Raw genomic sequence first — 57,671 nt, 5'->3', positions numbered from 1 at the left:
ATTCCTGCTGCGCCTGACGGCGCGGGCCGAGGCGATCCGCGTGGCCGACCCGTTTGACCCCGAGGTTGAAATGGGCGCGCTGGTCAATCAGGCGCAATACCAGCGCGTGCTGGGCCACATTGATCGCGGCTTGAGCGCGGGTGCGCGGCTGGTCTGTGGCGGTGACCGGCCTGCCGATCTGCCGCATGGCTATTTTTTGCGGCCGACCATTTTCACTGAAGTGCCCCTCGACAGTGCGTTGTGGTGTGAAGAGATTTTTGGCCCCGTGCTCTGTGTCCGCAGTTTTGCCACGGAGCAGGAGGCGATCGAGTTGGCCAACGACAGCCCGTTCGGTCTGGTGGCCAGCGTGGTCAGCGCTGATGCGGTGAGCGCCGAACGGGTCGCCAACGCCTTGCAGGCGGGGCTGGTATGGATCAACGCGCCGCAGGTGATCTTCCCGCAGACCGCGTGGGGCGGCTACAAGCAGAGCAGCATCGGCCGCGAGTTGGGGCCGTGGGGCTTGCAGGCGTTTCAAGAAATAAAGCACGTGATTCGGGCTGTCTGACAGCACGAAAACAGCCCACGCATGCCTCGTAACGAGGCATGCGCCAGGGACATGGCACCAATGATTTTTTTTCGATTGTTGCGCGTTTTGCGTGACCTCAGGATGAACCCGCAGACCTCGCTACAACCCTTGTAACACGGGGGCTTGCAGCGGATCGAAGAGCGCGGGCGCAAGGGATGCTCCTAACTCATACCTACAACAATAAAGGGAGTCCTTCATGGGCGATCATGATCTGAACAGAAGACAATTCATCAAGACCGTCGGTGTTGCATCGGTTGCGGCGGCTGCCATGAGCATGCCGTTCATCCGCGCCAACGCCAGTGACACACGTTTTCAGGGCAAGACCCTGCGGCTGTTGACCTGGTCCGATGACACCGGGCTTGCGGCACTGCGCAACATCGCCGCGACCTTTGAAGCCAAGACCGGCGCCAAGGTCATCGCGGACCGTACCGGCAGTACTTCGGAAATGGTCGCCAAACTGAAGGCCGGTGGTGATCGCCCGCAATACGACGTCATCACCCTGGCTGGCGTCGGCGCTGAAGGCCTGGCCGCTGCCGGGTTGCTGGAAAAGCCTGACCTGAACCGCATTCCCAACCTGATCGACGTACCGGAGAAATACCGCACCGGGGCCAACGGTCACGGCATCGGTTACCTGCTCTGGTGCAACAGCCTCGTCTACAGCAGCCGCACTCAGAAAGAAGCTCCGGACAGCTACGCGGCCCTGTGGGACGCGGACCTGGCACCGAACATCTTCCTGCCGCCGCCGAACTGGACCGAGGCCATGGACCTGATCATCATCGCCGCCAAACTGGCCGGTGGTGACGAACACAACATCGAACCCGGCTTCAAGAAACTCGCCGAGCTCAAGAGCCGCGTGGTGACCCTGGGCGAAAACCCGAACCAGATCGCCGAACTGTTCCGCACCGGCTCCCTGGACATGGGTGGGCTGTACGCTCCTGCGTTCTTCCCGAAACAGATTCGCGACCCGGCCTACGGTCTGAGTGCAACCTTTGGCATGAAGGAAGGTTTCTACACCGACCTGATGCAGTCGGTCATGCCGAAGAACCGCCCGGGCGATACCGACCTGGCCTATGCCTTCATCAACCACTCACTCGACCCGCTGGTGCAGGGCAAGATGGCCGAAGACATCTACAACGGTCCGGTCAACGCCAAGGCAATCATCTCTGCCGAAGCGCGCAAGAGCCCGTACATCCTCACGCCGGAGCAGATTGCCGAGAAGGCGATCATGCACGACAACGCCTTCCTGGCGACCGTGCATGACCAATGGATTCGTCGCTACACGGAAATCTTCTCTTCCTGATCGAGTGCCGAACACAGGCCCTTCAATCACCGAAGATCCCCTGTGGGAGCGAGCCTGCTCGCGATGACGGCCTACCTGTCGACATTGATGTAACTGACAGATCGCTATCGCGAGCAGGCTCGCTCCCACAAGGGGTCAATAGGTCTTGGAAGTCCTGTGTTCACTCAGCTGTTTTCCATTGACGAGACCATTGCTATGGAACACCAACCTCTGACCCAAACGGTCAGCCCCGTTGCCGTACGCCCGAGCTTCGGTGTTTCGCCGACGACGCGCGCCTGGTTATTTCTTTCGCCATCGATGCTGTTTCTCGGTGTGCTGATTGCTGCCAGCCTGCTGGTGTTGCGCATGAGCGTGGGCACCAAAGGCGCGGAATGGAGCGGATTCAGCCTGGCCAGTTATGCCCAGTTGCTGGAACCCTATTACCTCAAATCCCTGCTGCTGACCTTGCGTCTGGCATTGATCAGCGCAGTGATTGCCGTACTGCTGGCGATTCCGGTGGCGTACACCATGTCGCGCCTGACCTCGCCGTTGCTGCGTCGAGTGTTTCTGGCCGCGGTGCTGTTGCCGTTGCTGGTCAACCTGCTGCTGCAAAGCTACGGCTGGCTGGTGATCCTGGGGCCTGGCGGGATGCTCAACCAGGCGCTGATGGGCCTGGGCCTGATCAAGCGTCCGATCATGCTGCTCTACAACCAGAACGGCGTATTGATGGGCCTGGTCCAAACCGCTTTCCCGTTGGCCGTGTTGCCGATTGCCAGCGCCATGCGCGGCGTTGCCCGCACTTACGAGGAAGCCGCGGCGACCTTGGGCGCGAGCCGCCTGAAGGTGTTTTTCCAGGTGGTGCTGCCGATGAGCATGCCGGGAATCATCACCGGCGCGACCCTGGTATTCGCCTACAACGCCAGCAGCTTCGTGGTGCCGTTGCTGCTCGGCGGTCGGCGGGTGCCGATGCTTGCGGTGATGGTGCATGACCAGATCGCCCCGCTGATGAACTGGCCTGCCGCCTCCGCGGCGGGTGTGGTGCTGATCGTCACCACGCTGGCCATCATGACCTTGTCCGAATACATCACTGGCCGTCGTCGGCGCATGCTGGAGGCTTCGCAATGAGCACGTTGAGCAAGAAGCGCCTGTCACTGTTGCCAGGCGATACCGGTAAATTTGCCGGGATCCTTTCAGGTGTCATCCTGTTTCTGGCGGTGTTGCCGATCCTGACCATGATTGTCATGTCGTTCAGTGGTTCATCGAACCTCGACTTCCCGCCCAGCAGCTACAGCCTGCAATGGTACAAGGCCGCCTGGCACACCTTCGTGTCCCCGGACGCCAGTGATGTGCTGAGCCTGGGCAAAGCCATGAGCACCAGCCTGATGGTGTCGTTCATGGCCATGATCTTCGCCACCCTCGTTGCGGTGCCGGCGGCTTATGCACTGACCCGCCTGGAGTTTCGTGGCAAAGCCATGGCACTGCAATTGATGTCGCTGCCGTTGGTGTTCCCGATGGTGGTACTGGGCCTGGCGTTGTTGCTGGTGTTCGACAGCCTGCCGTTCCAGATGACGGTGTCGCGACTGGTGATTGCCCACGTGATCCTGGCCTTGCCGTTCGTGGTGAAAAACTGCACCGCGGCGATGCTGTCCATCGGCAGCGAAGTCGAAGAGGCCGCGCAAATGCTCGGCGCTTCCCCGACGCGGGCGATTGTCGATGTGGTCGTGCCGTTGATGAAGTCGGGGATCCTGGCCGGGATGCTGCTGGCGTTCATTGTCTCGTTCAACGAGTTCACCGTGACGTACTTCCTCTACACCATTGATGTCATGACCGTGCCTATCTGGATGTTCAGCCGCACCGTGTCGTCGCTGGACCCAACCGTATTCTCGTTTGCCGTGCTGATCGTGCTGATCGACTTCGTCCTGATCTGGGCGTTGGAGAAGCTGGTCGGTGAAGGTGGCGTCTCGTTCTGATTTCTGGAGGTAATTAATATGACTGGTCTGATTCTGGAAAACGTCGAGAAACGTTACGGCACGGCGTGTGCGGTCAAGGACGTCAACCTGCACCTGCCTGAGGGCAAGCTGGTGTGTTTTCTTGGCCCTTCGGGCTGTGGCAAAACCACCTTGCTGCGAATGATCGCCGGCCTGGAAACCCTTTCCGGCGGCGAGATTCGCCTGGACGGTGAAGACATCGGCAACACACCGGCGCACCTGCGCAACTTCGGCATGGTGTTTCAGTCGCTGGCGCTGTTCCCGCATATGACGGTCGGCGAGAACATCGCCTATCCGCTGAAACTGCGTGGCGTGAGCAAGGCTGATCAGCAGGCGCGGGTGGTGGAGTTGCTGGAACTGATTCAGCTGCAAGAAATGATTGATCGCCCGGTTGCGAAGCTCTCGGGTGGTCAGCGTCAGCGCGTGGCGATTGCCCGGGCGATTGCCTCGCACCCGAAAATCCTCCTGCTCGACGAACCGCTGTCGGCCCTCGATGCCAAGCTGCGCGAATCGATGCAAGTGGAGATTCGTCAGCTTCAGCAACGCTTGAACATCACCACCATCATGGTCACCCACGACCAGCGCGAAGCCATGACCATGGCCGATATCGTGGTGGTGCTGGGGCAGAATCGGGTGCAGCAGGTCGGCACGCCGATCGAGATCTACCGGCATCCGGCCAACGAGTTCGTCGCCGACTTTATCGGCTCGGGGAACATTTTCCCGGCCACCGCATTGGGTGACGGCAAAGTCGGTTTGCCCGGTGGCGATGCGCTTCAGGTGCCGATTTGCAGCAGCATCGTGGTGGGCGAAAAGGTCAAGATGCTGGTGCGTCCGGAAGACCTGCAGCTGTCGCACCCACAGGCAACCGCCGGTAATCGACTGCTGGGCAGGGTGACGTTTGTGCGCGATATCGGCGCGACGATCGAGACCACGGTCGAGTGTTCCGGGGTGTCGCTGACGGCGTTGAGCACGCCGTGCCAGGGCATCGGCCTGAGCATCGGCAACCCGGTGTCGGTGACCATTCCATCCGAAGCCTGCCGCGTGCTCGGCGCCTGACTTACTGGCCTCATCGCGAGCAGGCTCGCGATGAGGCCGGCATAGCCTGCCGAAAAGTCAGATCAAACCGTCATCCGCAACCGCGCCAGATCCCGCAACGGCGGCGCGCCAAACAGCCGGCTGTACTCGCGGCTGAACTGCGAGGGGCTTTCATAGCCCACGCGGTAGCCCGCCGCCGAGGCGTCGATGCCCTCGGCGAGCATCAAGCGCCGCGCTTCCTGCAGGCGCAGTTGCTTCTGATACTGCAGTGGACTCATCGCTGTCATCGCCTTGAAGCGATGGTGCAGGGTCGACACGCTCAGGTTCACTTCCCTGGCCAACTCATCAATGCGCAACGGCTGCTCGTAGTTACCGTTGAGCCATTTGATCGCCTGGCCGATGCGATGGCTCTGGCTGTTGGCGACGGCAATCTCATACAGCCGGTGCCCCTGCTGGCTGCGCAACAAGCGATAGAGAATCTCCCGACGAATCAGCGGCGCGAGCATGGCGATGTCTTTCGGGGTGTCGAGCAAGCGCGCCAGGCGCAGCACGGCATCGAGCATCGGCTGATCCAGTTGTTCGACATACAGGCCACGTCCGGCAGGACGGGTGGGCACGCCGATGGGGCCGGCGTCGGCGATCAATGCGGTGATTTCCGCCGGGTCGATATCCAGGCGCAAGGCGAGGATCGGTTCCTCGGGCGAGACATCGACCACCCGCCCGCTGAGCGGCATCGAGACCGACACCACCAGATAGTTGAGCGGGTCGTAGTTGAAGACTTCGTCGGCCAGCCGGACTTCCTTGCGCCCTTGGGCCATGATGCACAGGGCCGGTTGCGCGAGCACCGGGGCGAAGTCGTGGGACTGGCTGTGACGCGACAAAAATAACGAGCCGATGGTGGTCGCGTAGCTGCCGTCTTCACTGGTATTGCGACGGATGATTGCCGCGAGCTCCACACGCTGTTTTTCCATGTTGGCGTCCAGCGGGGCGTGTTTGGAATCCAGAGACGGCATGTAAAACATCCTCGGCAAGGAGATGGGATGAGCACAGCTTAAATTTGTGCAAGTCCAGGTGGTAGGCGAATCCTGCGCAAAACTTGCCTGATCCTGCTGTGTGGTCGGATTCAGCATAGAGAACGTGAACATAACGCGGGAAAACTTGCTTGAAACCCCTTTGTCACATTCCAGGATCAGCGCTTGCCATGGCACGGCGATAACACTGTTTGCGTGCAGGATTGTGCAACAAGCCGGCAGGAATCGACTAACGGGCCTAACGCCCGTCGCTTAATCTCTGTCCCTGTCGCAGCTTCTCTCAGGCTGCCGATCGTCTACATCAGGGAGAGTCGAACATGTCCACGCAGATCCCCGTCAGCCATATGGCTTTTGTCCGCGCCCGTGCTGGCCGCTCGATGGAATTGGGCGCGCGTTTGAGCAGCCTCATCGAACCGTCGCGTCAGGCCAGCGGTTGCCTGCACTTTGCCTTGCAGCATTCGTTGTGCGATCCCGAACTGTGGCTGGTGTCCGGTTTTTGGGTCGACCAGCAGGCCATGACCGCCTATTTCGGCACCCCGGCCATGCAGATATTTGCCGAGCTGGTGCAGGAGTTGGTGGTCAATAGTCTGGATTTTCACACCTTCAGTGAAGTGTCGGCAGCTCAGGCTCGCGGCGAATATCCGCAGTTGAACAGTGCGTCATTACACCAGTTGGCCAGTTGACGGTTTAGAATGGCCGACTTTCCATTGGCCAGGATCCGCGACATGGCACGTAAAGAGTTTGCACAGTTCGAAGCAGTTTCCGCCGTAGTACCAGGTGAAGGAGGCTACAGCGCCGCCATCGCCGTCAAAGCCCTGGGTGGCTCAGGCGCCCCGCGTTTTCACAAAATCCTCGATGAACAGACATTCAAGACCGCCTTCGAAGCCGATCAGGCTGCCGAGCAGAAGCTTGAGCAGTTGACCGACGTCGCTGAAGACGGCGAACTGGTCTGGTAACGATTTACCGGGTCGCCCCCGGGCGGAACATCTTGAACAAGGCCTCAGGTCCCAACTGAAAGTAGTCCGCCGGCCCGCCGCCGCGCAGAATCGGTTCTGCCGCGGCGGTGTCGTACACCCCATCCTTGAGCAGCCACTTGGCGATATGCACGGCGACCACTTCGCCGAGGATCAGCCAGCTCGGCACCACTTCTTTATCAGCACGTTGCAACTGAATGATCTGCGTGACCTTGCATTCGAAGGACACCGGGCTTTCGGCGACCCGTGGCACCTGAATGATTTTCGACGCTGCCGGCGTCAGCCCGGCCAGTTCGAATTCGTTGACGTCGGCCGGGACCGCCGCGCAACTCTGGTTCATCTGCTCGGCCAGCGGACGAGTGGCCAGGTTCCAGGCGAATTCGCCGGTCTGCTCGATGTTGTTCAGGCTGTCTTTACGGCCGATGCTCGAGAACCCGATGATCGGCGGAATGTAGTTGAACGCATTGAAAAAGCTGTACGGCGCCAGGTTCAGCTGACCTTCGGCATCCTGTGAGGAAATCCAGCCGATAGGCCGCGGGCCGACGATGGCGTTGAACGGGTCGTGGGGCAGGCCATGGCCCAAGGCAGGTTCGTAGTAGTGAATGTCGTCGGGCATTGCGCGGGTTCCTGAATGCAAGGCTTGAAGGGATGAAGGTCATAGTGCAAGGGCTGAAGGCTTATTTCCAGCTGTCATGGGACATCAAAACAATGAGAGCCAATGTGGGAGCGAGCTTTTGTGGGAGCGAGCCTGCTCGCGATGACGGCTTAAAATTCAACATTGCAGTTGACTGATCGACCGCTATCGCGAGCAGGCTCGCTCCCACAGGGACTGTGTGGCTTCAGACATTTCTTGTCCCCCTAAAACAACTAAGCCCGGCCGAAGCCGGGCTGTGAAGTCTGCCCAAGGTGTTAGCCGATAGCGGCGGCAGTACCGGTGCGATCAAAACCATCGGCGGCGATAGCGTCGGCGGTGCCGGTGTGATCAAAGCCGTCGGACGCGACCTTGGCCGAGCCAGTGCGATCGAAGCCGTCAGCGGCGACTTTGGCCGAGCCAGTGCGATCGAAGCCGTCAGCGGCGACTTTGGCCGAACCAGTGCGATCGAAGCCGTCAGCAGCCACAGCGGCAGAACGTTCAGCGGTGAAAGCGCCAGAACCGGTGCGGTCATAACCGTCGGCGGCGAAGGTGCTGGCGGCCAGTACGAAGAGGGTCAGAGCGAAGATCAGTTTGGTTTTCATGATGTGTACTCCAGGTGTGTTTGCGTGTTGTACGTTGGGTATGGAGTTCATACTACGCACATAGAATTGATTAAAAAGCGCAAATAAATGCTAAAAACAATCGATTAAATAGATATTAAGGCCGTGGCAGAGTATTTCCAGACACTGCTTCGAGGCCTGCATTGTGTATACGTACGAGATGTCGATATGGATTCAAGCGGCGACAGAACCAGAGTGTCGGCAGGGCATTAACGGATCGTTATCGGTTCGTCGCGGGTTTGGGGGGGGGGATTGGTGGTGTGCAGAACACGTACGCGAGTCGTGGGGCTGCTGAGTTGTCTTGATCGGCTCGGGACCTAGTAATGGCCATCGCGAGCAGGCTCGCTCCCACACTGACCGAGTCAGACACAGATTTTATGTCTGACATCGATCTAATGTGGGAGCGAGCCTGCTCGCGATGTGGCCAGTACTGCCAACCTCTATGTGATGGTCAGTCAGTCTCGATCCGCGAGTGTTTGCGGGTGTCTTTCATGGTCACATACACCAGCAACGACACCGCGATGCAGGCGGTGACATACCAGTAGTAACCGGTTTCCATACCAATGCTCTTGAACCACAGGGCGATGTATTCAGCGGTACCGCCGAAGATCGACACGGTCAGCGCATACGGCAGGCCGACGCCCAGGGCGCGGATTTCGGTGGGGAACAGTTCGGCTTTGACCACCGCGTTGATCGAGGTGTAGCCGCTGACGATGATCAGCGCCGCCATGATCAGGAAGAACGCGCCCCACCAGGTCTGGATGGTGTGCAGGGTGGTGAGGATCGGCACGGTGAACAGGGTGCCGAGAATGCCGAAGGCGATCAGGATCGGCCGCCGCCCGACTTTATCCGACAAGCCGCCGATGACCGGTTGCAGGCACATGAACAGGAACAGCGTGGCCGCCGAAATGGTGGTGGAGTCGGAGATGCTCATGCCGACCGTGTTCACCAGGTATTTCTGCATGTAGGTGGTGTAGGTGTAGAAGGCCAGGGTGCCGCCCATGGTCAGGCCGACCACGGTCATCAGTTCCTTGGGATGACGCAGCAGGGTGCGCATGGCGCTTTCTTTGGACTTCTCTTTCTTGGCGAACGACTCGGTTTCTTCCATCCCGCGACGCAGGTACAACGCGACGATGGCACACAGTGCACCGATGGCAAACGGAATACGCCAGCCCCAATCGTACAGTTGTTCGGTGGTCAGGGTTTGCTGCAGCACGATCAGCACGCCCAGGGCGATGAGCTGGCCGGAGATCAGCGTGACGTACTGGAAGCTCGAGAAGAAGCCGCGACGTTCCTTGGTCGCCATTTCGCTCAGGTAAGTCGCCGAGGTGCCGTACTCGCCGCCGACCGACAGGCCCTGCAGCAAACGGGCGAACACCAACAGAATCGGTGCGCCGACGCCGATGGTTTCATAACCCGGGCTCAACGCGATGATCAGCGAGCCAAAGCACATCAGGTACACCGACGCCATCAGCGCCGCTTTACGTCCGGCGCGGTCGGCATACAGGCCCATCAGCCAGCCGCCGATCGGGCGCATCAGAAAGCCCACGGCGAAAATCGCAGCGGTGTTCAGCAGTTGGGCGGTGGTGTCGCCTTTGGGGAAAAAGGCTTTGGCGAAGTACAGCGAGAAGGCGGCGTAGACATACCAGTCGTACCACTCGACCATGTTGCCGACAGAGCCGCTGAAGATCGACTTGATGCGGCTGGCCGTGGTCTTTTCTTTGGCAGGCACAGCGGCCGACCCAAGAGGCAGGGTTTGTGAGTTATCCATGACGGATCCTTCATTTAATTGTTTTTGTGGAGCGCGCGTAAACGCAGCCTGGGAGGGCTATAGCAGGAGCTGTGCCAAGGGGGAGAGGGCCGGTTTAGAGGGGGTTACGGGAATGAGTGAGCGGAAATCCGCTTATTCAGATTGGGTGACAGGCGAAAAGCCGCTTATCCAGTTCATTGATTTGCGTTGTCTGTACCTGCCTCATCGCGAGCAGGCTCGCTCCCACAGTGGATCGGCGTATTACACAAAATTTATGTACACCCTGGATCAAGTGTGGGAGCGAGCCTGCTCGCGATGAGGCCGTTACAGACAGTACAAAAATTCAGCTTTCTCGCAGGAATGTTTCTCGGCTCAGCCCATGCCGCTGCATCTTTTCATTGAAGGTCCGGCGCGGCAGTTGCAGTTCTTCCAGCACGGCTTTGATATCGCCCTTGTGCCGGGTCAGCGCGGCTCGCAGGCACTGTGCTTCGAAGGCTTCCTGCTGGGCGGCGAGGGACTGGCCGGGTTCGATGCCGACCGGTTCCGGTTCGCCCAGGCCCAGCACCTGGCGCTCGGCGACGTTCGCCAGTTCGCGCACATTGCCCGGCCAGTCGTGGCTCAGCAACCGACTCAACTGCGGGCCGCTCAGAGGCGGAAAGCTGCGTCCCAGCCGCTGCGCGGCGGCATGAGCGAAGTGTTCGAACAGTAACGGAATGTCCTCACGCCGTTCGCGCAACGGCGGCAGGCGCAACTCCGCAACGTTCAGTCGATACGCCAGGTCTTCGCGGAAACGCCCGGCGCGGGCTTCATCGAGCAGGTCGGGTTTGGTTGCGGCAATGATCCGCAGGTCCACGTGAATGCTCTGGTTGGAGCCCAGTCGTTCGAGCTTTTGCTCCTGCAACACGCGCAGCAATTTGACCTGCTGAGCCAGCGGCATGCTTTCGATTTCATCGAGGAACAAGGTGCCGCCATCGGCGTATTCAAGCTTGCCGATACGTTTGCCCTGAGCGCCGGTGAAGGCACCGCTTTCATGACCGAACAACTCGGCTTCGAACAGCTGCTCGGGGATTGCGGCACAGTTCAGTGCCACGAACGGCTTGTTGGCGCGCGGGCCGAAATCATGCAGGCAGCGGGCGACCAGCTCTTTGCCGCTGCCGGTTTCGCCGCGGATCAGCACGTTCACCGGCAGCGCCGCAAGGTCCAGCACTTGCCGACGCAGGGTCTGCAAACCACGGGAGACGCCGAGCAGGCTGGCGTCGAGTTTGCTGCGGTTGTCGGCCTGTTCGTGCAGGGTGCGGTTTTCCAGCACCAGTCGACGTTTGTCCAGCGCCCGACGCAGGCTGCTGAGCAAGGTTTCCGGGCTGAAGGGTTTTTCGAGGAAGTCGTAGGCGCCATCGCGCATGGCTTCAACGGCCATCGGCACATCGCCGTGACCGGTCAGCAGGATCACCGGCAAATCGGCGTCCCGCTGTTGCAGCCGGGCCAGCAGTTCCAGGCCGGTCATGCCGGGCATCCGCACATCGCTGAGGATCACCCCCGGGAAATTCGCCGGCAACTGCGCCAGGCATTCATCGGCGCGGCTGAACAGTTTGACCTCGAACCCCGAGAGGCTCAGCCACTGTTCGACGGCATTGCGAATGCTGCTTTCGTCATCGACCACGATCACCGCGTTCAACATTGAATGTGCGCCTCCAGATCGATGGGCAAGGTGAGGGTGAAGACCGCGCCGTCGCCGTGATTGTCGGCACTCAGGCGACCACCGAGTTCATGCACGATGGCGAACGATACCGCCAGCCCGAGGCCCAGGCCATCACCCACCGGTTTGGTGGTGAAGAACGGATCGAAGACTTTCGGTAGATCCTGCGGCGCAATACCGCCACCGCTGTCGGCGACGGTCAGGCGCCACAGTTGTTCATCGGCTTCAAGGCGGATTTCCAGGCGCTTGACGGGTTTGTCACGCATCGCATCGAGGGCATTGCGCAGCAGATTGATCAGCACCTGTTCCAGGCGAATCGCATCGCCGCGAACCCAGGCCGGGCGACTCAGGTGCAACACACTGTCGATCTGTTCATCGCGCAGCCGAGCGTCAAGCAACTGCAAGGATTGATCGACCACCGCTGCCAGGTCCAGCCGCTCGCGCAAACCGCTGGGGCTTTTACGGGCGAATGTCTTGAGGTGACCGGTGAGGGCGGCCATGCGCGTCAGCATCTCATCCACCGGCTTCAGCGCTTTATACGCGTCGTCGACCCGGCCGTGATCGAGCAACAGGCGCAAGGTCGCGAGCTGCATGCGCTGGGCGGTGAGTGGCTGGTTGATTTCATGGGCCAGCGCCGCTGACATTTGCCCCAGCGCCGCGAGTTTGGCTGATTGCACCAGACCGTCCTGAGCGGTGCGCAGCTCGCGAGTACGCTCTTCGACCAAGCGTTCAAGCTCTTCGCGGCTGCGCTGGCGCAACCTGGCCAGACGCCAACGCTGGCTGAGGAACAGCAGCAAAAACACCAGCGTCAGCCACACTCCGGCAGCGGCCAGCCCGGCGTTTCGCACATCTTCGAAGGCCAACTGCGGGCGCCGCAACAGGTGCAAGGTCCAGCCTTCGGTGCTCAAGGGCAGCGATTCCCACAGGTAATCCGCTGTGCCGTCGGGGCCGTCGACGCGGGCCAGGTAACTGTTTTCGTCAAAGCGCCGAATCGGTTGATGGTCGAGCGGGGTCAGTGGTTGCTTGTCGTATTGGCGGGTGGTTTTGAGCTCGGCGCGATCAGTGTCCGATAGCGTGCCCAGCAACCGATAGCGCCACCCCGGCTGATTGGCGATAAACACAATGCCCCGCGCATCGCTGACCAGCAGGGTGTCACTGCCTTGACGCCATTCGCGCTCCAGCTCCGGAAACTCGAGTTTCACCACCATGGCGCCGAGAAACTCGCCGTTATCGCCCGTCACCGCACTGGACAGAAAATACCCGGGAATTCCACTGGTCACGCCCACCGCGTAAAAGCGCCCGGCGCCCTGGCTGCGGGTTTGGCTGAAGTAGGGCCGAAAGCCGTAGTTGTGGCCAACGTAGCTGCTGGGCAAGCGCCAATTGCTGGCAGCCACGGCCAGGCCGGTGTGATCCAGCAGTTCCAGGGTGGACGACTGGGCCGCGCCGTTGATCTTTTCCAGTTTGCGGTTCAGCGCGTCTTGCTGCTGCGGGCTGACCGGGCCATCGAGCGCCGAGCGTAGTTCCGGGTCCAGCGCCAGTACGGCGGGCAGGGCGCGGTAACGTTCGATCAGCGTGTGCAGGGAATTGGCGTACAGCGCCAGCTGCTGATTGGCGCGGGCGGCATCGTCCACCTCGGCCTGGCGTTCGGCGTGGCGCATGGCCAGGCCGGCTGCCAATGCAGCACCGGCAATGATCAGCAGGGTGTACAGCGTCAAGCGTAAAGCACGAGAGGTCACAGGCATGGTGTCAGAAACATGCAGAAAGACGGGCCGGCACCATAGCATGTCGATGATGTGGGTTCCCATGCGCAAACCATCGGGCCGGCTCGTCTCTTGTGGCGATCAGAATCAGGCCGCCCGGTGTTTATTGTGCACTGTGTGTTGATGCAGTAACTCTCTTGCCTTTTGTACGGCGACTCGAGTTTCGCTGATCTGTGACTGAATCTCTGATTTGCTGATAATGCTGGAGTTTCCTGTCTCGATGCTGGGAGTGAGCGCGTCTTTTGCGGTGCTGATGATGGCGCTCAAACCGTCCAGCTCGAACGCTTCGACGCCTAGAAGCTGGAACGCTTCATCGATCGTCTGGGCGTCTTTTGCAAAATTGTGGTCCAGTTCAATTAATTCGTTATTGAGTTTTTCAATTTTTCGGGGGGACAGCCCGCTCATCAATTCGGTTGCATCGGCGGCTGATATCAGTGACGAAATAAACGCGTTTGGGAGTTCCATCACCAGTCCGAGCAAGGCCGATCCTGCCAGTCTGATAGACGCCTTGAGACCTTTGAGGGTGCGTAGATCGTATGTTTGAAGAGCATTCTGGGCTTTCTTGTGCAGCGCATAAGGCTTCGTGGTGCCGTCATACAGAATTTTTGCATGACTGATTTGTGTTACTTGCGGGACGAGGGGCGCAAAGAATTTTCCGCTGGTGTCCGTTTTTTCCATGGTTGTTTCAGCGCCATATGAGGCTGCAAATCCGGCAAACAGTGCCGCCGGTCCCAGGAGGGGGGCGGCGGCCAGTGTTGCTGCGCTACCGGCAGCGGTTTTTACACCGGCTTTAATGAAGTTGGCGGCGGTGTTTTTCCCGAGCCTTTTCACGATGTCTTTTTTGTAGAAACTGTTGCTCAACTGATCATTCAGAACTCCCAGGTTTTTTTGTGCAATGAAGGTGATTTCGGAGTAATCGGCCAACTGTTGCTTGATCTCGCTTTCTTCCTTGTTGCCGCCGGTGTCATCGAAATAGCGAAGTGGATTATTGCTCACCATCGCATACCGATTCAGCCCGTCCACATCCCCCATCGGATCGGCGCTGATCCAGCGCTGCAACCAGGGCGCGTAATACCTGGCGCCATAGTCATAAAGCCCACTGGCATCCATCTCCTTGCCTGAATAGCGAAGGGTCTTGTGATCGGCCTCCACGTGGGAGAGCGCCGCGTACCAGCAGGTGCCGCCGTAGGGGTAATAGAACTCCAGACTGATCACCGCGCCGCCGCGATCCAGCTCCAGAGCGGTGGAGCCCAGATGATCACCGAGGTGGTAACGCATTTGATCGGGCTCGATGCCGGCGGGTTTTCCACTGACCCAATGCAGGCAACGCACACTGCCCACGCCGGTCGAGAGGGTGATGACATGCAATTGTTGGCCGTCGTCGCGGGTGCGGATTTCAAGCCCCGGCAGATAGCGCACGTTGTGGAAGTGGTTAGCGGACGGGGTATGCCATACATGGTGTTTGCAGACCCGCACTCCTTGGCTATAGAGACAGGTTTCTTCATCGTCGGGCAGGCCGTTGCTGTGTACGAGCAAGGTCACTTTGGCCAGTTGGTCACGGGCATTCCAGTTCAGCGGCTGGCCACGTTGCAGCAGTAACTGGTTGCCGTTGGGGTCGAAGAGTTCATCGAAAATCGGCTCTGGATCACCTTCCTCCCAACGCACGCCGCGGTTGCTGTGTTCATCGATGCGCATCTGGCGAGTGAAGGTGTTGCCGTCGCGGCGGTGACACACTGTCGTCAGGTTGTTGGCTTGATCGTATTGGTAATGCTCGGTGTAGTTGAAGCGGCGACCGGGGTCGATGGGCGTGATCAAGTCTGGCAAGCCCGGCTGGAGATTGGGTTTTTCAGCCTCGAAACCGCTCGCCCGTGTCAGCCGGTACAGCGAGTCATAGGCAAACTCGCGATGACCGTCGATGCGCTGATTGGCGAAGAATACCGTGGTCAGTGTGTGGTCTTCGATGCGCAGCACATTGCCCATGCGGTCATGGACATACTCAAGGTTCTGGCACAGCGCTTTGCCGGGTTTTCCGGCTTTGAGCGTATGCAGTCGACCGTCGACAGAGTCGTAGCCCCAGGTGCTGATCACGCCGTTGCCGGCGTTCTGTTCGATGATCTGGCCGGCAGCGTTGTACTGCGCGTCGTTGAGAATGTCTTGACGCGGGCTGGCGGTGTCGAGTTGCAGCATGACCTGCTTGAGTTGCCCGGCAATGTCATAGCGCGTGTGCTGCTGATGGGCGCCGGCATCGGTCTGGGTCAGCACCACGCCGAGGGCGCTGTAGTGTCGGTGGCTGGTGTAGCGATGGGTGTCGGGAAAGGTGCGGGTTTCACTCAATGGCTGACCGTGCAGGCTGAAACCGCTGAAACTCAACACGCCTGCGCGATCGATCAGTTCGATAAGCTGGCCGCGTCGATTGTGCCCGGGGTCGGCGGAGGCGCCGGCGTAGGTAAAGGTTTCGACCTTCGGTTGAGCATTTTCCTCGACAGCGACCACGCGCATCAGGTGATCGTAGGTGGTTCGCCAGTGATGACCGCGTTGATCCCAATGTTGAAGCATTTCACCGGCCAGTCCGGCCAGGCTCAGGCGCAGACCGGCGTCGACGCTGTCGACCCTGAGCGCTTCGCCCGACAGTCGATAGACTGTGGCCTGGTTAGGTTTGGGGGCCTTGCCGAACAGTCGCGGGTCCCATTGCTCGACCAGCCGTCCGAGCGTGTCATGGCGTTGCCGGGTGATCAGTGTTTCCAGCGCTCCACCAGCGACCTTGCGCAGATAACCGACCCGACGGATCGACAAGCCGCGAGAGTCGTTGGCTTTCAGTTCAGGTGTGCGCCAGTGGACATTTGTGCTCATCGGGTCTGCTCGGGTGTTTTTCTTCAGCATCCTGGCCCTGTCAATTGTCATTGACGGGCTAGGGTCTCATACCGCTGTTTCAAGCGCTCTTCGGGTCCTTGGTTTGGGAATAGGGCGTTGCTCTGATGTAGCTCCCGGCGCCTCGCGCGATACGAACTTGCCGGCTTCATCAATCATCAGGACAACGTTTTTACCCATGTTGCTGGCGGAGTTACCGAGTTCGGTGGCCTGACCCTTGAGTTCTGCCAGTACGTTAGCGGCTTCGGTCAACGCGTTTTGGGCGCTGTCGATTTTTGAGCGCAGGGCGTCATGAATATCGATGCCTCGGCGCATTTGCTCCAGCACTTCAAGTTGATCCAGCGGCGACAATTGCTCCATTAACGAGGTCACGGCTTTTTCGCGGAAATCATCCAGCTTGTTTTGAAGTGCTTCCGGGAGCTTGCCGTTGGCCAGGTCATTGGCGCCATTGGAGAGATCGCGGGTGACATTCCTGATCTGTTCGGTCTGCAACGTTTCGGCGACGCGTATGCCTTGCTTGAAAAAACGGTAACGCACATAGGACGCGAGAAGGCCTCCAATCAAGCCACCCACCATGCCTCCAACCGCGTTCCCTATGACCGGTGCGAACGTCCCGGCCGCACCCCCTAACGTCGCGCCTACGGTCGCTCCCAAGCCAAAGGCCGACAGACCATTTTTTGAAAAGAGGTACTTGCGAAAGGTCATGCCGCTTCTGATCTCGGGAGTGACATGAGCTTCGTCATCAGGGCCATCAAAGTTCTTTGCCGCGTCATCGACTTTACTGCCTACGTCGGCTGCCGTTTTGAACAGGCTGGTGGCTCGTTCCCAGAACCCCGATCTTGCGCCGCCATCGTTGTCGATATAACTCATCGGGTTGTTACCCACCATCGCATACCGGTTCAGCCCATCCACCGCGCCCTTGGGATCGGCACTGACCCAGCGTTGCAGCCAGAGTGCGCAATAGCGCAGCCCGAAGTAACAAAGCCCGCTCACATCCATCTCCTTGCCTGAGTAACGGATGGTTTTGTAACTGGCCTCCACGGTCGAGCGCGCCGCCCACCAGCAGGTTCTGCCGAAGGGGGAGTACAACTCGTGGCTGATCACTGCGCCGTTGCGGTCCAGTTCGAGGGTGCTGGAGCCCAGGTGATCGTCGAGGCTGTAGCGCAGTTGATCTTGTTCAATCCCGGCGGGTTGGCCCTTGACCCAGTGCAGGCAGCGCACGCTGCCGGGAAGGGTAATGACGTGGAGTTCTTCGCTGTCGTCGAGGGTGCGATTTTCCAGCCCCGGCAAGTAGCGGACATCGCAGCGGTGGCGGACGGCCCCGGCGTGTGTGATCAGCTGTTTGTGTACACGCACGCCATGGCTGTAAGCGTAGGTTTCCTTATCGTCCCCTGTGTCGCGCTTGATCAGGGTGGCGCTGCCCAGCTGGTCGCGATGATTCCAGGCCAGTGGCTGACCTTTTTGCAGCATCAGCTGATTGCCATGATCATCGAAGCCTTCCTCAAACACCGGCTCGGGGTCGTCTTCCTTCCAGGCGAGGCCCCGATTGCTATTGGGGGCGATGCGCAGGTGATGGGTGTAACAGTTGCCTTCACGCTGGTGACAGAGCGTCGTCAGGTTGCCACCCTGATCGTAATAGTAGCGCTCGGTGTAATTGAGGAGGCGGCTCGGATCGATAGGCACGATCAACTCGGGCAGCCCCGGGCGGATCGTGGCGCTGGCCACTTCAAAACCGCTGGCACGGATCAGCCGGGACAGCGAGTCATAGGCAAAGTCACGGTGGCCATCGACTCGCTGGTTGGCAAAGAATACCGGTTTGAAACGGTGATCCTCGATACGCAGGATGTTGCCCATGCGGTCGTAGTAATAACCGAGGTTTTGAAGCAGTGGTTGCCCTGGGATTCCGGCCCTTTGATTCGTCAGGCGACCATCGGCAGGGTCATAGGTCCAGGTGCTGACAACGCCGTTGCCAGCGGTTTTCGTTTCAATTTGAGCGAACGCGTTGTAGGTCAAACCCTGCAATACCGGTTGCAGCAAGTCCTCATCCTTTAGCTGAAGAAAGCTCTGCTTGAGCTGCCCCGCGAGGTCGAAGCGAGTGTGCTGTCGATGGCCGGCGGCATCGGTCCGGGTCAGTTCCGCGCCATTGGCGCTGTAGTGCCACGAGGTGCTGCAGGCCTTGCCGTCGAGGAATGTTCGGGTTTCGCTCAACGGCGCGCCCAGCAGGCTGAAACCTGCGAAGTCCAGCCTGCCCGCCGGATCCTCCAGAGCCGTTTTCCGACCACGCAGGTTGTGGCCCGGATCGGCCGAATGGTCGGCGTAATTGAGGCGTTCGACGATGGTCTGCGGCTGCCCGGGCGGCTGTTCGTGCAGGGCGATCATGCGCAACTGCGGATCGTAATCGGTTTGCCAGTGACAACCGCGCCCATCCCAGCGTCGCAGCGCTTGCCCGGCGACCCCGAGCAGGTTCAAACGCAGACCGGCGTCGACGCTGTCGACCCGCAGTGCATTGCCGGATAACCCATGGACCGTGGAAATGTTGGGCTTTGGGGCGATACCGAACAGTCGCGGGTCCCATTGCGCGATCAAGCGTCCGATGGGGTCATGGAACTGTCGGCTAACGAGGGTTTCCACGGGACCGCCGATGACCTTGCGCAGGTATTCGACGTGCCGAACGGTCAAACCACGGTTGTCGTTGACCTTCAGGGTCGGAGTATTGCGATGCACCTGAAGGTTCATGGCGTGTTCCGGTCCTGGCGTTTATCGGGCTCAGGTTCATGGGTGTCGTTGAAATCTTCACTGGTTTGAAACCAGGGGTGGTAGGTCTCGCGAGACTCATAGCCTTTGGCATTGATGATTTTGACCGGTCGGCCCAACGGATCATAAAACTGCTGGTCGTGATGGCCGAACCGGCGAAACGATGCATCGTTGATGTAGCGCCAGGCGTTGGCAAAGTAGGGGCGATAGACCCGCACGGCCAAGCCCTTGTTGTTGTATTCCACCCGTTCGCTGACGCGCCAGCGCGGGTCGGCGTGACGCTCCTGCGGTTTGCCGGTCTCGGGGTCGAGTTCCAGCTCACCTAGTGATGTGACCGCATAAGCCATGCCCGGCTCAACCCGCTGCTTGGTTTGCAAGGTCCGGCCAAAGCCATCGATGCAGGTCAGTTGCATCTGGATTTGCTGGCCCGTTTCGGCGTCTGGATAGTCATCGGCGGTCAGCACCAGGCTGTGCACGGGTTCACGCGTAACACGGCGAATCAGCTCCAGCAGCGTCTGCTCATCCGCTGTTCTGGCCTTGAGCCTGGCAAGACGCAGGCGAGCGGAGGCGCGAATATGCAGGGACGGCAGAATGTAGCCTTGTGCGATCCACCGGGCTAACCGATCAGGGGGCTGGCGCGCCGTATCGGGCAACGTGCCCATCCAGCTGAGCAAGTCCTTGCGCAATACGCTGGCCGCTCGTTGCAGGGCGGCGACCGGAGCTCCGATGGCGGCGCCAGGGCTTCGATCTTCAGGGAGAAGGTGTTTATCGAGGGGATCGAAACCGACGTGCGCGCCGTTTTCAGTGCCAAAGAAGCCCGTGGCCAGCGGTTGCCCGGAGGGTTCGTAGAGCGCTTCCTGAATATTCTCGTTGGCATCGATGACGCGTTTTGGCTGGAGTGCGTGGTAGTCGAATTCGGCGCGTGTGATGCAGCCGTCCGGCAACTCGACTGCCGTGGTCAGCAAGTGATAGGGGTCGTAGCTGATCGTGGTAACGCCGTGACTGGCGGTTGCATTGAATTGCAGTACTTTGTTGAAACCGTCGAGGTCGTCATAACGGGAAAAACCGTGCAGGCCCGACCAGAGGTTTTCCTGCTGGTCTTGTTCCTTGTCTTCGTCGAGAAACAACGGCATGGGTTTGAAGCCGATGTTCAGCAGTTCCTCCCTGATGTCGAAGGGCGCCGGCAAGGTGTCATAAGCGTCCAGAGCCGTCTTGTCATATTCCGCCCGTTCCAGGGGCCCCGCCAATGCCTGGAGCTGGGCGCTGCCGTCTGGCAACAGGCTGCCGTCAGTGGACAGATAGCTTTGCCGCGATAACTGGCTCAACTGCCGCAACGCGTTCCACTCCTCCCACGTGTGGGATTGGTTCAGGCGTTCATACGACACTTCTTCGGGCTTGAGCCCGGCAGGCAGCGAGCCTTTGGGCAGCTCCAGCACATTGAGGCGTTGGCGCCACGGCAAGCCGCAGTCGCCAGCCGTGCAGCGCGTCCAGGTGAATGAACCGGGCACGCGATTCGCTCAGGTAATAACGCTGTTGAGCTTCATCGTGGGCATCCAGCCACCATTGAGCCTCATCGGGATCTGCGAAGGGTGGGGCATCCTTTTCGGTTTTGCGCCGTGCATAGTTGACGGTCAACGCGTGAACAGGCGTGCCGAAGCGGTCCCACTGCAGGGTGATTTCATGACGACACAGCGGATCGTCGACGTGGCGTTCGTACTGGTAGCTGATGTTTTCGACCCGCAACGGCAGGACAATCGCATGGGGATGGTGCGGCGCCATGGGCCTGAGTTCTCGCACCAGATAACGTGACTGCTCCACCGAGTAGGGCATGGCCGCGACGCGGTCTTTGTGTAGCCCGAAGACTTCCACGCGCAGCACCGAGCCACTCAGTGCCCGGGCAATTTCGTGCAGGGTGGCTTCGTCAGTGGGTTCGATGAGTTCATCGACGCCGTCGTTCTCGTGGAAGCGACTGATCAGCGTGTCACCCAAGCGATGGGCCTGGTCGTCACCGTTGAAGTAGTCCTCGCGAGGCAAGTTCACCCTGCGTCCGGTATGGAACCAGGTGCAGGTCAATGTGGGCGCGGTAAAACCGCTATCGCCTTCCTCCTGGCTGGTTTCACTGTCGGTTTGGTGCAGTAATCCAAAGCCGCGAAACTCGCGGTCATGGCTGTCGTAATAGCCATGGAAGTAGCGGAAGAACTGATTCAGGCAGTTGCCGGTAATTTCATCGAGCTGACTCTGGTGGCTGACCACCCGTACCGGGAACGGCAGGTAGCAGGGCGGCGGTTTATCGGCATCCGGCGATTGTCGTTTTTCATCCAGCCATTCTTGTGCCGAACTGCGGTAGCGCACGGTGCCACTGCAGCCCATATTGTTATTGGTCGCTATCAGCGCGTAAGGCCGCACGCTGACAAAGTCATAACGCCAGTGCCGTGGCGATGGGTACGGCACTGTGAAGATCAAACTGGCGCAGCCGAGCCCTTGCAGGTCGGCGAAGTTGACCTGGCTCAGAGTGTCGTAGCGCACACCCTCGGGCCAGGCCACGCTGATCGGTGTTTGCCTGAGTCGATTGCCGCCGAGATTGAGGTAGATATCGAAGTGATCCGAATGCAGGTAAATCACCGACGTGGCACCGCAGCCATCGATGTCGACGATTCGCACCCGCGCCGCGTCGAATGTCCCGTACTCGAGGGGCAAGGTGTCCATGACGAACCCTTTGCCGAAACGTCCGTGACCCAGGTTCGGCCAGCATTTGATTTCGTCGTGGCGAATCCGGCACAGGTCCGGCAGTTCGTTGCCCAGCATATGGCCGAGAAATACCAGTTCGCTGCGTGAGTTGCTGAACAATGGCAGGCTGTCGTTCGGCTCATGGGGCACGTCCTCCACGGGACCGAAGCCGTCTTTACGAAGGCTGGGGTAAAGACGCACGCTTTTTGGGCCGATCAGCGCCAGTGAACTGAGGCCGCTGCCTGTCAGGTCGCCGAACTGTGCCACAGCGTTGAAAAACTCCAGGGGAAAGGAGGTGAAGGGGCTGAACGGCGACCAGCTGCGATCAGGGTTGAGGGCATAGAAACCACTGAAAGCCGGTTGTGCAACGATCCAGTCGAAAAAGCCATCACCGGTCAGGTCGTTCAGCGACTGCTTCACCGGTTTGCTGCCATCGGTGACCGGGATGCTCGGCAATTCCCGCCACGGGCCGTAGGTTATTTCATCGGGGTGGTTCGGCCCTCGCATCGGTTCGCGGTAGTACCAGCTCTGATCGTATTGGCAGAGGAAACCGGGTACACCCTCGCCGTACAGGTCGATGCATTGATGGTGTTGCCCATCCTGGATGCCTGGCATGTGTTCAAAAGGGAAGAACGGAGTTGACTGGGTGTTGATGTCAGGCGCTGAGTACTCGAATTCCATGGGCGGCATGTTTTCCACCGCACCACTGGCGTCGTAGGCTTGATAGTGCGCGGCGTGCAGCTGGCTGTAGAACGCCGGCTCCGGGTGATATTCCAGGAGCAGGCGCTTGACCAGTGCGGGATTTGGCCCCAGCTCGTCGGGGAAGTGGTGAAACATCAAAACCTGCCGGCACAGGCGGCGGGTGCTCAATTCGAAGCTATAGCGATAGGAAAAGAACGAGTCGGGGCGAATCAGCCACTCGCCGATGTCATCGTCCGGTTGTGGAAACGGTTCGCCAAAGACGGGTTTCTTGTCCCACTCCACCGTACGTTCGCCATAGTCGAACAGCAGATGAAAGTGCCAATCCAGTTCGGCCGGGTTGTCCACGGTCCAGGCATGCAGATGCGCGCTGGCGCTGAAGTTGCCGTAACACACCCGTCGCAGATAGCGTTGGGCCCGGTAGTCGTGGGGTTGATCGTCGAGCGGGTCTTCGGGTTTGTACTCGAAGACGATGTGTTCGCCATGGGCGTTCATGCTTTCGAGCAACAGCCAGGCGCCAACCCGTAATACGTCGTTTGGATCGGCGCGCCGCGAAGCCTCGGTCTTGCCATAAATGTGCAGACTGCCGTCGGCCCCGTGTACCAGCCAGAAAGGCGGCTGGTTAAGCCTGGTGCTCGATTGCCAGAGTTCGATCCGATCGAAGGCGCCTTCGACTCGAGGCCAGTAACGAATCACCGTGTGTTTGCCAACGGGCTCACCGTTATAGTGATCCTCTGGTCGGAACTGGATGTGCCCATCCTTATCGCGCTCGGGCATCCATTCATCACCGCTCGGCCCCACGATGACATCGTCTGCGAGGTAGCGCGGCACGCCTTTGCTGGTCTGGCGAGTAATGGCGTTGATGCTCAAGCGCCAACCGAAGCCGAACGGGCCATTGCCTGCCTGGCTGTCGTAGCTCAGCACCAGTGCCGGATCAAAGCCGCGTCCCGGCGAGATCGGCAACGGTAACTCGAAGGAAGCCTTGCCGCTGGTGCCAATGGCACCCCAGCTTTTGCCAATCGTGGTAATCGCAGCGCTCTTGGTAATCGAAGGCGGGGTGAGGCTTTGGGCGGCTTGATCTTCCATGGTCGATTCTGTTCCAGCCTGACGAGCGGATGACTCACGCTACCAAGTAGGGGACACGACGTAACCTGTCAGACCTGACAGGTGAGAGGGTTTTTTCTAGAACGAATACGCTTAACTGCAGGGTTTTTTATCGCCATCCGTTTGTAGCGCCTTGCGCAAATGACAGGCGAAAAAAAGCCGCACTGTTTTTGCAAACACTGCGGCTTTCTTGACCTGCGGTTAACGACTTACTGCACTTCTACCGCCAGGCTTTCACTGATTTTCTTCTGCCAGATGGCAGGTCCGGTGATGTGCACCGACTCGCCCTTGCTGTCGACCGCAACGGTCACCGGCATGTCTTTGACGTCGAACTCGTAGATCGCTTCCATGCCCAGTTCGGCGAACGCCACCACGCGGGATTTCTTGATCGCTTGCGCCACCAGGTAAGCCGCGCCGCCCACTGCCATCAGGTAAACAGCCTTGTGGTCCTTGATCGCTTCGATCGCGGTCGGGCCGCGTTCGGATTTGCCGATCATGCCCAGCAGGCCGGTTTGCTCGAGGATCTGGCGGGTGAACTTGTCCATCCGCGTCGCGGTAGTCGGGCCAGCTGGGCCAACCACTTCTTCGCGTACCGGATCGACCGGGCCGACGTAGTAGATGAAGCGACCCTTGAGGTCCACCGGCAGGGTTTCACCCTTGTTCAGCATCTCGACCATGCGTTTGTGCGCAGCGTCGCGACCGGTGAGCATCTTGCCGTTCAGCAGGACGGTTTCGCCCGGCTTCCAGCTCTGCACTTCTTCAGGTGTCAGGGTGTCGAGATTGACGCGGCGGGCCGACGGGCCGGCTTCCCAGACGATTTCCGGGTAGGCGTCCAACGGTGGCGCTTCCAGCGACGCCGGGCCGGAACCGTCGAGCACGAAGTGCGCGTGACGGGTGGCGGCGCAGTTGGGGATCATGCACACCGGCAACGAAGCGGCGTGGGTCGGGTAATCCATGATCTTCACGTCGAGCACGGTGGTCAGGCCACCCAGGCCCTGGGCGCCAATGCCCAGTTGGTTGACCTTCTCGAACAGCTCCAGGCGCATCTCTTCGATACGGTTGGACGGGCCGCGTTTTTTCAGCTCGTGGATGTCGATGGATTCCATCAACACTTCCTTGGCCATCACCGCGGCTTTCTCGGCGGTGCCGCCGATGCCAATGCCGAGCATGCCCGGTGGGCACCAGCCAGCGCCCATTTCCGGAACGGTTTTGAGCACCCAGTCAACGATCGAGTCGGACGGGTTGAGCATGGCCATTTTCGACTTGTTCTCGGAGCCGCCGCCCTTGGCTGCCACATCGACTTCCACGGTGTTACCCGGGACGATCGAATAGTGGATCACCGCCGGGGTGTTGTCCTTGGTGTTTTTCCGTGCACCGGCCGGGTCGGCCAGGATGGAAGCGCGCAGGACGTTTTCCGGCAGGTTGTAGGCGCGACGCACGCCTTCGTTGATCATGTCGTCCAGGCTCATGGTCGCGCCATCCCAGCGCACGTCCATGCCTACGCGCACGAACACGGTGACGATACCGGTGTCCTGGCAAATCGGACGGTGGCCGGTAGCGCACATGCGCGAGTTGATCAGGATCTGCGCCATCGAGTCGCGGGCTGCCGGCGATTCTTCACGCAGGTAGGCCTCGTGCATCGCCTGGATGAAATCCACGGGGTGGTAGTAGGAAATGAACTGCAGGGCGTCAGCAACGCTCTGAATCAGGTCGTCTTGCTTGATCACGGTCATGAGTCGCGCTCCTCTAAAAGACGGGAACATTCAATAAGGTGCTTGCAGTTGGGGTGCATCGGTCGGCTGCAAACACCTTTACAAGGCACGCCGGGGTTGCTGGCGCGACGCTAAAAAGGCGCGGCAGTATAACGCGCCTCGGGGCTGGGCACACCCGCCGGCAGTCAAACCAAAGTCGCATGCCACAACACCGACTTTCAGACGACAGGGCCGCTACAGATCGTGTGGCGGCTTTTGCCCCCTCACCAGAAGGGATCGATGTACTTTATCGCCCCAAAATTGAATGGTCATTCTTGAGGTGCAACACTAAAGTGGCATCCGGCATTCCAGGGTAGGACACTGTTATCAGCCCCCTTCGCACGGTGAGTCAACGATTKACCCATAACGCTATCCAGAGTCTGTTGCTCAAGCGCTTTATTCTGGCGACGGGCACCTATGCGCTGGCGATATTGCTGCTGTGGCTGGCGATACTCAGCGGTCACTATCAAGGGCCGGTGCGCAGTGCGGTGATTGGCACGCTGCTGGTGATACTCAGCCAGTCGGTGCTGTTCGCGGTGTTTTCCTCCGGGCGCAATCTGCGGTTTGCCGACCCGAGCCTGACCGAAGTTCAAGTGCTGCTGGGGCTGGGCTGGCAGACCTGGCTGGTCGCCCATCTGGACTCGGCTCGCGGCGCCTTCCTGGTGTTTTACCTGTTGATTCTGTTATTCGGCCTGTTCCATCTGCCGCGCCGGGCGTTCATCCGATGTGCGGCCTTGGTCTTTTTCAGCTTTGCGGGCCTTAACCTCTGGGAAGGCTATCACCTTGAACTGGTCGACCCGGCGCTGGCGGCGCTGCAAGTCTGCGTGTTGTTTATCGTGCTGGTCTGGCTGACGCTGTATGCCGGCTACGTTCAGACCTCACGCCAACGCATGCGCAAGCGGCGCTTTGCCTTGCAAGCGCATCAAGACACCTTGCGCGGGATGATGCGCCAACTCGAAGACCTGGCGGCCACCGACGAACTCACCGGGCTGTTCAACCGTCGGCATTTTCTACGCCTGGCCTCGCGCGAACTGCGCAGCATGGAAGAGGGCGCGGTGCATGGCCTGGCACTGATTKACCTCGACTATTTCAAACGCATCAACGACAGGTATGGCCATGCGGCTGGCGATCAGGTGTTGCAGGCGTTCGCCGGTGTTGCCATCGCCTGCCTGCGCGAAGACGATGTACTGGCGCGTTATGGCGGCGAGGAGTTTGTGTTGTTGCTACCCGATTGTGATCCCGAGCGCCTGACCTCCTGCTGCGAGCGGCTGCGCATTGCCTTTACCGAGGTCGAACTGGTCGGTCTGCCGGTGCAGGACCTGAGCCTGTCCGCCGGCATGACCTTGCTGGAGCAGGGCGGCGATCTGGATGGCGCCTTGCAGCGTGCCGATCAGGCGCTGTATCGCGCCAAGCGCGACGGTCGCAATCGCTGCGCTGCCGCTTGGGAAAACGCCGATGCCTGAACTAAGGGTGGGCGAACTTCAGTGGTCGGTGGCTGCGGGCAGCAACCTGCTCGACGCGCTGAACCAGAACGGCATGCACGTGCCTTACAGTTGCCGCGCCGGCAGTTGCCATGCGTGCCTGGTGCAGTGCCTCAAAGGCGAGGTGAGCGACCGACGTCCCGATGCGCTGAGCGCCGAGCAACGTGAGCGAGGTTGGCGGCTGGCCTGTCAGTGCGAGGTCGTCGATGACCTGCAGGTGGCGGTGTTCGATCCGCTGCGCGACGGCTTGCCGGCCACCGTTGAGGCTGCCGACTGGTTAAGCCCTAGCGTGTTGCGCCTGCGCTTGCAGCCCGAGCGTCCGTTGCGTTATCAGGCCGGGCAGCATCTGGTGCTGTGGGCCGGCAACGTAGCACGCCCGTATTCGCTGGCCAGCCTGCCGCAGGAAGATCGCTTTCTGGAGTTTCACCTCGACTGCCGCTTGCCGGGCGCATTCAGCGATGCGGCACGCTTGCTGAAAATCGGTGACCCGATCCGCCTGGGCGAGTTGCGCGGCGGTGCGCTGCATTACGACCCCGACTGGCAAACCCAACCGTTGTGGCTGCTGGCGGCCGGCACCGGATTGGCGCCGTTGTTCGGCGTGTTGCGCGAGGCGTTGCGCCAGGATCATCAAGGTCCCATCCGGGTGATTCACCTGGCCCGTGATGCCAGCGAGCATTACCTGGCCAAACCCTTGGTGGCGCTGGCGGCACAGCGTCCCACCCTGAGCGTCGAGCTGTTGACGGCGGCTGAGCTGACCGTGGCTTTGGCGCAATTGCGCCTTGTTTCCCGGCAAACCCTGGCCTTACTCTGCGGGCACCCCGACAGCGTCGACGCCTTTGCCCGGCGCCTGTACCTGGCAGGGCTGCCGCGCAATCAACTGCTGGCCGATGTCTTCGTGCCGCGGGGTTGAACGCGAAATCACTTTCACGAGACTCACCATGACGAACGCCATCCTGCTGGAACGTGAGCGCGGGCTGCTGACCTTGCGCCTCAACCGCCCGGACAAGAAAAACGCCCTGACCCGCGCCATGTACAGCCAGTTGGCGGACGCCTTGCTACAGGCCGACGCCGACCCCGCGATCAACGCCATACTGATCACCGGCACCCGTGAATGCTTTACCGCGGGTAACGACATTGCTGATTTCCTCGAGGAGCCGCCAAGCGACCTCGCAAGCCCGGTGTTCCAGTTCATGCGCAGCCTGCTGGAATGCCGCAAACCGGTGATCGCGGGCGTGGCTGGCGCTGCGGTGGGTATCGGCACCACCTTGCTGCTGCATTGCGACCTGGTGTACATCAGCGCGGATGCGAAGTTGCGCATGCCGTTCGTCAACCTCGGGCTGTGCCCGGAGTTTGGTTCCAGCCTGATCCTGCCGCGCTTGCTCGGGCAGGCCAAGGCCGCCGAACTGTTGCTGCTGGGCGAAGGTTTCAATGGTGAGCAGGCCGCCGCCTGGGGCATCGCGACCCAAGCGTTGCCCACGGGTGAGGCTGCACTGGCCAAGGCGCGCGAGATGGCATTGCGCTTCGAAACACTGGCGCCCGAAGCCGTGCGCATCAGCAAACAGCTGATGAAAGCCCCGGACCGCGAGCAACTGCGCACAGTGATCGAGGAGGAGGGCAACCTGTTTGTCCAGCGGCTGCGTTCGGCGGAAGCAATTGCGGCGTTGTCGGGGTTTATCAACAGATCCTGAATCGTTGTTGACTGGGCCGACGCTATCGCGAGCAGGGTTAAAGGTTGAATACAACATCTGTGAACACCACAGATCAATTGTGGGAGCGAGCCTGCTCGCGATAGCGGTAGCGCAGGCACCGAAACTGCCAGAGTGGAAACCAAAAAGCCCCGCCATTCACATGACGGGGCTTTTGCGTTTCAACGGTCGGTGACTCAGACCCTCTGGTCGCCAACGTGCAGGATCTTCATGCCGTTGGTGCCGCCGGGGTTGCGGGGTTCAGGAAGCGGGCAAGTAGCGCAGCAGGGCTGAGACCGTTTGCCCAATCGCCCACGACCAGCACCTTCCCGTCCTCTTGTAAGGTCATGCTCTGTGCGACGGTGTATTGGTTCTCGAATTCGGTGGCGATCCAGCCTTTCCCGTCGCCAAAGCCCTCATCCAGCGTGCCGTTTAGGTGATAGCGAACCACCACAAATGAAGGTCTACCGCTTTCCGGTGTCAATCTCCCGGACGCGATGATTTTCCCATCAAACAGTCCAACACCCAAAAAACTGACATGTTTTTCGAGGGATTGAAACAGCACCTTACCGCCATTGAATGTTGGTACAAGTTCACCTTGGTCGTTGAAGCAAGCCAGCACGCCCTGTGACGGAGACGACGCCCGACCGGCCGCAAGAACAGCGCCTTCGGAATACTGGACAAGCTTTCCGAGCGCGAGACTGGGATTCTCGAGCAGTTTGAAACCTTTGTCGGCGAAGGTGTGGTCGAAAGAACCATCCTCATTCACACGAGCCACCATGCCATGACCTGCCAGTGTTCCGCACACGGTGATTTTTCCGTTGTGCACCAAAATGTCCTCGATGGTGCTATTGCCCCAGTGTTGATTGGTAACGGCGACATAACCGGTGTTGTTGAAGGTGGTGTCAAACGAGCCGTCACTGTTGAGGCGGATCAGTAGCGCGACTTGGGCAATCCAGATCGGCATGTACATTCGCATGACCACATAGATTTTCCCATCCGCCACCGTGCAAGGCCCCGAGGCGTCCATGGTGGTGGTCGCCAGCGGTGTAAAATCCAGCCCAAGGTCTTTGGCAAGGTTTTCAGGCTGTTTGACCGTCAGCAGACCTTTCACGCCAAAACGCTCATCCACACGTCCGTCGAGATGAAGGCGAGCAAGCACAACGTCACCTGTTTTTGTATCGATACCGGACAGCAGGATTCTGGGTTCACCACCGATGGTGGGGAAAAGGATCTGGCGCAGATGGGCGTCTTGCATGGGGCCAGAAGGCACGACTACAAATCCATCCTTGCCGAACGCACTGTTTAAAGTGCCATTTTTGTACAGGCAGGCGACACCTGGCTTATGGAGGATGTCAAAGCCGTCGACACGGGCGTCGACGCCGCCGCCAACGTAGATCTTGCCCTTATATTCGGCAATACATTCGCCTGAAGTATCTCGTGCACCGGGAAAGCGCAGAATGACTTTACCGTCTTCATTCTCACCAAATCCCGGGTCTAGACCATCGGCGGCTCGAGCGGTCAACGCTGTGTACTGGCTCATCGTTCTATTCCTTTAATCGGAGAGGGTTATCCGTAGAAAACTGCCAATGACGAGCCGCAACAGCCAAGCGCGAGTAGCCTTGATGACAGCGAAAGCAGCAGTGGACGGAAACGATTAAAGGGGCTGAACGCAAGGGCGTCTACTGTCAAACCTGACAGGTGGGGTGTTGGCGTTGTGTTTTTATTCTTGATTGATGGCAGCGTCGGATCGTCAGCGGTTGTGCACAGTGATCGAGGAGGAGGGCAGCCTGTTTGTCCAGCGGCTGCGTTCGCCGGAAGCGATTGCGGTGTTGTCGGGGGGGTATCAACAGATCCTGAGTCTTTGTTGACTGGGCCGACGCTATCGCGAGCAGGCTCGCTCCCACAGTTGATCTGTGGTGTTCACAGATTGTGTATTCAACCTTTAACCCTGTGGGAGCGAGCCTGCTCGCGATAGCGGTAGCGCAGGCACCGCAACTGCCAGATTGGAAACCAAAAAGCCCCGCCATTCACATGGCGGGGCTTTTGCGTTTCAACGGGCGGTGACTCAGACCATCTTGTCGCCAACGTGCAGGATCTTCATGCCGTTGGTGCCACCGATGGTGTGGTAGCTGTCGCCCTTGGTCAGGATGACCCAGTCGCCTTTCTCGACCACACCGAGTTTGAGCAACTCGTCGATCGCAGCCTGGCTGACTTGTTCAGGCGGCAGCGATGCCGGGTCGAACGGTACGGTGTAGACGCCACGGAACATGGCCGCGCGGGCCTGGGTTTCGCGGTGCGGGGAGAACGCGTAGATCGGCACCGAGGAACGAATGCGCGACATGATCAACGGCGTGTAGCCACTTTCGGTCAAGGCGATGATCGCCTTCACGCCCGGGAAGTGGTTGGCCGTGTACATGGCGGCCAGGGCGATGCTCTGGTCGCAGCTTTCGAAGACTTTACCGATACGGTGGCTGGAGGTTTTGCTGGTCGGGTGCTTTTCAGCGCCGATGCAAATCCGCGCCATGGCCTGGACCGCTTCGAGCGGGTATTGGCCGGCGGCGCTTTCCGCCGAGAGCATCACGGCGTCGGTGTAGTCGAGCACGGCGTTGGCCACGTCGGACACTTCAGCGCGGGTCGGCATCGGGTTCAGGATCATCGACTCCATCATCTGGGTCGCGACGATCACCGCTTTGTTGTGACGGCGTGCGTGCAGGATGATCTTCTTCTGAATACCTACCAGCTCGGCGTCGCCGATTTCCACGCCGAGGTCACCACGGGCGACCATCACGGCGTCCGAGGCCTTGATCAGGCCGTCGAGGGTTTCGTCATCGGCCACGGCTTCGGCACGCTCGATCTTTGCCACCAGCCAGGCAGTACCGCCGGCTTCGTCGCGCAGTTGGCGGGCGTATTCCATGTCGGCGGCATCGCGCGGGAAAGACACCGCGAGGTAGTCGACTTCTATTTCGGCGGCGAGCTTGATGTCGGCCTTGTCTTTTTCAGTCAGGGCCGGAGCCGTCAGGCCGCCACCGCGACGGTTGATGCCTTTGTGGTCCGACAACGGGCCGCCGATGGTCACGGTGCAATGCAGTTCGGTGGCGGTGGCGGTATCGACGCGCATCACCACGCGACCGTCGTCGAGCAGCAACTCGTCGCCCACACCGCAATCCTTGACCAGGTCCGGGTAGTCGATGCCGACCACTTGCTGGTTGCCTTCGGTCAGCGGATGGCTGGTGGAGAAGGTGAATTGATCACCGATCTTCAGCTCGATCTTCTTGTTGGCGAATTTGGCGATACGGATTTTCGGGCCTTGCAGGTCACCCAGCAGGGCGACGAAGCGGCCGTGCTTGGCGGCGAGGTCACGCACCAGCTTGGCGCGAGCCTTGTGCTCGTCGGGGGTGCCGTGGGAGAAGTTCAAGCGGGCGACGTCCAGGCCAGCCAGAATCAGCTGTTCGAGAACTTCCGGCGAGTTACTGGCCGGGCCAAGGGTAGCGACGATTTTGGTACGACGGACGGACATGCAGAGACTCCTGAGTTCAAGCGCTGGCTGAGGCTACTATGGTCCGATGCTGTAGTCATTGTTCGTTTGCACTACTTTTCATTTGTTTCTTTAAACGAACAATCCTGAAGATTTCCCGGTGTGGTGGTGTGCACCGTTTGTCAGGACTGTCAGTTCTGTCAGGTAGGCAGGCATCTGAGGGGAGGCTGTAATGCTCCGGAACCTCGTCAAGGGTGACGAGGTATGGAGATGAAAATATGACCATGGAAAACAAAGATCTGCCTGTTCCTGACATTGACAGTCCGGCAGACACTGCGACAGCGAACAACAAAGTCAGTTTTTCCGGAACCGTGGCATACCAAGGAGAAGGGGACGTGACCATCTATAGAGACTTCACGCAAGAAGTCCTATTCGTAATCAAAGTGAAAAATGGCGTGTGGTCAGATACTTTGCTCAATGATCTGTCCAAAGGGCACCACTCGATTGCAGCAACGCTGACCCACGAGGGAGAGGAATCAGCGCGTTCACGACCCCGACTATTCAAGGTCGAATGAACGCGACACTCATTCGTTCCATAGCCCATTGAGCCCATGCGGTTCAGTGGGTATTTTTGTTTGTGCGGATCAGCGAGCGTGACACCTTCAGCCGTTTGTCCATTGGCTTAATCGTATTATCGTCATCCAGGATCTTGGTGGATTCCACTCGTTTGTATTCGCCACCTGATGACTGAAGAATTTGCGCACGGGGTCGATACAGAGCTCAAGACAGGAGATCCCCATGCGATTCATACCCATTGCCGCCCTTGCCCTCAGCGTCCTCAGCGCCACGGGCTGCACCCGTTGGTCGATGGACCATCATTTGAACAACGCCTACCGCGCTTATGACCGAGGCAATTGTGAGGACGCGATGCTCGAATTGTCCCAGGTCGATCGCAACAGCCGGGCGCGGCGTTATGTACAGCCGGAAGTGTCGATGCTGCGTGGCCAGTGCCTGGAACGTCAGAAGCTCTATGTCGATGCGGCCCAGACTTACCAGTTCATCATCGCCCAGTACCCGGACAACGAGTACGCGTACCGTGCCCGCGCACGCCTGGAAACCTTGCAGGCGCTGGGTTGGTATCCACCGCGCAGCAGCGCCAAAGCCATTCCCGCGCCTTTGTAATGCGGCGGGTCATTTGAAGCAAACCTTGAAGTACGCTGCAGGACTGCCCTGTAGCAGCAGAAAAATGTGTCGATACCCGGACATTTAAAGGCTGGGCGTGTGCCCGCCTTGAGCTAATCTTCGATTAACGTGTTTTAGAATGTTCAACCTAAACCATGTTGATACCTGTGACCGGCAACGGAATCGGGGAGAGCGCTCCTGTCTGGCAGGTACGTTCCGAAGTATGAGTACGACCCTGCTCAAGGGGCTTAATCGTGATAAACAGCCTGTTCACTGACCGCCGTATCGAGCGGCATCAACTGCCGTATTTTCTGAGAGTGTTCAACAGCATCACCGACAAGCCTGTCGGCTTTATCGGCAATGTCTCCGATGATGGCCTGATGCTGATTTGCCCATTACCGATGATGGTCGGCGCAGCGTTCGACCTGCGCCTGAAAATCCCCGCGAGCGAAGGTATTGTGCAGGTCATCGACTTGCGTGCCCATTGCCTGTGGTGTCGTGAAGACGTCACCCCCCACCATTACGACGCCGGTTTCGAGGTGCAACGCGCACCGCCTGAATACGGGCAACTGGTGAGTGCCTTGCACCAGTACTTCAGTTTTTACCCGGTGCCGGCTTCGGCCTGATCCTTCTACGCACCTTCACTGCCAGAAACACAGGCCCGTAGCTGCCGAGCCTGCGAGGCTGCGTTCGGACGCAGTCCTCGCCAACCCTGCGTACGTGGTTTTTCCAGAACAATCGCGCCGCCTGATTTCACGACTGCTTCGCAGCCGAACGCCGCCTCGCAGGCTCGACAGCTGCTACGGATGTACCTTGCGCCGAGTTTCAGGGTTTTGCGGGCGTGTATTGCGCCGTGTTTCAAGGGTTTGGGTGGAGGCCGGGAAGCCAGCCTCCACGCAAGACGCTTACAACTGCAACCCATACTCGATCGGCTGGATCGGGTACTCGTTATCCAGCGCCTTCTCCACCAGCAACAACCCGTGCTCGGTCAATTGATGGATCGCCAGCGCCAGGTTGCGGTGCTTGTCTTCCAGGTCGTCGGACAGGTCGAGGATCAACGTGCTCACCGAGCAGAACGTCTCGTAGGTGTAGGCCATCAAGGCTTCGTTGTTGATGTCGGGGAGCACGGCGAAGAACTTCAGCGAGCGCCGTTCATAGTCACGCGGGTTGCCGGTGCCGGGTTTGAGGTAGTGGTCCAGCGCCTTGTGTGCGGCGGCGTGGAGCTTTTTCGAGTCGAGGGAGTCGTAGGGGGAAACGTTGTCGTATTCGGGGGGGGGCGGTGTGGCTTTGAACATATTTATTACTCCGTGGTGGAGCTGCCACCGCCTCGCGACTAAACGAAGGGTGGCGGCTGAACGCAGGTTAGTCGACCGGACGGAGTACGAAAACCGGCGCGCCCGAGGGCGCCCTGCGTACAGCCACCATAACGTTCAGGGATAGGGAATACCTGAGCATTTGGCGTGCAGTACACCTTCGTACAACGTCCGAGCGACTAAACCCGATCGCTGATGGGCAGCGACACGAGAACAGTAGAAGCCAGGGCCAAGGTGCACAAGCCGGCGGATTCTGGCGGATGTGTAGGCTGCGGCGCAAGGTGATGTAGCCGCTGACTGAGGCGTTGAAAACACGGGGGAAGGCGAGGAAATCAACTATACCGTTCGTCAGAACTGTCAGTTTTTACAGGTAGTATGAATTCGGTTTTAAGGTTTCAAATGCCTTCAATGGAGTGGCAGCTATGCCCGCTTTGGAGCGCTGAATCATGTTGGATCAACCAGATCACCCGTATCAACCGGAAGAACCGGAAGAGCCGGAGGAAACAGATCAACCACGGCTCACTCATTTACCCTTCGTTACGCCAGGCGACAGTCACATGATTTCGCGTACCGGGGCGGAATTTTTGGCTCAAAAGTTTAACGATTCCAATGGCGGCGCTAACCTCGTCGATGTGCATTTCTACGATGGGAATAATGTTAACTACCACCAACAATCTATTCCTGGCCCCTCAAATCCTCTCCGGTTCGTGCCGAACGTTACTCTGCGGCCAGGAAACTGCTCCCTTCACTACAGGTTTCGAGTTGGTACTTGGTGGACCGTTTGGTACCGCACAGGATGGTTTGTTGCAGTAGAACCGCCGATTATTACAGATCCGCCCGTATCCAATAACGTTCTAACTTCCCCAACTCCCTTGATTAAAGGCTCAGGACAAGTTGGTTATCAGGTACAACTCATACGAGGCACTGACAATGCACCTCTGAGTGGTTCTGTCTCTGTGGGGCATTCTGGTGGTTGGGAGCTAAGGGTTACTACTCCGTTAGTAGGTCGAGAGCACACTATCTCGGTTTTGGAGACACTACCCGGCTATGGTGGGTCGGCCCGGGCGGCTAATCGAAATTTTGTTGTGTCATTGCCAGCACCACCAACAATTACTTCACCCAAAACGGGCGATGTGCTTCGAGAGCTTAGACCAACGGTCTCGGGGACTGGTTCTGACGGTGCGACGGTCACGGTATTTCGACAGGGTGGCACTGGTGGATCCTATGGTAGCGCTAGCGTCGTCAACGGCAAGTGGGACGTAAAGTTGACTCAAGACCTGCCCGAGGGTGGTTTTGTTTTTCATGCCCAAGGAACGCTTAGCGGGGGAGATCTAGGCTGGTCAAACCTGGTGACCGTCACCGTGCTGTATCCGGCTCCCAATGCTCCTACTATTACCGAACCTGGGCCAGGTACGGTACAAAATCAGACATTTACGATTTCAGGAGCGGGCGGTGCAACGGGCGCCACCGTCGAGATTCTTGATGACTTTGGCGGCCATACCGTGATCAACACCGGTCCAGTGAAGACTGGGGGACGCTGGGATGTCCCTGTCACTGTCCCGCCGGGAGCTAAGTCCCTTGTGGCAGAGCAATTTATTGGTGGCGGCGAACACTCCAGGCGCAGCGCCCCTCGCTTCTTCAGAATCCGTCCTGCCAAGTTGACAGGCGTCACCGTAACGGCACTCGACAATGAAGAAGTGAAACTCTCAGGAGCCGGTTACACCGGTGCCACGGTTGAGATCACAAAGATCAGTGGGCCGGGCGCAGCAGTTTTGCCCACTGTCGTAGTGAAAGACGGTTCATGGGCGGTGACTGCCAAGAACTGGGTGCCGGGCAACTATGTCTTGTTAGCGATACAAAAAGTTCCGGACAGTCCCAGTGGCTGGATCCCGTCGGAGGACTATCAGTTCACCGTTACCTGGGCACTGCCCATCCCGACTGAGGTGACCTACACGAAGGAGTACACGCCGACCTTCTCCGGGAAGGGTTATACAGGGGCTACAGTTCACATTGCTTTTCCTGGCGGTTCAGTCGTTGCACCGGAGGCCAGGGTTGTTAACGGCGCATGGTCGAGCAAGGCTTCACAAGTGTGGGGGCCGACGGATAAACGGCGGGTTGAACTGCAACAGCGTCTGAATGATCAAGCGTCCCCTGATTGGGTTGGAATCGAGGTAACGATCCCCCCCTTGGCACCCGACATCACGAGTATTGTCGATAGCGGATTGTCGCCAACCATCACAGGCACCTGCTGGCCTGGGGCCGTGGTCGAACTGACGTACAGCGGCAGCGCCACCAAGTATAAACCTACCGTCACGAACGGCACCTGGACCTATCGACGTGACGATCCCTTTGCACACGATGTCACTCATACGGTCACCGTGACCCAGACCGCCGCCTCGCAAACGTCGGAATCGGCAAGCAAGACATTCACTATCCCGCTCCCCCAACTGGTCATCACGTCACCTGTTCCAGGTCAAAACGAAGAGGTCAGCCGTGATCTGGTCGTTAAAGGTAACAATGGGGTGAAGGGCGCCACGGTGAAAATTCGGGACGCTCTATACAACCGGGATCTGGGCTCTTCGGGGCCTCTAAGCGCTGACGGCGCTTGGTTGGTGTCTCTTGATAAGCCACTGGATTTTGGTCCAAACAGCATTGACGCGATTCAGAGCAACAGCGTACGGGAGTCGGTGCCTAGCGAGGTGTGCACGTTCAAGGTGGTGGTGTTGCCGCCAACGTTCGAGGTGCCGCTGCCAGGAGGCGATCTACCGCGCATCTCGATCATTTCAGGTAAAGGCCTGCCCGATGCCCGGGTTTCGGTATGGCGCCAAGGTCATGACGTGCCTCTGCTTCGCGAAATTCTCGTTGACAAAGACGGTCACTGGGAAGGCCGGGTGGAGTTGTTTTTGGTCAGGGAAATAGTCATTTGGGCCACGCAAACCTTTGGTCAGCAGACGTCAGAAAAGAGCCCCCTGCTGACCTGTAACGTGGTGCCGAATGCGCCGGACATGGAAACCCCCGCCCCTGGCGAATTCGTACAGGACGAGGTCGTGTGTGCCGGGTTTGGTTATACGGACAATACAGGCGATATGGTCACGGTGGCGCTCGCCGATGAACCGCAAACGGTGCTGGGGCAAGCCCAGGTTCTTGCTGACCGGAGCTGGTCGATGCGGATCACGCTCGCCCGTCCGGGCGGCCTCCATAAATTGATCGCTGTGCAATCGCGCGATGGCTTCGCTTCTGCGCCGTCACCTGAACGGCTGATTCGCTTGGGCTCGTTTCAGCCACAGGTCAATGAGCCGGCTGAGGGCCGCTGGGTTACTGAGCCGATAGCGTGCGAAGGCGAAGGCCAGAACGGTGTGGGTGAGGTGGTTGCCTGGTTCAATCCAGAACTGAAACTGGCCGATGACATCCCGAGCACTGAGGCAGGTTGGAAGGCCACGATAAAAGAGAAGCTGAGGCCGGGTGGTCATCGGGTCTGCTTTCAGCAACGCCTTGAGGGGGGGACGGTGTTATCTCGCTGGGCCGAAAGCCCGCGCTTCGAGGTTGATCCGCCGAAGCCTCCGTCTGAGTAACCGCCTCCACGGCTTCCGACGAGCGGTCGGCTCTACTGTCAGTAATGACAGTAGACGCTGGCTTCACTCTGGCGCGAAATCCAACCAGTGAATTGAACCCCGCGACGCTCTCGTCAGGCTGTTCAGTGTCCTGTTATCCGTTCAAGGAGTTTCACCATGGCAGCCTCCCAGGATCGCCCCACTTTGCAACTGTTCAAGCAAGTGTTCAGTGAGGAAGAACAGCGCAAAAAGTATGGTGAGCTGAGTGCGTACCTCGGAAAAGGATCGATATTCCCTTTGGTGGAAAAGGGCATGGCGGGGCTGGTACGTGACTTCGGCTTGAGCCCGATTGACGCGCAAAACTTTCTGCGGTCTGCCAATGCCTTGGCAATCTATGTGCGACGGCAGTTTATCGAGCAGGCATTGACCGGCGATAAAGCAGAACCCATGAGACCGATGAGCGGGCTTTTATCATTGGTGACGGGGCCAAGTTTTGAAAACCTTTTTTATACCCGCTTCGATCAGTTATGCCCGCCTGATGCCCTGGAGTCTGTGACCTCGCCGGTTGCGTATCTGATTGAGCTGCTGATGTGGATCAGAGACCGTATCGAAGTGCATGGTGACGAACAAAAAATGCCGCTCATGGAACGGCGCACGGATCTGCCGCAGTTGCTCATCGATCACAATGCGGTGCATCAACCGCTGTCTTCGGTGGACATCACCGTCAGGGTGCTGGAACAGTTCATCAACTCCCACGGTCAGGCGGGCGGTGATATCGATGAGGCCCTGAGTCAGGCCCGTTATCCCAACGGGCTGCCCCATCATCAGAACTGGAAAACGATTGATTTTGTCGCCCGGCACAATGAGCTGTCGGTAGGGGCTGTGGTCCGTGTGGTCGATCGATCCTGTCCGTACTTTCTACAACCGAATGCGCTGGGCAGTGAAGGAGAGCGGGCTTTGCTCCATGCGTCTCGGTTGGATCCTTATCAGCGCGAGTTGTTGACTGAGAAACCGATTCCCGACGATGACTCCGAAGAGTCCAAAGATAAGCGCACGCGCTTCTATAGCCTGAATTTTGGCACCGTGGACGTTGAGTGGGGAAATCTTAACCAGGTGAAGTTTTTCTGTGAAAGAACAAAACTCGAAAGCTCGAATCTTGAGGCGCTGATATCGAATCGAAGTTTTGCTCCGGTGCGGTCTGCCAATGTTCCTCTGACGGGGGGCGAGGAGTTGCCTCCCAGCGGAGCACAATCAGGTTCGGTCTATCTCAATGCCGGTATATCGCCTGCCATCAGTATTGAGTTCAGAAGAACAAATGAAGCTCTTCACCGACTTATGAAATCCAGCCACACCCGATTCGACCGAATGAACCGCAAGCTGCGCCTGGACAACTGGCTAGGTCTGCCCAGCGAGCAAGTCGATTGCCTGCTCATGGCGGCAATCAATGCCGAAGTGACTCCCCGGGCGCTAGAGCCCGAGTGCTGGATATCAGAAAACACCCTGCAGGCCATCGGCCTGTTTCAAGAGTTACGCGAGCGCTATGGCTGTACCGCCGAGAACTTCGCGGTGTTTATCGACAAGCTGTCGATTTTCGGCCGTGGTGAAGAGCTGTCGCAGTTCGATCGCATTTTTAATGTTTCGGCGCATTTCCCCAGGCCGCTGCAACTCGATGGCCACGATTCTCCGGTGTTTCCGGCGCCGGGCGAGGACGCGTTAACCGTCAACCAACTCTGCAGTGGCCTGGAAATTGACCTGCATACCTACCGTCACCTGGCCCAGGCGATTGCCCAGGCCCATGGCCTTGAGAGCACGCTGAAATGCAACTCGGCGATCCTCTCGAGCTTTTACCGCATGGTGAAGCTGCCCCGGATGCTGGGTATCAGCCCGATGGAAGGCATTCTGTTGCTCCTGCTCCTGGGGGGCAACGACTGGCTCAATGCGCTGGCCGGCGTGCCCGAACTCAAGGCGAACAAACGCGAAGGCACACCGGATGCGCTGAACATCATCCAGGCCATGGAGGCCTGTGTTCGCTGGTGCGATGAGCGTGACCTGCCGGTGCTCTGGATGCTGCAACAGGCTTCGCAGGTTGTGGTACCGGCGGTGTCCTCGAGTGAGCAGCAGTTGTTCGAACAGCTGCGAAGTCTGCTGTCAGCGGCGCTGTTTTCCGACACTGCCTTACTGATGGCCGGTGTCCCGCCACTGGCCGGCGCAGCGGGCTGGCTGGATTTGCTGACTCGGCTGCTCGACAGCAACGGGCTGGTCCTTGTGCAGTCGGACGCGATTGAACTCGACTACCCGACATTTGCCCGCCGCCGGCTCGATGAAGCGGTGAGAGCCGGCATTGGCGAAGGCGATGAGGCTTCGCGCGCGTTGATTGTCGAAAACATGCTGGGCGTATTGCTGCAAGCCAGGGCAGGGCAGGTGTCGGTGGTCAAGGAGTGCCTGGCAGCCTATGCCGGTCTGAAGTCGGAACTGATGTTGCCGGTACTCGCCTGGGCGGGCGGGACGGTGTACCAAGTGCTCAAGTCTGCGCTTGATGGCACGATGCACGATGGCGGCACCGAAACCGGACGTCGGCGGCAAGCGGACGAAGGTAATCCGCTGCTCGCGCTATTGGCCGATGTGCGGCGACGCAGTGCTGTGGCGGTGAAGCTGGACCTCAGCGTAGCGCTGCTGGAGGACTACCTGGCCTACGGCTATGAAACCTGGCTGAGCCGCGACAACAAACATGAGTTCACGCTGAGTAGCCTGTATTACCTGACGGTGCTCAACCAGGCCTTTGCGTTGGGTCAGCAGCCGCCGGAAAAACTGCTTGATTACCTGCGTGAGGTCAACGCGCTGCCTGATCCCCTCTCCATTGATGCCCTGGCGCTGGCCCAGGAAACTGCGGCGATCAGGCTGGCGGTTTTTTTCGCCTGGAGCGTCCAGGAAGTGCGCGAGTGCGCAAGACGGGTCGACCCGGAAAAGATGCTGATCAAGAACCTGGCGCAGTTGGATCTGTTGATCCGCGTCCGTGAGCTGTCAGCACGCAGCGGCATGGATGCCCAGACGATTTTCCTGATGGGCATGCTCCCGGCAAAAATCGACAAACCGGCTTACGCACTGGCTGCCGAACATGCACTGCTCAGCCTGAATACCCCGCCCGCGCGACTGATTCCCAATGAAGATGAAGCCCTGGAGCACATGGTCAAGCTTACCTGCGAGGTGGATCGTACGGTGCTGGTGGCCAATAAGCCGGGGGAAAAAGCCATCTTCAAAGTGACCGTCAAGAACCATGCAGGCAAGGGCTTGAACGGGGTCACCGTGTATTGGAATACCTCACTGGGCAGTATCAAGCAGAACAATACCGGGATAGATGGAGTGTCGACCGTCGAGTTTATTCCGGGCAACGTCATGGGCACGGAAACGCCACGTTTCTGGCTGGACCAGCATCCAAAACAGCAAGCGCCGAGCGTGGTGATCGGTGCCGATAAAACCACGATGAGATTTCCGGGACCGCTCAAGTCCCAGGTGCCAGATGGCGTAGTGCCGGCTGGTGGGGAAGTCGAGCTGTATGCCGTGATGCAGGACGGTTATCGCAATTGGGGTATTGGCATGCCAGTGAAGTGGAGCAGTGAGGCCAAGTCTGATCCTGGGAGCATCATGCCTTTCTTGATTATCCGGCCAGCCGAGGGGGTGACCAATCAGGAGGGGATCACGCGAGTTTTCGTCTCCAGTCCCACAGGCGGGACATTCGAGGTCGGCGTTACCAGCCCGGACAGCTCTGAAACAGCGATTTTTGAGTCTATTACCTTCGCCGGTCCTACTTCCGTTAAAGAGGATGCCTGACGATCAGACGCCCGCTGCATGACCACGTACAACTTGGTGAGACCTCAGGAGCAAGGGTTATGGAAAACAACAAGATCGCCGCACTGCTCGAACAGCGTCGTACGGCATTGGTCGAGTATTGCATCGGGCAGGTCAAAAAGGGCTTGCCTCCTGATGTTGACAGCAAGTTCCACTTCCTGAAAAGACCGGTGGACCTGCTCGAACTCCTGCGCATGGACCCGCTGGACAGTTATCCGGTGCAGAGCTCCCTGGTTTCCAATGCCATCAGTAGTGCCCAGGACTACATTCATGCGGCGTATCGCAAGCTGGAACCGGGGTATTCAGATTACGAATTCGATAAACGGGATCTGCAAACCTGGGAGCTCTACAACAACTACCCGGACTGGGCGGCGTTGATGATGATTGCCCTGTACCCGGAAAACTACATCAACCCCTATGTACGCCAGCGCAAGACCAGCCTGTTCAAAGCCCTTGAGAACAATCTGAACCAGACGCGCCTGAGCACTGATTCCGTGCAGGTGGCCTTGAAGGAATACCTGCAAGAATTCGAACAGACCTGCAACCTGGAGGTGATCAGTTGCTATATGGACGGCACCTCGCTCACAGCGCCCCTTACCTCCACGAGAGCGGATTATTACTGTGTTGCCCGGCAGCGGATTCAGCCTTTTCAGTATTTTTGGCGCAAGGCCGAGGTTGAACTGACGCCCAGTTGCCGGGCGATCAACCCTGCCGCGTGGGGTGAATGGCAGCCGGTCGAGATTCCCGTAGGGGGGGAGGTGCTGGATATACGGGCGGTGTTCTGGGGCGGGCGTTTGTGTCTGGTCTGGGCGCAGTTGCACCCTAAGGTGGTCAATGGCGATGACGTGTCCTTGCCGCAAAAGCTGAACATCAACCTGGCGTTCATGGCCCAGAACGGTCATTGGTCGGCACCGTTTTCCTTGCTTGACCGGGAACAGGGCGGCGACTTGTCGAAGGGGGCTCGGCTGATCGCTACGGTATTGGTCGACAAGCAGCACCCCAAAGGCAAGTTGGGGGTGTTGTTGACTAACCGTAGTCGTCAGGGGGGGGCGGCTCCCGCGAACCCTATCGATGTGTACCTGGCACGTGATGTCCTGTTCCGTGAAATCGCTGAAAATGGGCACTGGCTGGATCCATTGGCAGACCATCGCTTTGTCGATTCAGGCATCGTGCAGCATCCGATCCTGCAACAAAATCTTTCGACTGTTGACGAGTCCATCGAAGCCACCGGTGGCCTGACCGATTACTACTCCTTGCAAACCGTTGTTTTGCGTGTTGCCACGCAGGATGTTCTTCTGGTCAGAGGCCTTTGCGCGGTGAAACCGGGTGCTGTAGGAAGTGATAAGAACTTCGATTTGACGTTACTCAACGGGGCGGGGGGAGACCCCGGACCAACCAAAGGGACCTTCTCCAGCGCGGGTGGCTGGCGTACCAGCTGGATTGCCGTTCACCGGCAGGCGGGTGGATTTGTGAGCCCCGTCAGCTTTACATTCGGTGGATCTACCGCAACTGATGGGCTCGGGCGCAAAAAATATGTAGTGACAGTGGGTGCGGCCGCCTCTTTTGTCCCACCGTCACTGGACAAGACCAACGCCTAGGGCGCGCAATTCCTCACCCTCACCCTCACCCTCACCCTCAACCTGCCTGAACCGTACCTCAAACAGGTGCGTCTGAACTCGTTGATGGGTCCCGAACTGGTGCAGCGCGCCAATATTTCGGTCGATGCCGTGCTGGATTGGGAAACCCAGCATCTGAAAGAACCGGACCCGGCCGCAGGTTCCATTGACGAGCCGAACGGCCCGTTCGATGGCGCCAACGGGCTGTTCTTCTGGGAGCTGTTTTTCCATCTGCCGCATCTGGTGGCGTCACGGTTGAGCGCTGAAAACCGCTTTGCGGAGGCGCAACAATGGCTGCATTACCTGTTCGCCCCGCAGGCCCCGGCAGATTCCGAAACCACGCCACCCAAGCCCCTTTATTGGCGCTGCCGGCCCTTGACGGGGCCCGGCAACCTGGGTTGTGAAGCCGAGGCCCCGACCGACCCGGATGCGATCGGTTATTCGGCCCCTCGGCATTTTCAGAGGGTGGCGTTCACCGAGTATGTCAATAACCTGATCGCCTGGGGTGACTGGTATTACCGCCAACTCACCCGTGACAGCCTGGTGGCGGCCAGGTTGTACTACGTGCAGGCCGAGTCCTTGATGGGGAAGGCCCCTACGGCAAGGACCGTCAACCGCTGGCAGTCGAAAACCGTCGAACAATTGATGACCMATACCGACGTTCGGCCTGCGCTGGAACAGTTCGAAGAAAACCTCGCGTTCACCCTCGCGGATGTGCCGGCCGGGGCTAAGCAGGCACCTGCACTCGGGATGCTCGGTATCGAAGGTTTTGAATTACCGATCAACGAGCAATTGCTCGAACTGTTCGAGGTGCCCGGCATGCGCCTGAGTAACCTGCGCAACAACCTCACGATCGATGGCAAAACACTGGATATTCCGCTCTTCAGCCCGCCGACGGACCCCAAACGGTTGCTGCAGGATCTGGCGGCTGGCGGCGCTGGTTCGCCACGGCCGATGGGCGGGCAGGTGCAGGTCGTGGCGTTCCGTTGGCGGGTCATGTTCGAAGCCGCGTTGCGTGCCGTGCAGACGCTGCAGGATTACGGTGTCCAGATACTGCGCCTGCTCGAACAGCGTGATCGGGCTGAAATGGAAGAGTTGCAGCGCAGTCATCTGGTGGACCTGGGGGCGTACGCCCAGACCTTGCAGGAGCAAATCATCAAGCAAATGGACGCGAGTGTGACCGCGTTGGAGCAGAGCAAGGCGGTGGCGACTGAGCGGGCTGTTGCGTATGAGGCCAAGGTTGTGAGCAATGTGAGTGATGCGGAATATAAGGTGATGGATATGCTCTATCTGTCGAAAACCTACACGCTGGCAGGTGCGATAAGCGAGGGTGTCGGAGCTGCTGTCAAGGCAACTGTTCCAATCGGATTCGGTGTGGAAAGCGTCGGTGATTTGGCAAAAGTCGTCGGCGTCGTCTCTAAACTCATGGCTTCCGGTGTGGCATTGGATGCCGAGAAAATGGCCACCACTGAAACCTACCGCCGTCGTCGCGGCGAATGGCAACTGCAAGGTCAACAGGCGCGAGCTGAAGAGCGCGCACTTACCGAGCAAATCACTGCGCAAAATCATGCCGTCGAAGCCGCCAGGGCCAACCTGCGGCAAACCCTGCAGGCCAATGCCCAGGCACTGACGCTCTACACCTTCATCAAAAAACGCGCGACCAATGCCGAGTTGTTCGGCTGGCTGCTGGGTCAACTCAAGGCCTTGCATTATCAGGCCTATGACGCGGTCGTCAGTCTGTGCATGAGCGCGCAGGCGTCGCTGAGCTTTGAGACCGGTGATTACGACTCGCAGATTCCCCTGCCACAGGTCTGGCTGGACGAGCGCCACGGCCTTACGGCGGGCGAACACCTGAAGGTTCACTTGCTGCGCATGGAGCGCGAATACCTGCATCGCCATGAGCGACGTCAGGAGTTGGTCAAGACGATTTCCCTGCGGCAATTGTTCAATGACACCGTGGGGCCGCAAGTGGGCTTCGTTGATTGGGCGTCGGCACTGGATGCGCTGCAAAAGACCGGCAGCCTGGAGTTCAGGTTCACGCAACTGCTCTTCGATCGCGACCATCCCGGTCATTACTGTCGGCAGATCAGCACGGTAGAAGTCGATATCCCTGCGTTGACAGGACCTTACGAAAATATAAAAGCCACGTTGTTGCAGGTCAGCAGCATCACCGCCACCAAGGCCTCGACCCGTTCGGTGGAATACCTGCATAAACCCGCAAACGCGGTGGCCCCGGCGGATGTGCGGTTCAACCTGCGCAGCGGCCAGCAAATCACTTTGTCGGTAGGCGTGGGGGACACCGGTATGGCCACGGTGAAACCCGATGAAGGCTTGCTCAACCCCTTCGAATGCACGGGGGCGGTATCGCACTGGACGCTGCACTTCCCGTGGCCACTCAAGGAGCCGCAGAAATCCATGCTGGCCTCGCTGACCGACATCATCGTGCGCATTCGTTACACCGCCAAGGTGGGCGACCCGACATTCACCCGAAAAGTCGAGGAGCTGGTCAAGCGTGTCGATCCATAGCGTGCGGATCGAACGCTGATACGCACCGGCTAAACAGAACAGGGACAGGAGTAAGCCGTCATGAGTGAACCAGTCATCCAGGCCAATGCGAGCCTGGTGCTCAATGGTGATTTTCGCGAAGGGTATTCTTCTTGGGAAAGTGTCCAGCCCACTCCCGGGTGGGTCAATCGGGTAAGAGTCAGCTATCAGGGCGAAGAGATTTATTGTCTGACGGTCGGGAATGAGGCGTCGGTCAGTCAGATTATCGAGGCGCCAAAGGACCTTCGTGCTGATGCTCGTTACTTCATCGGCTTTCTCTGCGAATCGTGGCATGACAAAGCTGGCAGGGTGGAAATCGGCATTGAAGGGAACCCGGAACCTGCGCAGGTGATCCCGCTTCCTCCAGGCCATGGCCAGGTGAACAAGACGCCTCGTGCTGATGGGCAACCGATGGCCTTCGAGCCTGTCAAGTACGAGGTCGAGCTGACGCTGCCGCTCAAGAGACACGACAAGGTTCGTGTCAGCGTGTTCAGCCCACGAGATGATGACTTTGGGAAGATCATCTACATCACCCGGATCTACATCCACCTGCATCTGGGGCCCTTGGCGTTGCAGCAGTTGACGTTTGACGGCACGCCGCAGTCGCCAGATCGTCCGTTGTACCTGTGTCTGGGGGCGACCGGGGATTGTGCTCACAGTCTTGGTGTTGAGCCTGCTGCGGAGAATGCCTGGCTGAATACTCATGCCTCCTTGACCAGTGAGGATAATCCGCAGGGCGCCGTGGTGACGACGCCGGCGCTTGGCATCGACCATCCACTCGATTTGCCGTGGGGGGTTGATTGCCCGGAGGTCGAAGGCGACGGGCCTCATGAGTTTTCGTTCAACCTGCTGAACCAGTACACCGCCGATGCTTACCCGATCCAGGCTTCGCTTGGGCATCACCGGCTGGAGTTCGGTGAGGTGCTGGAGGCGGCCTATTATCCGGTTTTCGAGTACGAACAGAGTGTTCGGCTGGGCGTTAAAGTGGTGTCGTATTACACCGCGCAAGCGTTGGCCGGGCGGGAAGTGACCTGGAGTGTCAATGGTGAACGGCAGGGGGTAGCCCTCCTCACCGATGAAGAAGGGTGGGTTTACTTCAACCACACACCGACTGCTGCTGGTAAGTTCATCATCACGGCATCGGTGGCGAGTCTGTACTACCCCAGCGGTGTGTTCACTCAATCGTTTGACGTTCTGGTGCTGGCGACCGATCCCTGGAAAGACGTCATGGCCGTTGTTGACGGCAAGCCTACCCCTTGGGACGAGAAGATCGGTTACCCCAATCGCGGCAGCCAATACCCGGTGACGCTGAAACTGCCTGCCGACAGTCCGTTGCTGGGTACCCAGCTGTGGTTGTCCTGGGAAGGCGACTCGTCTCCTGCCGAGTTGGGGGTGACGGTGAGTCCCGAGCTCAACGAACGGGTGCTGGTCACCGTCACCGAACTGCTCTGGATGCTGACCTGCGGTGACGACCTCGACGGCAAGTTCGAGCTGCTGCTGGGCTGCTCGAAGCTGTTGCTCCCTTCGCGTAAAAAACCAATGTCGCTGGCGCGCAACGTGGTCGAGATCGGAGCGGTGCGAACGTTCAACACGTCCCCGGTGGTGGACGAGGGGGGGCGTGCGCTGCTGATGGTGCAGGTGTTGCACGTCCTCGCCAGCGGCCCCGGTGATCCGGTGGTCAAGGCTCTGGTTGAGTGGGAGGGGCCCAATGGCACGGTGTCCACTATCACGGGGGCAGGTGGTTGGGCCAGTGTTTCAGATGAGCCGGAAAATGCAGATCCTTACGCCGTCACCGCGAAGGTCCGGGCACACGCGGACATGTCGCCGATTGAGCGTCAGTTTGATGTGACGCCAGTGGCGAGCAGTTCCTGGAACGGGAAAGCGGAGTTTCATCTGGATGGCGCGTCAGTGGATTTGGCCAGAGTTGGCATCGTCTGCCTGCGGGGCGAGTCGCCTACCTTTCGCGTGACACCGATGCCAGGTAGCCCGGTGGCCGGCAAACCCATGACCTTGACTCGGTCTACCGAGAGCCCAGACCTGGGGCTAACCATCGGGCCGCCGACCGCCACGCCGGAAGGTGGTTGGGAATGGCGGTTGAGCTCTGTGTTTGGTTCCAGCCGCAGCAGTTTGTTCGAGTTTTCTCTGAAGAGCGATGCGTTACCTGAAGCACGGGTGCTGTCCGGGCGTTTACTGTCCAGCGATCTGGCCGATGAAGCGAGCGTGCTGTTCGATCAGGTATCGGCAACGCAGGGTAACCAGACACTCTTCCCGTGCCTGGGCGCTCTTCATCATTTCAACTTTCTGGTTAATGCCCTGAGCCCGCTGATCGGGCTGGATGTAATGCTGACGTGGTCGGGCACGCCGGCCGACGAACTGGGCGCAAGCGTTACCCCTGCGTTGCACCTGCCTCAGGTGATCAGCGCCGGGGGCGCGCCCTGGGCGTTGGACTTCACCGTCAGTCAGAACAACGGTCAGTTTGCACTGGCGCTGGAGCTGCCTCAGCTCAAGCTGACCTCCACGGTCAATGAGATGCAACTGGGGCATAACAAAGTCAGGATCGAGGCGCTGCACGAAGCGGCCGTGGACCCGGTCGTCGGGCAGGATCGTGCCTGGCAGTGGGTGCAGGTGATCTCCAGTTTCACCCGGCAGCCGGTAGCGCAGGTGCCTGTGACGTGGACGGCGGGTGCTTCGAGCAAGGTGGAAACCGATGAACATGGGTTGTCCGGCTATGGCTTGCTGCCGACGGCCGCGCAACCGCATAACGTCGAGGTACTCGTCGCTAGCCCTTATGACGGTTATGAGGACAAGCGCACCATGACGGTCAACGTGCTGCCAAGCGATCCGTGGAAGGGGCTTGTCGTTCGGTTTGATCGGCAACCCGACCAGCCTTGGGGTACCAAAACGTATTTCCCGCGCCGCAAAGGCGAGCACCGTATCGACCTGCAGGTGGACGCGGACAGCGCGCTGCGTGACCAAGAGCTGACGCTTGGGTTGACCGGGACCGGCCCTGCTGCACTTGGCCTGAAGTTCTCGTCGGCCCTCGGTGTGCCGCAGCGGTTTAGTGAGGGGAAATTAAGCTACACGCTCAAATGTGATGATCTGAAGGACGGGAGCTTTGCGCTGCGCCTGGCGGCGTCGAGGTTGCAGAACCTGTCACCGGCCAATCCCATGTCGTTGGGGACTGGTTCGCAGGTGCTGAAAATCATCGGGAACAACCGCGTTCATCAAACGCTCGACTGGGAACAGGTGCTTCATGAACAGGTCACGGTGGTGTCTGCCATAAGCGGTAAAGCAATGGCCGGTTGGACCGTGACCTGGCGCAGTCCCGATCTGGGTGTGGTTAAAACGCTGACCGACTTCTATGGCGTGGCAAGGATCAGCTTCAAACCGTTCACCGCAGGAGCCGGTGAGCTGACGGCAACGGTCGGGGATGAGGTTCACTCGGACTCCGTATCCCTGGCCTTTACGCTGAACGAGCCACGCGAGATCCTTGAACTCATTGAGGTCAATACTGTTGAAAAAGGTGTGGCTGAGGAGTCAGAGGCTCATGCGCAGGCAACGATTGTTTCCAGCCATACCGGAAAGCCGCTGGAAGGCGTCGAGGTCATGTGGGACTTCTCGGGGCGAGTGTTGACGTCCTCAATCACCGACAAGGATGGCATTGCAACGTTGACCTTCGCGCTGACTGCAGGAGGTAACGGAGTGCTGACGGCTACGGTCAGAGGCGGTGTGGGTGGCTGGGACACGGCACTGTTGGTGTATGGCGGGCTGGTTCCGGTCATCGAGTCGTTGACCAGTTCTAAACCGAGTATTCAACTGGGGCAAGAAACCGATGCTGTGGTGACAGTGGTTTCCCGTGCCGATGGACAGCCTGTTGGGGGGATAGGAGTCCGGTGGGCGTTTGCGCGATTGACCTTGCCGCCAACCGCAACCGAGGCGGATGGAACATCGCGGATAACCTTCACACCGCCGGAGTTGGGGGCGCATTCGCTGACGGCGACGGTAGGTTTTGATGTCAGCAAGTCGTTGGTTTACACCGTCGTGACCCCTCACGAGATAACCGAAATGAAGGTATCCAGATCGGTGGCAGCTCTTGACTCGGACTTGACCGCAGATGCTCATGTACAAGGTGCGCCACAGGGGACCGAGGTGCTCTGGAAATTTACCGGGTTGCCGGACACCAAATCGTTAACCAATGCCGAGGGGTGGGCAACGAAGACGTTCACCCCGACACAGGTGCCCGACAGTCATTTTGCTGTGGTGAGTGCTACGGTGAATGTGGGAGCGGGGAATGAGTTGACGCTATCGAAAAAAGTCTGGGTTTTTTCATCGTATGAGCTTATCTGGGTGAATCACAAACCTGTCTTGCTCCCCCACCTGCTTGTGAAAATGCAGCAGAATTTGGACATTGCAATAGGGATAGCCCCGACTGACAAGCATAAGGGCAAAGAGTTTGCAATTTTTAGCGCTCGGCCGGAGGTTACATTTACGCCTCCGGCGGGTGAGTTCCAAAAAGTGGACGACCGTTTTAACTGGACAGTGAACATTCAGGTTCCGGTGGGAGAGGAGTTTGCAGTTGTGATCACCTCCAGGGACTCAACCTTCGTGGGCGGCGTGAGATGTCAAGTGGCCGCGCAAACCCGTGAGTCTGACCCAGACGTTATCATCGAGCCCGACAAGCACTAAAGCACTAAAGCACTCCGGCTTTTTTCCAGCTCAAATACCGCGTCACCAACTCCGCGCCCAGTTCACTGGGCCGCACGTCCAGCACTGGCACTCCATGAGCACTCAACCGCTCATGGAGTTCGGCTCTGGCGTTCAAGTAGTCCACCGTGCCGCAATAGGCGAGCGCTTCGTCCAGGGTTTGCACCGGTGTTTGGCGCACCGTGTCGAGTACCTCTTCGCGCAAACTGGCGACCAGTACGCGATGCTGTTTGCCCAGGCGTTTGACGGCGCTCAGTAGTTCTTCATCGTCTTCATCACGCAGGTTGGTGATCAGCACCACCAGCGCCCGACGTTTCTGCCGGGCCAGCAATTGGCTGGCGGCGGCCTGGTAGTCGGCCGGGCGTTGGCTGCTGTCGAGGTCATAAACAGTGTTGAGCAACACGTTGAGCTGGCCGGTGCCTTTGACCGGGGCGAGGTGGCGCGGGTGTTCGTTGGCGAAAGTACTCAGGCCGACGGCGTCACCCTGACGTAACGCCACGTAGCTGAGCAGCAGGCAGGCGTTGAGCGCATGGTCGAAATGCGCCAGTTCTCCGTCCTGGCTGCGCATGTGACGGCCGCAATCGAGCAGGAAGATGATTTGCTGGTCGCGCTCGTCCTGATACTCCCGGGCAATCGGTGTGCGTTGGCGGGCGGTGGCTTTCCAGTCGATCTGGCGCAGGCTGTCGCCTTCGCGAAATTCGCGCAGTTGATGAAACTCCAGACCCAGCCCGCGCCGTTGCCGCTGGCGCACGCCGAGCTGGCTCAGCCAGTTGTCGACGGCCAACAACTGCGCGCCGTACAGGCGGGCGAAATCCGGGTAGACGCGGGTGCTGTCGGTGACGTTCAGGTAGCGTCGGGCGGACCATAAGCCGAAGGGGCTGGGCAGGTTGATTTCGCAGCGCTCGAAGCTGAAATGGCCGCGCCGCAGAGGACGCAGGCGATAGCTGATCAGGCTGTGCTGGCCAGGTTGCAGCTCGACCGATTGCGGCAGGTGTTCGAAACTCAGGCCGTCGGGGACGTGGTCGAACAGTTGCACGTTCAGTGGTTGCGAATAGTCGTGCGCAATCTCCACATGGACTTCACTCCAGCGTCCGAGCGCGAGGCTGCCGGGCATCTGACGTTGCACGCGGGGCGACGGCAGACGCATGAGCCGGACGGCATCGAGCAACGCCAGCAATAGAAGCGCCAGCAGCAAGCCCCAGTTGATCGACAACAGGCTCGGTGCAACGCTGAGACCCAGCGCCCTGAAAGTGCCGAGCACGATGCTCAGGCCCAGCAGGGCTGCGAGCCAGATCAGCAAAAGGCGGGTGGGTTTCATCGATTCAGCCGACTCCCGAAGGTACGACTTTGCACGCGCCTTTCCCCTACGGATCTCATTGGGGGGGAAACCTTCATATCCTTGGCGCCGGAACCTGATCGAGCAGTTGCCTGAGCACCTGATCGACCTCCAGCCCTTCGATGTCCAGCTCCGGGGCGATGCGCACGCGATGGCGCAACACGGCCAGCGCGCAGCCTTTGATGTCATCCGGAATCACGAACTCGCCACCGCGCAGCAGCGCCCGTGCCCGTGCGACCCGCACCAGGGCAATCGTCGCCCGTGGACCGGCGCCGAGGGTCAGGCCGGGCCAGTTGCGGGTGGTGCGCGCCAGGCGCACGGCGTAGTCCAGGACCTGTTCATCCAGCGGCAGGTCGCTGGCGATTCGCTGCAAGGCCAGTACATCCTTGGCTTGCAGGACGGTGCGTAACGGTTGCACATCGAGCATGTCGGCGCGGGTCGAGCGGCTGACCTGACGGACCATGTCCAGCTCCTGAGCAGCATCGGGGTAGTCCATGCGCACCTTGAGCATGAAACGGTCGAGCTCCGCTTCGGGCAGCGGATAAGTGCCTTCCTGTTCGATGGGGTTTTGCGTCGCCAGCACCATGAACGGTTGCGCGATGGGCAGGGCGCGGCCTTCAAGGGTGACTTGGCGTTCCTGCATGGCTTCGAGCAGCGCGGCCTGGGTTTTCGCCGGTGCGCGGTTGATTTCGTCGGCCAGCAGCAGGTTGGTGAACAGCGGTCCTTTGCGCAGTTTGAACTGCTCGGTTTGCAGGTCGTACACCGCATGCCCGGTGACGTCGCTGGGCATCAGGTCCGGGGTGAACTGAATACGCGCATACTCGCCACCGAAACAGCGGGCGAGGGCGCGTACCAGCAAGGTCTTGCCCAACCCCGGAACGCCTTCGAGCAACACGTGTCCGCCAGCAATCAGCGCACTGAGCACATCGTCAATGACTACGTCCTGGCCGATGACGGCCTTTTGCAATTCAAGGCGCACGGCTTGCGCCAGTTGGCTGGCGCGCTGGCGCTGTTGGGCGGCATGGGTCTGGCCGGCAGGTTCGATGGAGTCATTCATAAGGCATTCCTGAGGGTTTGCAGGTGGGCGACCAGACGGCTGAACTCAGCGCGGGACAACCGCTGTTCGAGCCGCGGGCCAAGTGCCTGGCTGATGGCGCGGGTCGGTTGGCCGGTCAGGCGCGCGAGCACCTGCCATTGTTCGGCAACGCCGAGTTGTTCGAAGCCTGGGTGACGGTGTCGGGCGCGGCGCAGCACATCGTGTTGCAGCGCCAGCAGCAGGCTGCGCTGACCGTTGCGCCGCAGCATGAAGTCTGCGCTGGCCCGCAAGTGTTCCTGAAGTTGTCGGCGGGCTTTGGGGGCCGGTGCCTGCACAGGGCCCTGACGTAACCCGGCATGCCAGATCCACAGGCCGATCAACGCGATGAGCGCCACCAATGCCTGCGGGAAATAACGCAGCAGCAAGGTCAGCAGGTTGTCGTGATCGATATTGAAGAGCAGGGTCACGCCGGTGTCCGAATACAGGTACCAGAGCAGCCAGGCATTGTCGTATTGGCCGATGTTCGGGTTCTTCCACAGTTCGGCGTCAGTGACCACCGTGATCGAACCCAAGCCATAACCGAGTTGCATCATGTGAGTGGCCAACGCGCTGTTGGCCCACGACTGCGCGAGGTTTTTCGGGTCTTCGAGGTGGAACTGCGGATCGAAGCCGGCGTAGGCCGGAGCGTCTTCGTCTTCGAGATAGAGTTTGGTCAGGTTCGGGTAAGGATCAGGCTCGGCATCAGGCGGTGGATCCTTGAGGTCCTTGCTCATGGCTTGATGCAGTTGCACCCGGTCGAGCAGCAGGTCGCCGCTCTTGCCGGTTTTTTCATCCCACAAGGCTTCGGCCACAAACAGCAAACGTCCACCGGCCCGGGTCCAGTTCAGCAGCTGATCGGCCTGGCGCGGGGTCAAGTTGGCGCGATCACCGAGCAGTAACAGGCTCTGCTGATGCGGTTCCAGATACGGCAGGATGTCGAGGCTGTTGGCGTGAGTCACGGTCAGCCCTTGTTGACGCAAAAAGTGTTCGGCCGCCAGGTACGGGTTGGCCCGGGCTTCGGGGGAAGGGCCGTGGTCGATGACTTCCTGATAGGGCGTGGCCTGCTGGTACAGATAAACCGCCAATGCAGCGAGCAGCCCGGCAATCAGCAGGCCGGGGATCAGGCGCCGATTCAACGCGAAGCTCCCGGGCCGAACAACGCCCGCCAGCCATCACAGAGTTCCTGTTGCAGATGCGCCGGTGGCAAGCGATGCCCATAGGCCATGTTCTGCCAGTGCACCGTCAACGTGCTGCTGAAGGTTTGCAGAGCCGGCGCTTGCAACTGCTGGACCCGTTCCAGCACCTGGCCCTCGGTGTCGGCGGTTTTCAGCGGGAGGTTGAAGTCGTGCAGCAAACGGCTGAGCAAGGCCCGGTAGAGCAGCCCGAGGGCTTCGCGGGGCTGGGTCGACCAGAGGCTTTCGACGCTGGCGGCGATATCGTCCGGCAGGGTTTCGCGGCCAAGATCAAGGCCGAACAGTTGCACTGGCGCCGGGTGTGCGGGCGGTTGGCGCAGTTTTGGACGGCGGCTGACCAAGGTCCGCAATCCATCGCGGTAACGCCAGATCAGCAGCGCAATGGCACCGATGACACTCGCCCACAGCAGCACCTCGATGACCTGCGCCAGGCCGGCGAAGCGCTGGCTGTCGAACAGTGCGAAAAACGCTTTGAGCCAACCCGGTGTTTGCATGTTGGCAGGTTGATCGGGCGTGTCTTTACCAAAACGATAGTGGGTAACGGTCTGCGGGTTCTTGAACGGTGGCGTATCGAGTATGGCCTTGATGCTGTTGCTCGCGGCCTGGCTGGTCAACGGCTGTTGGAGCAGGCGCGGGCTGCCGGGGGCGTTGGCGGGTTCGGCGGCCCAGAGTGGCTGCGTGGCGGGCAACCACAGTAGCCCGAGCATCAGCAGGCAGGCAGCGACGCTGCTCAGGCGCTGGCGCAGACGGCGGAACACCAGTTCGATATCCCAGGCTTCGAGTCGGGTGCGACGGTTCAGGTACAGGCTGAAACCGCAGGCGACATAGATCGGTTCCCACAGGATCAGGATCAGCGCGTAGAGCGCATTGATCAGGTGGTCCAGCCAGAGCCAGTCTTGCTCAGGGGTGGCGATCAGCGTTTGCCAGTTCCAGTTCAGTTCGATTTGTGCGGGCAGCAATAGATAGAACAGCACCATCAGACCGATCCACAGGGCGGCCTCCAGGTGCGTGCCAATCAGCGTCAGCCAGCGTGCTGCGCCGCGATCGCGCTGTTGCAGCACGTCCAGGCGCTGCTGGCGTGCCAGACCGCTGAGCGCTTCAAGCTGCACGACCGGCATGATGAAACTGCGACTCAGGCCAAAACGCCGCCAGGCCAGGCTGGCCAGCAGCTGCGGTTTGAGCAGTCGCGGCCATTGGCGTAGCGCTTGCTTCAAGGTCGGGGTTTCGCCGAACAGGGCGCTGGAGAGGATGTACAGCGGCAATCGTTCGAACGCCGGTTTCAACCACCAGAACAGCAGCACGGCCATTGAGGGCGAGTCCCACAGCAACAGGCTCAGCAGGGCAAACACCGGCAGCGTGACAATCGCCCAACTGGCCATCAGCAGGCGGCGATGTTGCTGGCTCAGCAGAACGCCGAGGTCCATGGCTTCCCAAGTGGTACGAGGGCGAATGACCACGCTGGCGTCACTCAGGCGCATGGCGTGTACGTCCGGCAACCATCAGGTAAGTCGCCATCACTAACCAGAGGGCTGCGCCCACCAGGTATTTGACCAGCGGTGCAAGCCCGCTGCGGGATGACCAATAGGCCTCGATGAACGCAGCAAGCAGTAGAAACAGCATGACACCGCAGATCATCAAGACGCTTTTATGAGCCGCCAGGCGCAGGGCTTCACCGCGTGGCAAGCGGCCGGGGGCGATCAGCGCCCAACCCAGTTGCAGGCCTGCCGCACCGGCCAGGGCGATGGCGCTGAGTTCGAAGGCACCATGGCCGACGACGAACGACCAGAAGTTTTCCCCATAGCCGATGTGCGTCAGGTGACCGGCAACCGCACCGATCATCAAACCGTTGAAGAACAGGAAAAACACGCTGCCCAGGCCAAACAGCAAACCGCTGGCATAGGTCTGAAAGGCGATGCCGATGTTGTGCATGATGTAGTAGCCGAACATGACCCAATCATCGCTGGCTGCGCGTTCGCCCAGGCGCCCCAGGTGACCGGCTGCCGGGTCGTACATGCCTTGTATCTCGGCAACCTGTTGGGCCGGGACCAGGCTGTAGATCATCTCGGGGTGCAGGTACACCAGCAAACCGATGCCCACCAGCGAGCCGAAAAACAGCAGGCTCGAGGCCAGCACGAAAGGCCATTGCTCACGGACCAGTCGAGGAAAGCCGGCGAGGACAAAGGCCAGCAGATGGGCGCCGACCCGGCCACGATGGCGGTAAAGCTGTTGGTGCCCGCGCAATACCAGCTGTTGCAAAGGGTCGATCAGGTAGCTGCTGTAGCCGCGCTCCTGTGCCAGCGCGAGGTGCTGACACAACCGTCGGTAATCCTTGGGGAACGCGGTGCAATCCTCGACATCGGCTTTGCCGCGTTCAAGCGAATCGAGCCGTTGGGCAAATTGATCCCATTCGGTCCGATGGCGATTTTCGAAAAGGCTCTGCTTCATGCTGGCCCCAGCAAACCGCGCGCGATGCCATTGAGTTCGGCAACCGCGTGGGAGGGTGAAACGTGGAGCGGCTCGGCGAGGATGCTTGCCAGCTCATTGACCCGCTCGCTGGAGAGTTCCGCCTGACGCTCGGCGAAACCCAGCACCGCGCGTTGCTCATTGAGAGTTAGCGCAAAGGGCGGGTGCAGTGCCGGCGCCTGCGGAATCTGTGGTCGGGTGACCGCCTGTTCGCGGTAGATCACCAGTGTGCCGGCCGCAATATCGCCCAGCCGTTTGAACGTCGGATGCTGCAGGCAGCTGATGGCACCGAGGCTGTAGCCGAACGGCAGCATGTCGACGAACCGCAGCAGGTTGCGGATCAGCGAGGCCGGCCAGCCAATGGGCGTTCCATCGTCATGCACGACGCGCAACCCCATCAGCTGTTTACCCGGCGAGCGGCCCTGGTTGAGGACCTCGAACAGCACCATGTACCACCAACTGACCAGAAACAGCAGCACCGAGCCGAGCCCGATGCCGACGCTCCCCAGCAAGGCCAGGACAACAAACAGCAAGCCCAGCACCAGCCCGCGCACCCCCAGGTCAATGGCAAACGCCAGTACACGGGGCATCAACCCGGCCGGTCGCAGCGGCAGGTCGATGCCTTCCGGCGTTTCAACCTGATGCCGCGTGTCCAGTGGCGGGGGCAGCGTTGCTTTCCTTGGCGGTGCTGAAGTCTTGCGCATGATCAACCTGATGGTTGGGATTCAATAACGATTCGATGCTAGCAGCCTTCGTTGTGCTAACGACATAACTATGTATGACAAGGTATCAACCAGAAATGCTTGAATAGCAAGATTGCTGGTCGGCGCCGCGCTTGAGCGCCTAGACTTCGCCCGTCTCAAGTTCAGGAACGCCCCGTGACCTCCATCTTCTGGTACGACTACGAAACCACAGGCATCTCACCGCGCTGCGACCGTCCGCTGCAAGTGGCCGGGATTCGCACCGACC

General features: G+C 59.5%; 38 protein-coding genes (2 of these 38 cut by a window edge). 19 read left to right on the top strand and 19 right to left on the bottom strand.

Annotated elements, in window-relative coordinates; translation table 11 throughout:
• From AC1DIH_RS14210 to AC1DIH_RS14190, 5 genes are all read left to right on the top strand, one after another.
• A protein-coding gene (locus tag AC1DIH_RS14210) for an aldehyde dehydrogenase family protein (protein ID WP_477772144.1) crosses the window boundary here: on the top strand, nt 1-544 show its 3' portion. It extends 905 nt beyond the left edge of the window; only the last 544 of its 1,449 coding nucleotides appear in the window; the start codon falls outside the window, past its left edge; its stop codon occupies nt 542-544.
• Nucleotides 545-761: 217 nt separating this feature from the next.
• The gene (locus AC1DIH_RS14205) at nt 762-1,865 is read left to right on the top strand and encodes an extracellular solute-binding protein (RefSeq protein ID WP_477766570.1); all 1,104 of its coding nucleotides are present in this window, start codon (nt 762-764) and stop codon (nt 1,863-1,865) included.
• Between the two features lie 195 nt (nt 1,866-2,060).
• Nucleotides 2,061-2,969, top strand: a complete 909-nt coding sequence (locus AC1DIH_RS14200; RefSeq protein WP_103315060.1) for an ABC transporter permease — start codon at nt 2,061-2,063, stop codon at nt 2,967-2,969.
• Nucleotides 2,966-3,814 carry an ABC transporter permease gene (locus AC1DIH_RS14195; RefSeq protein ID WP_054593756.1) on the top strand — a complete coding sequence of 283 codons (849 nt, stop codon included), beginning with the start codon at nt 2,966-2,968 and terminating at the stop codon, nt 3,812-3,814. The genes AC1DIH_RS14200 and AC1DIH_RS14195 overlap by 4 nt, the downstream gene beginning before the upstream one ends.
• 18 nt (nt 3,815-3,832) lie before the next feature.
• Complete coding sequence (locus AC1DIH_RS14190) at nt 3,833-4,888, top strand: ABC transporter ATP-binding protein (protein ID WP_477766573.1); 1,056 nt, start codon at nt 3,833-3,835, stop codon at nt 4,886-4,888.
• Nucleotides 4,889-4,950: 62 nt separating this feature from the next.
• Here AC1DIH_RS14190 and AC1DIH_RS14185 read toward each other — a convergent pair whose 3' ends face one another.
• A complete protein-coding gene (locus tag AC1DIH_RS14185; protein WP_477772143.1) occupies nt 4,951-5,880 on the bottom strand; it encodes an AraC family transcriptional regulator in 930 nt (309 codons plus the stop codon).
• Nucleotides 5,881-6,215: 335 nt separating this feature from the next.
• Between AC1DIH_RS14185 and AC1DIH_RS14180 the strand changes: the two genes are divergently transcribed.
• Complete coding sequence (locus AC1DIH_RS14180) at nt 6,216-6,581, top strand: putative quinol monooxygenase (protein WP_477772142.1); 366 nt, start codon at nt 6,216-6,218, stop codon at nt 6,579-6,581.
• A gap of 9 nt (nt 6,582-6,590) precedes the next feature.
• Complete coding sequence (locus AC1DIH_RS14175) at nt 6,591-6,854, top strand: hypothetical protein (protein WP_019693304.1); 264 nt, start codon at nt 6,591-6,593, stop codon at nt 6,852-6,854.
• 4 nt (nt 6,855-6,858) lie between these two features.
• Here AC1DIH_RS14175 and AC1DIH_RS14170 read toward each other — a convergent pair whose 3' ends face one another.
• From AC1DIH_RS14170 to AC1DIH_RS14130, 9 genes are all read right to left on the bottom strand, one after another.
• A complete protein-coding gene (locus tag AC1DIH_RS14170) occupies nt 6,859-7,488 on the bottom strand; it encodes a flavin reductase family protein (protein ID WP_477772141.1) in 630 nt (209 codons plus the stop codon).
• A gap of 293 nt (nt 7,489-7,781) precedes the next feature.
• Complete coding sequence (locus AC1DIH_RS14165; protein ID WP_477772140.1) at nt 7,782-8,108, bottom strand: hypothetical protein; 327 nt, start codon at nt 8,106-8,108, stop codon at nt 7,782-7,784.
• A 469-nt stretch (nt 8,109-8,577) separates the two neighbouring features.
• Nucleotides 8,578-9,897 (bottom strand): MFS transporter, encoded by a 1,320-nt coding sequence (locus AC1DIH_RS14160; protein WP_477772139.1) that lies wholly within the window; start codon nt 9,895-9,897, stop codon nt 8,578-8,580.
• 322 nt (nt 9,898-10,219) lie between these two features.
• A complete protein-coding gene (locus tag AC1DIH_RS14155; protein ID WP_477772138.1) occupies nt 10,220-11,554 on the bottom strand; it encodes a sigma-54-dependent transcriptional regulator in 1,335 nt (444 codons plus the stop codon).
• Nucleotides 11,548-13,356 (bottom strand): sensor histidine kinase, encoded by a 1,809-nt coding sequence (locus AC1DIH_RS14150; protein ID WP_477772158.1) that lies wholly within the window; start codon nt 13,354-13,356, stop codon nt 11,548-11,550. Before AC1DIH_RS14150 ends, AC1DIH_RS14155 begins: the two co-directional genes overlap by 7 nt.
• A 63-nt stretch (nt 13,357-13,419) precedes the next feature.
• The gene (locus tag AC1DIH_RS14145; protein WP_477772137.1) at nt 13,420-16,182 is read right to left on the bottom strand and encodes an RHS repeat domain-containing protein; all 2,763 of its coding nucleotides are present in this window, start codon (nt 16,180-16,182) and stop codon (nt 13,420-13,422) included.
• Between the two features lie 66 nt (nt 16,183-16,248).
• Nucleotides 16,249-18,936 carry an RHS repeat domain-containing protein gene (locus AC1DIH_RS14140; RefSeq protein ID WP_477772136.1) on the bottom strand — a complete coding sequence of 896 codons (2,688 nt, stop codon included), beginning with the start codon at nt 18,934-18,936 and terminating at the stop codon, nt 16,249-16,251.
• Between the two features lie 1,392 nt (nt 18,937-20,328).
• Nucleotides 20,329-23,466: a SpvB/TcaC N-terminal domain-containing protein gene (locus tag AC1DIH_RS14135; protein WP_477772135.1), complete on the bottom strand. Its 3,138-nt coding sequence runs from the start codon at nt 23,464-23,466 to the stop codon at nt 20,329-20,331.
• A 227-nt stretch (nt 23,467-23,693) separates the two neighbouring features.
• On the bottom strand, nt 23,694-25,217 hold the full coding sequence (locus AC1DIH_RS14130) for a fumarate hydratase (protein ID WP_054593746.1): 1,524 nt from the start codon (nt 25,215-25,217) through the stop codon (nt 23,694-23,696).
• A gap of 362 nt (nt 25,218-25,579) precedes the next feature.
• Between AC1DIH_RS14130 and AC1DIH_RS14125 the strand changes: the two genes are divergently transcribed.
• The 3 genes from AC1DIH_RS14125 to AC1DIH_RS14115 are packed head-to-tail and all read left to right on the top strand — an operon-like array spanning nt 25,580 to nt 28,404.
• Nucleotides 25,580-26,698 carry a GGDEF domain-containing protein gene (locus tag AC1DIH_RS14125; RefSeq protein WP_477772134.1) on the top strand — a complete coding sequence of 373 codons (1,119 nt, stop codon included), beginning with the start codon at nt 25,580-25,582 and terminating at the stop codon, nt 26,696-26,698.
• Nucleotides 26,691-27,626, top strand: a complete 936-nt coding sequence (locus tag AC1DIH_RS14120) for an iron-sulfur-binding ferredoxin reductase (protein WP_477772133.1) — start codon at nt 26,691-26,693, stop codon at nt 27,624-27,626. Before AC1DIH_RS14125 ends, AC1DIH_RS14120 begins: the two co-directional genes overlap by 8 nt.
• A gap of 28 nt (nt 27,627-27,654) precedes the next feature.
• Nucleotides 27,655-28,404, top strand: coding sequence for an enoyl-CoA hydratase (locus tag AC1DIH_RS14115; RefSeq protein WP_477772132.1), 750 nt, complete (start codon nt 27,655-27,657; stop codon nt 28,402-28,404).
• Nucleotides 28,405-28,630: 226 nt separating this feature from the next.
• On the opposite strand, the gene AC1DIH_RS14110 is transcribed toward AC1DIH_RS14115, so the two are convergent.
• Both AC1DIH_RS14110 and pyk read right to left on the bottom strand, forming a co-directional pair.
• Nucleotides 28,631-29,944: a hypothetical protein gene (locus AC1DIH_RS14110; protein WP_477772131.1), complete on the bottom strand. Its 1,314-nt coding sequence runs from the start codon at nt 29,942-29,944 to the stop codon at nt 28,631-28,633.
• 525 nt (nt 29,945-30,469) lie between these two features.
• Nucleotides 30,470-31,921, bottom strand: a complete 1,452-nt coding sequence (pyk, locus tag AC1DIH_RS14105; protein ID WP_477772130.1) for a pyruvate kinase — start codon at nt 31,919-31,921, stop codon at nt 30,470-30,472.
• Nucleotides 31,922-32,157: 236 nt separating this feature from the next.
• On the opposite strand from pyk, the gene AC1DIH_RS14100 reads away from it, so the two are divergent.
• The 3 genes from AC1DIH_RS14100 to AC1DIH_RS14090 all read left to right on the top strand — a co-directional run bounded on the left by AC1DIH_RS14100 (nt 32,158) and on the right by AC1DIH_RS14090 (nt 33,687).
• Nucleotides 32,158-32,454 carry a hypothetical protein gene (locus tag AC1DIH_RS14100; protein WP_477772129.1) on the top strand — a complete coding sequence of 99 codons (297 nt, stop codon included), beginning with the start codon at nt 32,158-32,160 and terminating at the stop codon, nt 32,452-32,454.
• A 223-nt stretch (nt 32,455-32,677) separates the two neighbouring features.
• Nucleotides 32,678-33,061 (top strand): tetratricopeptide repeat protein, encoded by a 384-nt coding sequence (locus AC1DIH_RS14095; protein ID WP_477772128.1) that lies wholly within the window; start codon nt 32,678-32,680, stop codon nt 33,059-33,061.
• Nucleotides 33,062-33,327: 266 nt separating this feature from the next.
• Nucleotides 33,328-33,687: a PilZ domain-containing protein gene (locus AC1DIH_RS14090; protein WP_477772157.1), complete on the top strand. Its 360-nt coding sequence runs from the start codon at nt 33,328-33,330 to the stop codon at nt 33,685-33,687.
• A gap of 279 nt (nt 33,688-33,966) precedes the next feature.
• Here AC1DIH_RS14090 and AC1DIH_RS14085 read toward each other — a convergent pair whose 3' ends face one another.
• Nucleotides 33,967-34,356: a DUF6124 family protein gene (locus AC1DIH_RS14085; protein ID WP_477772127.1), complete on the bottom strand. Its 390-nt coding sequence runs from the start codon at nt 34,354-34,356 to the stop codon at nt 33,967-33,969.
• A 464-nt stretch (nt 34,357-34,820) separates the two neighbouring features.
• Between AC1DIH_RS14085 and AC1DIH_RS14080 the strand changes: the two genes are divergently transcribed.
• The 5 genes from AC1DIH_RS14080 (at nt 34,821) to AC1DIH_RS14060 (ending at nt 50,617) form a co-directional block, all read left to right on the top strand.
• Entirely contained in the window at nt 34,821-37,946 is a 3,126-nt protein-coding gene (locus AC1DIH_RS14080) for an Ig-like domain-containing protein (protein WP_477772126.1), read from the top strand.
• A gap of 183 nt (nt 37,947-38,129) precedes the next feature.
• Nucleotides 38,130-41,753, top strand: coding sequence for a Tc toxin subunit A (locus AC1DIH_RS14075; protein ID WP_477772125.1), 3,624 nt, complete (start codon nt 38,130-38,132; stop codon nt 41,751-41,753).
• 59 nt (nt 41,754-41,812) lie between these two features.
• Nucleotides 41,813-43,369: a neuraminidase-like domain-containing protein gene (locus AC1DIH_RS14070; RefSeq protein ID WP_477772124.1), complete on the top strand. Its 1,557-nt coding sequence runs from the start codon at nt 41,813-41,815 to the stop codon at nt 43,367-43,369.
• 84 nt (nt 43,370-43,453) lie between these two features.
• On the top strand, nt 43,454-45,913 hold the full coding sequence (locus tag AC1DIH_RS14065) for a Tc toxin subunit A-related protein (protein WP_477772123.1): 2,460 nt from the start codon (nt 43,454-43,456) through the stop codon (nt 45,911-45,913).
• A gap of 60 nt (nt 45,914-45,973) precedes the next feature.
• Nucleotides 45,974-50,617 (top strand): Ig-like domain-containing protein, encoded by a 4,644-nt coding sequence (locus tag AC1DIH_RS14060; RefSeq protein ID WP_477772122.1) that lies wholly within the window; start codon nt 45,974-45,976, stop codon nt 50,615-50,617.
• A gap of 4 nt (nt 50,618-50,621) precedes the next feature.
• Here the strand turns inward: AC1DIH_RS14060 and AC1DIH_RS14055 are convergent, their stop codons facing one another.
• The 6 genes from AC1DIH_RS14055 to AC1DIH_RS14030 all read right to left on the bottom strand — a co-directional run bounded on the left by AC1DIH_RS14055 (nt 50,622) and on the right by AC1DIH_RS14030 (nt 57,406).
• A complete protein-coding gene (locus AC1DIH_RS14055) occupies nt 50,622-51,953 on the bottom strand; it encodes a DUF58 domain-containing protein (RefSeq protein WP_477772121.1) in 1,332 nt (443 codons plus the stop codon).
• A 73-nt stretch (nt 51,954-52,026) separates the two neighbouring features.
• Nucleotides 52,027-53,028, bottom strand: coding sequence for an AAA family ATPase (locus AC1DIH_RS14050; protein ID WP_477772120.1), 1,002 nt, complete (start codon nt 53,026-53,028; stop codon nt 52,027-52,029).
• On the bottom strand, nt 53,025-54,182 hold the full coding sequence (locus AC1DIH_RS14045) for a DUF4350 domain-containing protein (protein ID WP_477772119.1): 1,158 nt from the start codon (nt 54,180-54,182) through the stop codon (nt 53,025-53,027). Before AC1DIH_RS14045 ends, AC1DIH_RS14050 begins: the two co-directional genes overlap by 4 nt.
• Complete coding sequence (locus AC1DIH_RS14040) at nt 54,179-55,717, bottom strand: DUF4129 domain-containing protein (RefSeq protein ID WP_477772118.1); 1,539 nt, start codon at nt 55,715-55,717, stop codon at nt 54,179-54,181. The genes AC1DIH_RS14045 and AC1DIH_RS14040 overlap by 4 nt, the downstream gene beginning before the upstream one ends.
• A complete protein-coding gene (locus AC1DIH_RS14035; RefSeq protein ID WP_477772117.1) occupies nt 55,704-56,684 on the bottom strand; it encodes a stage II sporulation protein M in 981 nt (326 codons plus the stop codon). The genes AC1DIH_RS14040 and AC1DIH_RS14035 overlap by 14 nt, the downstream gene beginning before the upstream one ends.
• Nucleotides 56,681-57,406: an RDD family protein gene (locus AC1DIH_RS14030; protein WP_477772116.1), complete on the bottom strand. Its 726-nt coding sequence runs from the start codon at nt 57,404-57,406 to the stop codon at nt 56,681-56,683. The genes AC1DIH_RS14035 and AC1DIH_RS14030 overlap by 4 nt, the downstream gene beginning before the upstream one ends.
• A gap of 174 nt (nt 57,407-57,580) precedes the next feature.
• On the opposite strand from AC1DIH_RS14030, the gene sbcB reads away from it, so the two are divergent.
• On the top strand, nt 57,581-57,671 hold the 5' portion of the coding sequence (gene sbcB / locus AC1DIH_RS14025; protein WP_477772115.1) for an exodeoxyribonuclease I. It continues 1,337 nt past the right edge of the window; the window shows 91 of its 1,428 coding nt (coding positions 1-91); it begins with the start codon at nt 57,581-57,583; its stop codon lies off the right edge, out of view.

Source organism: Pseudomonas sp. 05N36 (assembly GCF_056397385.1).
This window is presented reverse-complemented; position numbering and strand designations above follow the sequence as displayed.

Coding starts and splice junctions, on each gene's coding strand:
- AC1DIH_RS14205 (WP_477766570.1), top strand. CDS start 762: ATGGGCGATCATGATCTGAACAGAAGACAATTCATCAAGACCGTCGGT.
- AC1DIH_RS14200 (WP_103315060.1), top strand. CDS start 2,061: ATGGAACACCAACCTCTGACCCAAACGGTCAGCCCCGTTGCCGTACGC.
- AC1DIH_RS14195 (WP_054593756.1), top strand. CDS start 2,966: ATGAGCACGTTGAGCAAGAAGCGCCTGTCACTGTTGCCAGGCGATACC.
- AC1DIH_RS14190 (WP_477766573.1), top strand. CDS start 3,833: ATGACTGGTCTGATTCTGGAAAACGTCGAGAAACGTTACGGCACGGCG.
- AC1DIH_RS14185 (WP_477772143.1), bottom strand. CDS start 5,880: ATGCCGTCTCTGGATTCCAAACACGCCCCGCTGGACGCCAACATGGAA.
- AC1DIH_RS14180 (WP_477772142.1), top strand. CDS start 6,216: ATGTCCACGCAGATCCCCGTCAGCCATATGGCTTTTGTCCGCGCCCGT.
- AC1DIH_RS14175 (WP_019693304.1), top strand. CDS start 6,591: ATGGCCGACTTTCCATTGGCCAGGATCCGCGACATGGCACGTAAAGAG.
- AC1DIH_RS14170 (WP_477772141.1), bottom strand. CDS start 7,488: ATGCCCGACGACATTCACTACTACGAACCTGCCTTGGGCCATGGCCTG.
- AC1DIH_RS14165 (WP_477772140.1), bottom strand. CDS start 8,108: ATGAAAACCAAACTGATCTTCGCTCTGACCCTCTTCGTACTGGCCGCC.
- AC1DIH_RS14160 (WP_477772139.1), bottom strand. CDS start 9,897: ATGGATAACTCACAAACCCTGCCTCTTGGGTCGGCCGCTGTGCCTGCC.
- AC1DIH_RS14155 (WP_477772138.1), bottom strand. CDS start 11,554: ATGTTGAACGCGGTGATCGTGGTCGATGACGAAAGCAGCATTCGCAAT.
- AC1DIH_RS14150 (WP_477772158.1), bottom strand. CDS start 13,356: ATGCTATGGTGCCGGCCCGTCTTTCTGCATGTTTCTGACACCATGCCT.
- AC1DIH_RS14145 (WP_477772137.1), bottom strand. CDS start 16,182: ATGAGCACAAATGTCCACTGGCGCACACCTGAACTGAAAGCCAACGAC.
- AC1DIH_RS14140 (WP_477772136.1), bottom strand. CDS start 18,936: ATGAACCTTCAGGTGCATCGCAATACTCCGACCCTGAAGGTCAACGAC.
- AC1DIH_RS14135 (WP_477772135.1), bottom strand. CDS start 23,466: ATGGAAGATCAAGCCGCCCAAAGCCTCACCCCGCCTTCGATTACCAAG.
- AC1DIH_RS14130 (WP_054593746.1), bottom strand. CDS start 25,217: ATGACCGTGATCAAGCAAGACGACCTGATTCAGAGCGTTGCTGACGCC.
- AC1DIH_RS14120 (WP_477772133.1), top strand. CDS start 26,691: ATGCCTGAACTAAGGGTGGGCGAACTTCAGTGGTCGGTGGCTGCGGGC.
- AC1DIH_RS14115 (WP_477772132.1), top strand. CDS start 27,655: ATGACGAACGCCATCCTGCTGGAACGTGAGCGCGGGCTGCTGACCTTG.
- AC1DIH_RS14110 (WP_477772131.1), bottom strand. CDS start 29,944: ATGAGCCAGTACACAGCGTTGACCGCTCGAGCCGCCGATGGTCTAGAC.
- pyk (WP_477772130.1), bottom strand. CDS start 31,921: ATGTCCGTCCGTCGTACCAAAATCGTCGCTACCCTTGGCCCGGCCAGT.
- AC1DIH_RS14100 (WP_477772129.1), top strand. CDS start 32,158: ATGACCATGGAAAACAAAGATCTGCCTGTTCCTGACATTGACAGTCCG.
- AC1DIH_RS14095 (WP_477772128.1), top strand. CDS start 32,678: ATGCGATTCATACCCATTGCCGCCCTTGCCCTCAGCGTCCTCAGCGCC.
- AC1DIH_RS14085 (WP_477772127.1), bottom strand. CDS start 34,356: ATGTTCAAAGCCACACCGCCCCCCCCCGAATACGACAACGTTTCCCCC.
- AC1DIH_RS14080 (WP_477772126.1), top strand. CDS start 34,821: ATGTTGGATCAACCAGATCACCCGTATCAACCGGAAGAACCGGAAGAG.
- AC1DIH_RS14070 (WP_477772124.1), top strand. CDS start 41,813: ATGGAAAACAACAAGATCGCCGCACTGCTCGAACAGCGTCGTACGGCA.
- AC1DIH_RS14060 (WP_477772122.1), top strand. CDS start 45,974: ATGAGTGAACCAGTCATCCAGGCCAATGCGAGCCTGGTGCTCAATGGT.
- AC1DIH_RS14055 (WP_477772121.1), bottom strand. CDS start 51,953: ATGAAACCCACCCGCCTTTTGCTGATCTGGCTCGCAGCCCTGCTGGGC.
- AC1DIH_RS14050 (WP_477772120.1), bottom strand. CDS start 53,028: ATGAATGACTCCATCGAACCTGCCGGCCAGACCCATGCCGCCCAACAG.
- AC1DIH_RS14040 (WP_477772118.1), bottom strand. CDS start 55,717: ATGCGCCTGAGTGACGCCAGCGTGGTCATTCGCCCTCGTACCACTTGG.
- AC1DIH_RS14035 (WP_477772117.1), bottom strand. CDS start 56,684: ATGAAGCAGAGCCTTTTCGAAAATCGCCATCGGACCGAATGGGATCAA.
- AC1DIH_RS14030 (WP_477772116.1), bottom strand. CDS start 57,406: ATGCGCAAGACTTCAGCACCGCCAAGGAAAGCAACGCTGCCCCCGCCA.